This is a genomic window from Sciscionella sediminilitoris (genome assembly GCF_000737195.2).
Lineage (GTDB): Bacteria > Actinomycetota > Actinomycetes > Mycobacteriales > Pseudonocardiaceae > Sciscionella > Sciscionella sediminilitoris.
Genome location: NZ_JALM01000020.1, coordinates 115,110 through 171,063 on the forward strand (window position 1 = coordinate 115,110; position 55,954 = coordinate 171,063).

Sequence of the window (55,954 nt, forward strand, 5' to 3'; positions counted from 1 at the left end):
GGGGTTGTTCCTCGCCGTGCTGCTGTTCGGCGCACTGGTGGGTTTCACCCGTGGCGGGGACCCGGAGCAGATCATCGAGTCGGTGCGCGCCCTCGGCACCGTGCTGGCGCTCCCGGTGCTCTACCGCGCGTTCACCGGGCGGTTCACCGAACTGCTCGCCCTGCTGCTCCTCGGTGGCGCTGCCGCCGCGGCGGCGGCCATCCTCGCCGCGGGGCTCGGGCTCGCTCCGCTGCTCGCCGATGAACGGACCCAGGTGCTCACCGGAAGCGATGCCTCGGATGTCAGCAGACTGAACAGTCCGGTCCTGATGCTCTGCGGCCCGCTGCTGATCCTGTTGTGTTCCGGGCTGGTGCGCCCGCGCCGGATCTGGGTCTTCCTCGCGCTTTTCGCGCCGGTGTTCGCCATGGAAGCGCTGAGCTTCAACCGGTCCACCTGGGGTCCGCTGCTCGCCGGGATCGTGCTCATCGCCGGGCTGCGCGGCGGGTTGCGCGGTATCGTGCGGCGCGGGATCGGCCTGATCGTCCTCGGCGGCCTGGTGCTCGGCATCGCCTTTTCCGGGGCACTCGGGCGCACCGGGGACGCGCTCGCCGAGCGGGTGAACAGTCTGGTCAGCGGGGCAGCGCTGGCCGAGGACAGCCTCACCGATCGCCTGCAGGAGAACAGCGCGGCCTGGTCCACGCTCGGCGAGCGGCCGCTGCTGGGCACCGGGCTCGGGGTAACCTATGGCGGCACCTTCATCACCTATGACGACGTGATGAGCAGGCTGCGGGTGGACGACCGGCCCTATATGCACAACCAGTATCTGCGGATCTGGCTGTCCCTCGGCCTTGCCGGGCTGTTCGCCTTCGGCGCGCTCGGGGTCCGGGCGATCACCGTGACCGCGCACAGCTGGCGGGCACGGGCGCCGGGAGCTCCGGCCACGGTGGCGCTCGGTTTCGGCCTGGCGCTGGTGGCCGCGGTGAGTATCTTCCAGACCACCCTCATCGCGCGGGAATACGTCATCGGCACGGCCGTGCTGCTGGCCGCCCTGCTACTCGCCGCCCGGTGGATCCCGGCGGCCGAACCCCACGCCCGGGCACACCGGCGCGCCCGGTTCGCCGCGCACTGGCGCGACCGCGCGCGAGCAGAAGGAGGAGAATATGCGTTGGCTGCGCGATAACTGGTGGCTGACCGCCACACTGGCCGGGGCACTGCTCGGTGTGCTGGTGATGCTCGGCGTCTCGCTCTATCTCGGTACCCGCCCGGTCACGGCGACCGCCCAGATCCTCGCCACCCCGGGACCGAGCAAGAGCGGCTCCGATATCTACACCGCCGATCAGTACGTCAGCCAGCGGATGTCCACCTATGCCGGGCTGGCCACCAGCGACCGGGTGGTGCAACCGGCCGCCGCCGGGCTCGGTACGACCGCGAACGCGCTCGCCGCACAGGTCAAGGCCACCGTCGTGGACAACACCACGATGCTGAGCCTGACCGTCACGGGATCCGATCGCGGTGCGGCCGAACGCGCGGGAATCGCGGTAACGCGCTCCTTCGTGGACACGATCACCAGGTTGGAGCAGGTCGACGACGCGGATTCGCGGGTGCGCGTCGAGGTCGTCTCCCCGCCGTCCGCGGCCGACAAGGGCACCCGGCTGCCCCTCGGTCTCGGTATCCCCGGCGGGCTGCTCGCCGGCGCGCTGCTCGGCTATCTGGTGACCGTACTGGCGCGCTGGCTGTACCCGAAGTGGCGCCAGCCGGTCGGCGCGCTTTCCTGAGCCCGAGCGGAGATTGCCAAGCGATGCGTGTACTCGTCGAACTGCCCGAGGAACTCGACGCCGAACAGTGGCGGGCCAGGCACGCCGAGGGAGCCGTGCCGGACGCGACACCCTACGGGCTGCACCGCATCGGGGATGCGCGCACCGCGGTGCGGTTCCGGCCCCCACTGCGCCGGGCTACCGGGATCGCCACCAAGGTGCGCAACCGGCTCGGCGGCTATGACGTGCTCGCCAAGGCCCTCGCGCCGCACCGCTTCGGCGCGGATGTGTTGCTGTGCATGGACGAACGCACCGGCATCCCGGCGGCACTGCATCCGGGGCGCACCCCGGTGGTCTCCGGGATCGCCTGGCTCGAGGATCCGCGTTCGCTTTCCGCGGCCCACGCCCGCCTCGCGGCCACCGGGATGCGCAGGATGGCGGCCGTGTTCAGCCAGAGCCCCGCGCTGACCCCGGCGCTGTGCGAACACTGGGATCTCGATCCGGGGCGGGTGCACGAGATCGACCTCGGTATCGACGAGCAGTTCTATCCGGCCCAGCCCGAGGAAACCGCGGGCCCGATCGTGGCCAGTGTCGGCGATGACCGCAACCGCGACCACGCCACCCTGGTCGCGGCGGTCGCCGCGGCGCGCGCGGGCGGGACCGGATGCACGCTCGAACTGGCCACCACCCTGCCGGTCGAGGTGCCCGAATCGCTCGGTGTGGTGCACCGCAAGCGAATGGGCGCGGGCATGCGCGGGATCTACCGGCGCTGCGGGCTCGTCGCGGTGGCACTGCACGAGAACCGGGTCGGCTCCGGGCTCACCGTGGTGCTCGAGGCGATGGCCAGTGCCCGCCCGATCGTGGTGACCGCGAACCCCGGAATGGAACGGTATGTGCGGCACGGGATCGACGGTCTCCTCGTCCCGGCGGGGGACCCGGCGGCGATGGGCGCGGCGATCGGTGAGCTGCTGGCCGATCCGCAGCGTTGCCGGGCCATGGGCCGCGCCGCGCGGGCGCGCGTGCGGGAACGGTTCACCTCGGCCCACATGGCCGGGCAACTACGCGAACTACTGGGGAAGGCGGTGCGGCGGTGAGATTCGGGGAATCGGTGCGCGCCCAGCGGAGACTGCACGAGCTGGTGCCCGGCGGGGCGCATACCTACGCGCGCGGCAGCGATCAGTATCCCGAGGACATGGCACCGGTTCTGCGCCGTGGCAAGGGTTCCCGGGTCTGGGACCTGGACGGGAACGAGTTCGTCGAGTACGGCATGGGCCTGCGCTCGGTGACCCTCGGGCACGCCTTTCCCCCGGTGTGCGAAGCGGTCGCGAACCAGCTCGCCGAAGGGGTTTCGTTCACCCGGCCCACCGAGCTCGAACTCGCCGCCGCCGAGGACTTCCTGCGCCTCGTTCCCGGTGCGGAGATGGTCAAGTTCGCCAAGAACGGCTCGGACGCGACCACGGCGGCCGTCCGGCTTTCCCGCGCGGCCACCGGAAGGGACATGGTCGCGATCGCCGATCAGCCGTTCTACTCCACCGCGGACTGGTTCGTCGGCCAGCTCGAGATGCGCTCCGGGGTACCCGAGGACGAGCGAGGCCGCACGGTCCGGTTCCGCTACAACGATCTCGGTTCCCTGCGGGAATGTTTCGAGCGCTTCCCCGGCCAGATCGCCTGCGTGCTGCTCGAGGCCGCCACCGCGCTCGCCGAGCCCGAACCCGGCTTCCTGCAAGGGATCCGCGCGCTGTGCGACCGGTTCGGGGCGGTGCTGGTGTTCGACGAGATCATCACCGGATTCCGCTGGTCCGCGGGCGGTGCGCAGTCCGTCTACGGTGTGGTCCCGGACCTGTCGACCTGGGGCAAGGCCATGGGCAACGGTTTCGCGATCGCCGCACTGGCCGGGCGCCGCGAGCTGATGGAGCTCGGCGGGTTGCGCACCGACCAGCGCAGGACCTTCCTGCTGTCCACCACCAACGGTCCGGAAACCATCGGCCTCGCCGCATTCCGGGCCGTCGCCCGGGTCTACACCGAACAGGATCCGGTCGCCGCCATGGAACGCAGCGGCCGCGCGCTCGCCGAGGGCATCAACGCACTCGCCGCCGAACACGGGCTCGAGGAGGCGGTCCGGGTGATCGGGCGTCCCAGCTGTGCCGTGTTCACCACCAAGGACGCGGACGGCAAGCCATCGCAGGAATTCCGCACCCTCTGGCTCGCCGAGCTCCTCGCCCGCGGGGTACTGGGACAGTCCTTCGTCGTCTCCGCGGCACACGACGAAACCGATATCGCGCACACCATCGAGGCCGCGGGCCACGCGCTCACCGTCTACCGCAAGGCCCTCGATTCCGGTGGTGTCACCGGCTTTCTGCGCGGCGGGCCGGTCGCCCCGGCGCTGCGCGCGCACGCCGCACCGCGCCGCCTGTGAGCTCAGGTGTGCCGATTGCGGGGTGCGGCGGAGCGGGGTGGCTGGGCGCGCATGTGATCGCGGACCTTGGTCATGGTGTCGCCGAGGGCTGTCAGGTCCGTTGTGGACAGTGGGGTGAACAGCAGCTCGCGCACGAGTTCGATGTGTCCGGGCAGGATCTTGGCGACCCGGTCGAGGCCGTCCCGGGTGATCGTCACCAGAGTGGCGCGCTGATCCTCGGGACTGGAGGCTCGGGTGATCAGCCCGGCCTTCTCCAGCAGCCCGGCCTGATGAGTCAGGCCGCTGCGACTGTAGACGACACCATCAGCGAGCGCGGTCATGGTCAGCTGCCGCTTCGGGGCATCGGCGAGCCGGGCCAGTAGCTGGAACTGGACGTAACTGAGCTCCCCAGCCGCACGCACCTGCTGCTCGACGGCATGATGCAGCAGGCTCACCGACTCCATCAGCGCGAAGTAGGTGTTCAGCTGCTCGGGTTCCAGCTCCTCTGCCATACCACCCATTCTAGTTACTTCGACATCGAAGCATAGTGACGCACTTCACCGAACGAACGGTTTGCTTCGAATTCGAAGTAAGCTAGCCTGGAATCACTTCGACATCGAAGCAAATTTGAAGGAGGAAGTCATGCAGGCAGTGCGTTACCACAGCTACGGCGGCAGCGAGGTGCTCGTCCACGAGGAGACCGAGCGCCCCGTGCCCGGCGCGGGAGAGGTGCTGATCGAGGTCGCGGGCACCTCGTTCAACCCGGTGGACATCGGCATCCGGGTCGGCGCCCTGCAGGAGGTGTTCCCGCTGGAGTTCCCGCACACCCCCGGAATCGACGTGGCCGGGACGATCGCCGAACTCGGCGCCGGGGTCGAGGGCTGGCGGACCGGTGAGAACGTGGTGGCGTTCCTGCCGATGAACGCCGACGGTGCCGCGGCCGAGTACGTGATCGCACCCGCCGAGGCGCTTGCCAGCGCGCCGCGGACGGTCGAACTGGCGGACGCCGCCGCACTGCCGGTCGGCGGGCTGACCGCCTGGCAGGCCCTGTTCGACCTCGCCGGGCTGCGCGCGGGACAGACGGTCCTGGTCAACGGCGCGGGCGGCGCCGTGGGCGGGTACGCCGTGCAGCTCGCCCATCAGGCGGGAGCGCAGGTCAGCGCCACCGCGAGCGAGCGGAACGCGGACCGGCTGCGCACCGAGGGCGCCGACCGGATCCTCGGCTACCTGGACCTCGCGGCCACCCCGCTGACCGTGGAAGGCGGGCCCTTCGACGTGGTGGTCAACCTCGTCTCGACCAGCCCGGAGGAAACCGCCGCGCTGGCCGATCTCGTCCGGGATGGTGGCGCACTCGTTTCCACCACCACCCCGCCACCGGAGAACCCCGGACGCGGCATCCGCACCGCGCGCGTTTTCGTGCTCAGCAAGGCCGATCAGCTCGCCGAACTGGTCACCCGCGTCGACCGCGGCGAACTGCGCATCGACGTCGCCGCCCACCGCAGGATCGCCGAACTGCCCGCCGTGCACGAGGAGGCCGCGACCGGGCGGCTCGCGGGCAAGACCGTGCTCACCCCGGCCTGACCCCTCGTACCAGCAAAGGCCCTGCCAGAAAGGGAAAACCGATGACCACCGCGTTCGACCCGATCGAGCTGGGCGGGAAACGCCTGCCCAACCGCATCGCCATGGCACCCATGACCCGCAGCCGCGCCTACGGCCCCGGCGCCACCCCCACCGAACTCAACGCCACCTACTACGCCCAACGCGCCACCGCCGGACTGATCATCACCGAAGGCACCCAACCCTCGATCATCGGCCAGGGCTACCCCGACACCCCCGGACTGCACACACCCGAACAAGTCACCGCCTGGCGCCAAGTCACCGACGCCGTACACGCCCAAGGCGGCACCATCTTCGCGCAGCTCATGCACACCGGACGCATCGGCCACCCCAGCCTGCTCCCCAACGACCTGATCCCCGTGGCCCCCTCCGCCATCGCCGCACAGGGCCAGGTGTTCACCCACGAAGGCATGAAAGACTACGTCACCCCCAAAGCACTCACCGAGCACGAGATCACCCAGACGATCACCGACTTCACCGAGGCCGCCCGCAACGCGATCACCGCCGGCTTCGACGGAGTGGAACTACACGGCGCCAACGGCTACCTGATCCACCAATTCCTCGCCCCCAACACCAACCAGCGCACCGACGACTGGGGCGGATCGGTCACCGGCCGCATCCGGCTCGGCATCGAAATCGCCACCGCGGTCACCGAAGCCATCGGCGCACACCGCACCGGATTCCGCATCTCACCCGGAAACCCACTCAACGACATCACCGAAACCAACCCGGCCGACGTGGAACAGACCTACACCACACTCGTCGCCGCGCTCGCCCCACTAAACCTGGCCTACCTGCACCTACTCGAAGGCCCAGACCGCGAACTCACCCAGCGACTCCGCAAAAACTGGCCGGGCACCTTCGTCCTCAACCCGTTCACCCACCCCGAACCGACCGGACCAGAATCCCTCACCCTCATCGAGGACAGCACCACCGACCTCATCGCCTTCGGCGCGCAGTTCCTCGCCAACCCCGACCTACCACGCCGACTCGCCGCTGGCGGCCCCTTCAACACCCCCGACAAAACCACCTTCTACGGCGGCGACCACCACGGCTACACCGACTACCCCACACTCGACGCGTAGGGACCGGTTTCCCTACAGGCTACGGATCGCGCCGAGCAGCCGCCGGGAACGGTCGGTCATCTCGGCCGCCGACTGCCCGGGATGACGCAGCCACCAGTCCACGAGCGCGGTGACGGTGTGCATCCGGATCCGGGTCAGCGCGTCCGGATCCAGTGGATCCGCCAGTCCGTGCCCGGAGAACGAGGTACGGATGCCGGTTGCGGCCTGTTCGGCAAGCCGCAACCGGCATCGGCGCGGACGCTCGGTTGCTGTTCACCGTTGTCCGGATCGACTGCACCTGACGGGAAACGGATCGACGTAGTGGGGATGTCTCGGCCCGGTATCGAGCCGGACAATTCGTCCGATGGTCGCTGTCGGCGAACGACCTCCGCGGAGCATCATGGGATGGTCAAGGAGGACTCGCATGGACTATGGCATCGACGTCTCGCACTTCCAGACCATCAGTGATCCCAATGCCGTGCACGCCAACGGAATCTCGTTCGCCTGGTGCAAGGCGAGCGAAGCGGCCGACTGGACCGACGACACCTACGCACAGAAAACCGGGCAACTCTCCGGAGCCGGCATCGTCGTCGGCGGCTATCACTTCGCCCGGCCAGGTACTGCCGCCGCCCAGGTCGACCATTTCCGCGCCGTCGCCGGAGCCCAGCTCGCCGCACGGAATCTGCGCCCCATGCTGGACATGGAGGACGATGCCATGCGCGGCACGGCAAACGATTTCGTGAACGCCTTCTACGACCGGCTCGCTGTCCCGCTGGTCGTCTACGGCAATCTCGACTGGTGGCAGAGCACGACGCTGAACCCGGCCGCATGGGGTGAGCGCGACATCCTCGGGATGATCGCCCGCTATAACGGCGATCCGGGCAATCCCGGATGGACCTATCCGCGGCTCGCCGTGCACCAGCACAGTTCGGAAGGCCAAGTCCCCGGCATTCCCGGCAAGGTCGACCGGGACGCGACCATCGGCGAGCACACCCTCGCCGAGCTCACGCTCACCTGATGTCGCGGCCGCCCCGTATCCTGACCTGGCCAATCCACGGCGTTGGAGGAACGGTATGGGGCGCACCGAGATCGAGGAACTGTTGCTGGCACGGCAGGGCCTCATCGAACCCTCGGCGCGGCTCACGGCGGCGCACGAAATCGGCCCGGTCACGCCGCTGACCTATGCCGACGGACACCAGGGCTGGCTGATCACCGGGCGGGATGTGGCCCGCAGGGTGCTCGCCGATCCACGGTTCAGTGCCCGTGCGGAGTTGCGCCGTCACCCGACCGGCGCGCTCGGCGATGCCATGGGCCGCCCCGCGGCGCCCGGTGGTTTCGGGATGATGGATCCGCCCGAGCACACCCGGTTACGGCGGCTGCTCACCGGACAGTTCACCGTGCACCGGATGCGCACCCTGACCCCGCGCATCGCGGAGTACGCCGCGAGCTTGCTGGACCGGATGCACGACTGCGGACCGCCGGTGGATCTGGTGCGGCACTACGCGATCCCGATTCCGAGCCTGGTGATCTGCGACCTGCTCGGGGTTCCCTATGCCGACCGCGCCATGTTCGGCGAGGCGATCACGTCCTCGCTTGCCCTGCATGCCTCGCCCGAAGAGCTCACCGCGGCGAAGACCCGGATCACCGAATATCTCGCCGAACTCGTGGCCGACAAGAAAAAGCAGCCGACCGACGACATCCTCGGCGGACTGATCGGCACCGGTGAGCTGACCGACACCGAACTGGTCACCATCGCGCACGTGCTGCTCGCCGGGGGATTCGAGACCACGGCCAACATGATCGCGCTCGGCACCCTCGTCCTGTTGCGCAGCCCGGACCGGCTGGCCGCACTGCGCGCCGATCCCGCGCTGCTGCCGGGCGCGGTCGAGGAACTGCTGCGGTACTGCTCCATCGCCGGGCTCACCCTCACCCGGGCAGCCACCGAGGATGTCGAGCTGGAGGGCGTCACCGTCGAAGCGGGCCAGGTCGTCACGATCTCGGTGCTCGCGACCAATCACGATCCGCACACCTATCCCGAACCCGGGCGGTTCGATCCGGGCCGGAACACCGCGGGCCACCTCGCTTTCGGGCACGGCGTGCACCAGTGCCTCGGCCAGCAGCTCGCCCGCGCCGAACTGCACGTGGCCTATCCCGCGCTGTTCGAGCGGTTTCCCGGGCTCCGCCTCGCCGTCGGCGAGGAACAGCTGCCGTTGCGCACCGACATGCTCGTCTACGGCGTCCACGAACTCCCGGTGAGCTGGGCGCGGGACTGACCCGGCTCGCCGACGGTTGCTAAAAGTACTACTTTTCCGTAGCCTCGGGTTCGCTCAGCCTGGCCCCGTCGTCAGTGGGCTCAGCGGTGGAACGACCAAGAGGTGAAGATGCCGAACGTAACGCTGGTCAACTGCACGCTGCCCACGGCCGGTTTCCCCGAGGAGCAGTTCGTGCACGTGCGCGAGGGCCGGATCGCCGCCCGCGGCCCGATGCGCGAGCTGCGCGCGGAGGTCGAGCAGCCGGGCGAGGAGATCGACGTGGCGAAAGCCGCGGTACTGCCCGCGTTCGGCGATGCGCACGTGCACGTCGCCGAGTCCGGGATCGAGCTGCTGCGCTGCGATATGACGCACGCCCGCACCCGCGAGGAGCTCTGCACGACCGTGGCGGACTACAGCCGGGGGCTCGGCGCGGACGAGTGGGTGATCGGCCGCGGCTGGCAGTACGCGCTGTTCACCGATGCCTGGCACGCCCTCGATGAGCTGGAACGGTGTGTGGACGGCCGTCCCGCGTACCTGAACAATGCCAACGGGCATTGCGCGTGGGTCAGCGAACGTGCCCGCGCGATCGCGGGTATCGGCCCGGACACCGTCGATCCGCCCGGCGGCAGGCTGGGCCGCAAGGCCGACGGCACACCGAACGGAATGCTGTACGAGGACGCGATGGATCTCGTGGCCCGCGTGCTGCCGCCGCTGACCGGCGACCAGCTGCGCGCCGGACTGCTGCGCGGCCAGCAGGAGATGCTCGCGCTCGGGATCACCTCATGGCAGGAGGCGATCGTCGGCGATTTCGTCCCCACGACCGATGTTTTCGCGCCATACCGGGAAACCGAGGCCGCCGGGCTGTTGCGCGGCCGGGTGACCGGATGCCTGTGGTGGCCGCGCTCCGGTGGGAACGTCGAGGAACTGGTGCGGCTGCGCGAACAGAGCGCCGACGGCGAACGGTTCCGCTGCACCGCGATCAAGATCATGTACGACGGCTCGGTCGGCAGCGGCACCGCACTCATCGAACCCGGCTACCTGGACACCGCCGCGGGCAACGGCATCTCGTTCTTCGACCGCGAGGAACTGGCCGAGGCGGTACTCGCCCTCGACGCCGCGGGGTTCGATCTGCACTTCCACTCCTGCGGCAACCGAGCCACCACCGAACTGCTCGCGATGCTCGAACGGGCGATCGACACCAACGGCCCCCGGGACCGGCGGCACCAGCTCGCCCATCTGTACTTCCTCACCGAGGAACACATCGACACCATGGCGCGGCTCGGCATCCTCGGCAACGTCCAGCCGTACTGGGCGCAGGAGGTGGACCGCATCGGTGGTGCGGTGCTGCCTTCGGTGCCCGAACAGTTACGGCCACTGATCTTCCGGTTCCGCTCGCTGGCCGAACGCGGGGTGCGGCTCGCCTTCGGCAGCGACTGGCCGGTGAGCGACCCGAATCCGTTGCCCGGACTACAGGGCGCGGTGGTGCGCCGGCCCAGCCGCGGTCAGGCGGAACCGCTCAACCCCGCCGAACGGCTGCCACTGCCGACCGCGCTGGACGCCGCCACCCGAGGCTCCGCGTACGCGATGCGCCGCGAGGACGAGGTCGGTTCGCTCGAAACCGGGAAATGCGCCGATCTCGTCGTGCTCGACCGCGCGCTGCGACCGGCCGACACCGACGGATTCGACGAAATGCGGGTGGACTACACCTTCGTCGACGGCGAAGCGGTGCACATCCGCGCGGGACGCTGACCGCGCCGCATTCGATTCGTACCCAGGTCAGGAGAGTACCCGGGAAGTTTTTTCCCGGACGCAAAGGAGCGAACAGCACAGTGACGGCAACCGATACCGAGCGGACCACTCGGCAACAGTACGGGTTTTTCGGGCACCCCTGGGGATTGTCGAACCTGTTCGCCACGGAGTTCTGGGAACGTTTCTCCTACTTCGGCATGCGCGCGATCCTCGCGTATTACATGTACTACCAGGTCAGCTCCGGTGGTCTCGGGCTGTCCAGGGAGCTGGCCACGGCACTGGTCTCGGTGTACGGCGCGATGCTGTACATGACCAGTCCCATCGGCGCCTGGCTCGCCGACCGGGTTTTCGGGGCGCAGCGCGCGGTCGCGATCGGCGCGCTGGTGATCATGTGCGGGCACATCGTGCTTTCCCTTCCCGGCGGCGGGGTCGGCACGCTGTACGCCGGGCTCATGCTGATCATTCTGGGCACCGGTCTGCTCAAACCGAACGTTTCCCGGCTGGTCGGCAATCTCTACGGAGAGAAGGACACCCGCCGTGACGGCGGATTCCTGATCTTCTGGATGAGTGTCCACTTGGGAGCGTTCCTCGCTCCGCTGGTGGTCGGCGGACTGCGCAGTGCGGGCGGATTCCATCTCGGCTTCGCGGCCGCCGCGGTCGGCATGGCCATCGGCGTGGTCTGGTACACGGTCAGCCGCAGGCTGCTCGCCGGAACCGGCAAGGCACCGGCGAATCCGATCACCCCGGAAGAGCGTGGCCGGATCGGGCGCGCCATCCTGCTCGGTTTCCTGGTGCTGCTGGCCTACTTCGTCATCACCGGACTGTGCGGGGTGCTCTCGGTCGACCTGGTGATCTACACGATCTCGGCGGTGGGGATCGTCCTGCCGATCGTCTATTTCTGGGTGATCCTGCGCAGCAAGAAGGTCACCGAACTCGAGCGGTCCCGGGTCTGGGCGCTCATCCCGATGTTCCTCGCCTCGATCTTCTTCGCGATGATCAACGACCAGAAACCCAGTATCGGCGCGGTGTACGCGGCCAGCCGGATCGACAGGAACGTGTTCGGTATCTCGGTCAATCCGGAATTCTTCCAGACCGTCGAGCCGATCACGGTGCTCATCCTCGCGCCGATCTTCGCCTGGATGTGGACCAGGCTCGGCACCCGGCAGATCAGCACGCCGACCAAGATCGGGCTCGGCGTCATCATCGGCGGGATCTCCTTCCTGATGCTGATCATCCCCGCGGGCCAGAGCGGACTGGTCAGTCCCTGGTGGCTGATCGGCAGCTTCGCGGTCAGCGTGGTCGGCCAGCTGCTGGCCCAGCCGGTCGGCAACGCCGTGAGCACCCGGCTCGCCCCGGTCGCGTTCAGCTCGCAGATGGTCGGCCTGTGGCTGCTCAGCAATGCCGCGGCCGACGGGATCAACGGTGTCGTCACCCCGCTCTACAGCGTGGCAACCGAGACCCCGTACTTCCTGATCATCGCTGGCGCCGCGGTGCTCGCCGGGATCGGGCTGCTGCTGATGCGCCGCTGGGTGCGCGTCCGGATGCGGGAGAACGAGTGAGCGGCAAGGCCCGGACCGCGAACGGGTAGCGCTCAGCCGGGGCGCGCCTGCTCGGTGCATATCCCGCGCCACACCAGATCCGTGAGCTTCGCGGCCTCGCCGTGCCAGTCCCCGTCCGGATCGAGGTGGAACATCCCGGAAAGCCCGCGCATGACCGTCCGGGTGTCGAGCTCGGCGCGCACGTTGCCCGCCTCGATGTTGGCGCGCAACAGACTCTCGAGGGCACCGAGCATGTTCTCGAGGGCGCTGCTCGGCAGTCGCTCGCCCGATTTCGTCGCCCTGATGAGCGCCTCGGCGAGCCCGTGCTTGGTCATCATGTAGTGCGCGAGATGGTCGGTGACCCAGATCCGGAACGCGGTCTCCGGCGGGTGTGCGGCGAGCAGCCCCGGCACGGCGTCCACGAGCTGGCGCACCTCGCGCTCGTACACGGCGATGATCAGCGCCTCGGGGGTCGGGAAGTGCCGGTACACCGTGCCGACCCCGACCTGGGCCCGCTTCGCGATCGCGTTGAACGACACCTCGTCCGAGCGCACCAGCGTCTCCGCCGCCACGGCGAGGATCAGCTCGTGGTTGCGCCTGGTGTCGGCGCGCCGAGGGCTCACCGATCCGGTCGTCATGCTCGCCCTCCTCTCCGATCGAGCTGGACCGACTCCAGGGCAGCCTAGCCAGTTGCCCACCGGATTATCATCCGCTAGCCTCGACCAGGCCGGGAAGCGGATGATAATCCGCTTCACTCGGTGACGTACCCGACACGAATCGCCACCACCTTCCGGGCCACCACCAGCGGCGCGGACGATCTGGAAACGGGTCCTTTGGACATCTCACTCGATATCAACGGCAAGACCGAACAGCTCAGTATCGAACCCGGCGTCACCCTGCTGGACGCCCTACGGGAACGCCTCGGAATCACCGGCCCGAAAAAGGGCTGCGATCGCGGCCAGTGCGGCGCGTGCACCGTGCACGTGAACGGCAGGCCCGTGCTTTCCTGCCTCACGCTGGCCGCCACCGTCACCGAACCCGTGACGACCGTGGAAGGACTGTCCGCGGGCGAGGAACTGCATCCGGTGCAGCAGGCGTTCATCGACCAGGACGCGCTGCAGTGCGGGTTCTGCACTTCCGGGCAGATCATGTCGGCCGTCGCGGCCACCCGGCAGAGCATCGACGACCCCGAGGAGGTCCGCGAGTTCATGTCGGGCAACCTCTGCCGCTGCTCGGCGTATCCGAACATCGTCAAGGCGATCCAGCAGGCCGGCGATCAGGTGAGGCGGGCCGATGCGACCCTTTGAGCTCAGCACACCGGCGACCGTCGAGGCGGCCGTGGACACCGCGGGCACGTTCCTCGCGGGTGGCACCACGCTCGTGGACCTGATGAAACTCGACGTGCTGACCCCGCAGCGGGTCACCGATATCAACGCCTTGCCCTTGCACGGCATCGACACCGGCGACGGGCTCCGGATCGGCGCGCTCGAGCGGATGAGCGAGGTCGCCGCGCATCCCGGCGTGTACCCGATGATCTCCCGCGCCCTGCTGCTGAGCGCTTCGCAGCAGCTGCGCAATATGGCCAGCATCGGCGGGAACCTGTTGCAACGTACCCGGTGCGGCTACTTCCGGGATGTCGCCATGCCGTGCAACAAGCGGGATCCGGGCAGCGGCTGCTCCGCGCTCGAGGGTGCCAACCGGATGCACGCGATCCTCGGCACCAGCCGGCACTGTGCGGCCACGCACGCAAGCGATGTGGCGGTGCCGCTCGTGGCGCTCGACGCGCGGCTGCGGTTGCGTGGCGCCGAAGGGGAACGCACGGTCCCGCTCGCGGATTTCTACCGGCTGCCCGGGGACACGCCCGAGGTGGAAAACGTGCTGCGGCAAGGGGAACTGATCACCGAGGTGATCGTGCCGCGCCTGGACTGGGCCGCACGATCCACCTATGTCAAGGTACGGGACCGGCAGTCCTACGAGTTCGCGCTGTGCTCGGCCGCGGTGGCGCTCGATGTGGCCGACGGGATCGTCCTCGACGCGCGCGTGGCGGTCGGCGGAGTCGGCACGGTGCCGTGGCGGCTCCCCGGCGTGGAGGCGGCGCTGCGCGGAGAACCGACGAGCCCCGCCGCATTCGAAGCGGCAGCCGAGGTCGCCGGACACGGCACGGAACCGTTGTCCCAGAACGGTTTCAAGGTGTCGCTATTGAAGCGGACCATCGTCCGCGCGCTGCTCGAACTGACCGAAGGGGGCTCTCGATGATCGCCAGGCTGGACGCCGCACCGAAGGTCACCGGCCAGGCCAGGTACGCGGTTGACCACAACTTCCCCGGCATGGTCTATGGCTACCTCGTGCTCAGCACGATCGCCAACGGTGAGCTCGCCGCCATGGAGGTCGCGGCGGCCCGCGAGGCCCCCGGCGTACTCCGGGTGTACACCCCGTTCGAACCGCTCGAGCTGCACACCCCGATCTCGCAGATGCTCGGCGAGAGCTGGGTTCCGTTGCAGGACAAGGAAATCGCCTATTACGGGCAGCCGATCGGCTTCGTGGTGGCCGAGACCTTCGAGGCCGCGCGGGACGCGGCATCGCTGATCGAGGTCTCCTACACCGAGCGGCCCGCGCTGACCTCGTTCCGCGATGGCCTCGCCACGGCCGAGGACGGGAAAACCGGTCCCCGGGGTGCACCGTCGCAGTCGGTGCTCGCCGAGGGCGTGGAGTCCATCGAGGACGCCCTGGCCGCGAGCGAGGTGACCGTGGACGCGACCTATGAGACGGCGAGCCAGAACCACGCCGCCATGGAGCCGCACTCCGCGGTCGCCGTCTGGAACGCGGACGGGCTGACCGTCTACACGGGAAACCAGGGTTCGCACGGCCCCGCGGACGAGCTGGCGCAGGCGCTGAACATCGAGCACTCGGCGGTGCGTGTGGTGAACCCCTACGTCGGCGGCGCGTTCGGCGGAAAGGGCAGGACCTCCACCCCGGCGTTCCTCGCCGCGGCGGCGGCCAGGGATCTCGGCTGCCCGGTGAAGGCCGCGCTGACCAGGGAGCAGGTCTTCACCGCCACCGCGAACCGCCCGGCGACCGTTCAGCGGATCTCGCTCGGTGCGCGCGAGGACGGCACACTGGTCGCGGTGCGCCACGACGCGTGGTCGAGCACGCCGATGAGCCGCTCGTTCATCGAACCGACCTCGCACGGCACCTCCCGCGAGTGGTACGCCACCGAAAACCTGGCCATCAGCCAGAAAGCCGTGCCGCTGAACATCCCGCAGACGACGTTCATGCGCGCACCGGGTGAGGCTCCCGGCTCGTTCGCGTTGGAGAGCGCCGTCGACGAGCTCGCGGTCGCGCTGCACATGGACCCGATCGCGCTGCGCAAACGGAACAACTCGACCGCGCCGCCCGGCGAGGACCTGCAGTGGTCGAGCAAGCACCTCGACGAGTGCTTCGACATCGGCGCCGCCAGGTTCGGCTGGTCGCAGCGGACTCCAGGGGGCCGTGTCGACGGCGACTGGCTCGTCGGTCTCGGCACGGCGACCGCCATGTTCCCCGGCCTCCGCTTCCCGGCCACCGTCGGTATCACGCTGCGGGCCGACGACACCGCGGAGATCGCGACCAGCGGCGCGGACCCGGGAACCGGCCTGCTGACCGTGCTCTCGCTGATCGGCGCCGAATCGCTGGACATTCCGCCGGAACGGGTCACCCCGCAACTCGGCGACTCGGCGCTGCCGCCCGGCGGAACCTCCGGCGGTTCCACCGCGACGGCCAGCGCCGGTTCGGCGACGATGGTCGCCGCAGCCACGGTGATCGACGAACTGCTGCGCCTGGCCTCTTCCCCTGGCGGGCCGTTCGACGGCCGCGAGGCCACCTACGCCGACGGCCGGGTCTTCGCCGATGGGGAGTCGATGACCTTCGGCGAAGTGCTGCGCGCCATGGACCAGACCTCGCTTGCCACCACCGGCAGCACCGCACCCGGCGAGGAACGGACCAAGCACTCCTTCGGCTCATGGGGCGCACAGTTCTGCGAGGTCCGCGTGCACCGCCTGACCCGCGAGATCCGGGTTTCCCGGCTGCTCGGCGTGTTCGACGCGGGCCGCATCATCAACCCGAAAGCGGCCCGCAGCCAGCTGCTCGGCGGCATGATCTGGGGCGTGTCCGCGGCGCTGCACGAAGGGCTCGACGTCGAAGAGAACGGGCGGTTCGCCAACGCCGACCTCGCCGGTTATCTGGTGCCGGTCAATGCCGACATCCCCGAGATCGACATCCACCTCGTCGAATACCCGGACACACTGCTCAGCGACGTCGGCGCACGCGGGCTCGGGGAGATCAGCATCGTCGGGGTGGCCGCCGCCATCGCCAACGCCGTCTACAACGCGACCGGTATCCGGCTGCGCCGCATCCCGATGATGCTCGAGGACCTCCTGGAAGACTGAACGGGCCCGGTTCCCTAGCGGTACCGGGTTTCCAGCATCACGCAGCCGGTTCCGGTGCGATACGGGCCGTGCGGCATGCCCGGCCTGCGCATCGCGAACTCGCCCGCGCGGAACGTCTTCCCCAGGGTGAGGTCGTGGAGCTCGCCCTCGAGCAGGTAGACCTCCTCGACGTAGTCGTGCGTGATCACCCCGGCAGCCGAGGTGTCCAGGCCGGGCGCCCAGTTGGCCAGCCGGGTCAGTATTTCCGGGTCCTCGGGGTCGCGGCTGAGCACGCGTTCGGTCACTCCGTGTTGCGCGGTCGGCTGCCACTGCCCCGTTCCGGCGGGGAAGAACTCGTACTCGGCTTTCACGCACCCGTTCCTTCCTGTGTGGTCCCGTCGATGTCAACCGTTGAGCCGGGCCAGTACCGAATCGAGCGCGGCGCGCACGGTATCCGGTACCCCGTTCTCGCGTAGTTCGGTTTTCAGTTGTTCGTTGGTACCTCCCGGTGTCGTGTGTTTCTCGGTCATGGTGCGCAGTGCGTCCTCATGGCGCAGCAGGGACCGGCCGAGCTGCCCGAACACGTGCGCGAGATAGTCGTGCGCCGCCTGGTCGGAAAGGCCGTGTTCGGTCAGCCAGCCGGCGATGGTGCTCAGATAGTCCAGGTGCGCGGCGAACGTGGCCGTTGCGGCGCTGATCGCGGTCAGCGCCTCCTCGGTCTCCGGGACCACGATCTCGCCGACCCGGCCGTACAGCTCCGCGGCGGCGCTCTCCCGCGGATACAGCGCGGTCAGGCTCTCCCCGTCCGCCGCCTGGGGCAGCGGGATCGAGCGCACCGTCCGGCCCGCGGGCGCGACCCACGCGCGCAGATCGTCCAGCGGGATCCCGGCGATCGCGCTGATCACCACGTGCTCGGGGCGGAACTCCAGTTCCGCGAGGACTTCCCGGGTGATCGGCGGGCGCACCGCGAGCACGATCACCTCCGCGTTGTCCAGCACCTCCTGATTGCTCGCGCACACTCGCGCCGTGGCGCACTCCCCGGCCAGTTCCCTGGCGATCCGCTGGTTGCGCGGGGAAAGGAACACCGGTGGCGGATCCGCGCGGTTCAGCCCGCGCACGATCGCGGCGGTGATCTCACCGGTCCCGATGAAGCCATACGTCGTCATGCCCGCCATCATGCCGCGAACCACCGACAGAACCGGCGGCCCGTAGTGCGCGCAGGTCCGCGGGCGGCCAGGTCTTCATGGCCCAGTAGTACACCGCGGAACTGATGATCAGGCCCACGATCCAGGACACGTCGGCCCCGCCGAGCGGGGCCACCAGTGGTCCGGCGAAGAAGGTCGTGTTGACGAACGGGAGCTCGAGCACGATGCCCGCCAGATAGGCGCCCATCGCCCGCCAGTCCAGTTTTCCGTATACCCCGGACGGATCGAAGATGTCCGGTATCGCGTAACGCTCTTTGCGGATCAGGTAGAAGTCCACCAGGTTGACCGCGGTCCACGGGATGAGGAAATAGGCGATCAGCGCGATGAAGTTGGAGAAGTTCTCCAGGAAGTTGGCCCGGCCGGTGATGGCGATGATCGCGCCGACGATGGCACAGACCGCGATGATGACGATCCGCTGGTACTGGCGCAACCGGCTCGGCATGAACGCGGTCAGGATCGTCGTGGTGCACATGAAGGAGCCGTAGAGGTTCAGCCCGTTGTCGGTGATCAGCGCGACGACCACGATCAGGAAGATCGGCCACAGCAGGGCTTCCGGGGCGAGGTGGAGCATGAAGCCGATGGATCCGCTGGCGAACGCCTCGGTCGCAACGGATGCCGCGATGGCCCCGAAAGCCATGCCCCACACCGAGGAGACGACGTTACCGGCGTAGGTGTACCAGAAGCAGGCGCGGATCGAGGTGTTCTCCGGCAGATAGCGGGAGTAGTCGGCGACGTACGGAGCATAGGTGAGCTGCCAGATCACCGCGATGGACAGGCCTAGCATGAACCCGCCCGCGGAGAATCCGCCGGAGTGGAAGGCATGCCCGATCCCGGGTGTGCCGAACAGCTCGACGCTCAGGTACACGAACAGGATCGCGGACAGCCAGCCCATCCATTTCTCGCAGAAGTGGATGAGCTTGTAGCCGTACACGGTGATCACGAAGACGCACAGGGTCGAGAGGACGATCGCGAGCTCGGGCGGGATGCCGAACTGGTCGGCGATCGCCTGCCCGGCAAGCACATCCGAGCTGGCGAAGTACCCGATGTACATGAAGATGACCAGCAGCAGCGGGATGATCGCCCCGAAGTAGCCGAACTGTGCCCTGCTCTGGATCATCTGCGGGATGCCCAGTTTCGGCCCCTGCGCCGAATGCAGGGCCATGAAGATCCCGCCGATGAGGTTGCCGAGCAGGACCGCCAGCAGCGACCACCACAGGCTCATCCCGGTGGTCAGCGTCGCCGCGCCCGCCGCAACGCACAGCACGTGCATGTTCGCCCCGAACCACATGGTGAACAGGCTGCGGACGCTGCCGTGCCGGGCCGTGGCCGGAACGAACTCCACGCTGTACTGCTCGACGCCCATCGTGTTCGTGCTCATGGTCGTTCTCCCTCGACTCTGCGGGATACCGGCAAACACCGCGTCACACGTTCGACGCACCATCGATCGTCACCACGCCGCCGGTCATGTATCCGGCTTCGGGGCCGAGCAGGAACTCGACGAGCGCGGCGACCTCGCCGAGTCCGCCGAACCGCCCCGCGGGGATCCGGGCGAGCAGTTCGGCTCCGCTTTCCGGATCGTCGAGATAGTCCGCGGTCATCCTGGTGCGGAAATACCCCGGGCACAGCGCGGTGACCGCGATGCCCGCCGGGCCGAGCTCGGCTGCCATGGTCTTGGCGATGCTGACCACCGCGGCCTTGCTGGCGTTGTAGTCGACGAATCCGGTCTCCGGCCGCAGCGCGTTGACCGAGGCGGTCAGCACGATCGAGGCCGGTCCGGTCATCACCCGCGCCGCGGCACGGGCCGCCAGGAACGCCCCGATGACGTTCACATCCAGCACCCGGCGGAAGTGGTCCACATCGGTGTCGAGCACCGGCAGCCCCTCGCCGTCGATGCCCGCGTTGACCAGTGCCCCGTCCAGGCCACCGAGGACATCCATGGCCTCGGCGAACGCCCGCTCCACGGCGGCGGAATCCGAGACGTCGCACCGGCTCGCTCCGGCTAGTGCCAGGTTCTCCCGTACTTCGGCGATCCCGTCCTCCCGGGAGCCGAGCACCCACACCCGGTGCCCGGCCGCGCACAGCCGTTCCGCGCAGGCGTACCCGATTCCGCTGGTGCCACCGGAAATCAGGATCCGGCGTCCGGTGTCAGTCATCGATGTGCACCTCACATTCCCTGAGCTCGGCGATGGTCCGGACGCCGAGCAGCTGCAGGGTTCGCCGGAACTGGGCGGTGAGCAGGTCGAGGGCCCGCTCGACACCGGGACCGCCCCCGGCGGCCAGCCCGTAGAGGTAGGCCCGGCCGATCAGGCACGCGTCGGCGCCGAGGGCCACCGCGGCCGCCACATCCATCCCGTGCCGGATACCGGAATCGAGCAGGATCGGGTAGTCGGCACCGGCAGCGGCCCGTGCCGCGGCGAGCAGTTCGAGCGGACCGGGCCCGCGGTCCAGCTGCCTGCCGCCGTGGTTGGACAGGTGCACGCCGTCCACGCCGCTTTCCTTGGCACGGCACACATCGGCGGCGCCGAGCGGCCCCTTCAGCAACAGGGTTCCCGGCCAGCGGCGCCGCACTCGTTCCAGGTTCTGCCAGGTCACCCGCGGGTCGAACAGCGCGTTGATCGCGGCGACCGTCGCGGCCCCGCTGCCGGTCAGGTTCGCCACCCGCAGCGGTTCCCCGCGCAGCTGACCGGTCCAGTACCGAGGCCGCAGGCCGATGTCGAGCAGGGCTCGGGGGGTCAGCCGCGGCGGGATGGTGAGCCCATTGCGCACATCCCGGCCACGGTGTCCGGCGACGGGCGCGTCCACCGCGACCTCCAGTACCCGGTATCCGGCCTCGGCGGCCCGATCCACCAAGGCATCGGTGCGATCCTGATCGGCGAGCATGTAGAGCTGGAACCACAGATCGGGATGACCGGTCCCGGCGATCTGCTCGATCGTGCTCGTGCCGACCGTGGACAGGGTGTAGGGCAGGCCGTGTGCCGCAGCCGCGCGGGCCACGGCCGGTTCCCCGGCCGCGTCCACCATCCGCGTGTAACCGGTGGGCGCGAGCCCGAGGGGCATCGGCAACCGCCGCTCGAACAGCCGCACCGAGGTGTCCGGCTCGGCGACATCGCGCAGCACGCGTGGCCGGAATCGGGTGCGCCGGAAGGTATCCCGGTTCGCCGCCAGGGTGGTCTCCTCGTCCGCGCCGCCGTCGACGTAGTCGAAGACCGGGCGCGGCAGCACCCGCCGGGCGGCCGCGCGCAGGTCGTCGATGTCGTGGCAGCGGTCCAGCGCCGCCCTCCTGCCGATCCGGGGTGGCTGGACGCGCACCAGTTCGCGGATCTCACTCGGCCGCATCGGGCACCACCCCGTCCAGGAACGCGGCCACCGGATCCGTCCCGTTCTCGGGTTCGCACCCGGCCATGACCGCCATCGCCAGCCCGAGCAGCCGCACCGGTTCCGGCCGGGCTTCCGCGAGCAGATCGGTCACCAGGGCCGGGCAGCAGAACAGCGCGGCGCGCACGAATTCCCGCCAGTCCCGGCGCAACAGGCCCTTGCCGCGCAGTGCGCCGAGCAGCGGTGCCCACACCAGTTCGGCGGCACTGTCCAGGATCTGGGCGCGCAGCGGCGTGATCCGCGCATCCGTGTCGAGATACACCGTGTTCGGATCGATCCGGGTCCGGACCGACCACCGGCGCGCGGCCTCGGCCGGGTGATACAGCCACATCGGGTGCGCCAGCGCGTTGTGATAGGTGGCTTTCACCGGGGCGAGCAGCGCCGGGATGTCGTCCCCGGCGAACGCGGGATCGAACAGCCGCAGCTCGGGTTCTCCCGTGTCCGCGCGCGCATGCCAGACGTTGCCGTGGTGATCGTCGCCGTGCGCGGTGACCACCGGTTCGGCCGCCAGCGCCGCGGGATCGAGCAACCGGTGCGCGCGCTCGAACAGTTCACGCAGGCTGCAGGGATAGCGGACACCGTTGATGCACCAGGTCCGGTCGGCCAGCCCGGCCCAGGACTCGTTCGCGGTGTACCAGGCGCGGTACCGCCCGCCGGGGAAACCGCCGTCCGGATCGACGAGCCGGTGCGCGAACAGCTGGTGGATCGCCGCGGCCGGGGCGTTCTCGGCGGGGCGGCGGAGCGTCTCGAGCAGCACCTCGCCGGTCCGCCGGTCCAGTTCCCGGCGTGCCCGCAGTGTCCCGCCCGGCAGCTCCGCTCGCTCGCGCTCCAGCTCGAGGCAGACATCGGCCATCCGCGGATCGGTACGCAGTTCGTAGACCACCATCTGCCTGCCGGGTTCGGTGCACACCGCGAGCGGGACCTCGACCGGAAGCCCGGCCCGTTCGAGCAGCCGGGCCCGGTAGTACTCGGCGACGTTGTCCTGTTCGCCGTCCTCCTGATGGAACTTGAAGAAGCGTTCGGTGCCGTCCGCGAGCCGTGCCCGGCCGCTGACCGAGTTCAGGCTGTACTCGTCGAGGGTGAAGGCGACCGAGGCCACCGGCTGTTCGAGGGTCGCCCCGACCGATCGGCGCGCCAGTTCCGCGGCCTCGGCGGTCTTCCCCTCGGCAAGCAGAGTCCGCAGCGCGTCCGAGGTGGGCGGTGGGCGCTCAGCCATCGAGCCGTACCCGGACGGCCGCCTCGTGCGCGGGAAAGCCTTCGTGCTGGGTGAACGCGATGACGGTCTCGCTCATCCTGGTCAGCGCGCGCTCATCGGCGCGGGCGACCGCGGTGCGTTTACGGAAGGTCTCGGCGGTCACTCCACCGTTGACCTTGGCGAACCCGCTGGTGGGCAGGGCGGCCGGGCAGCCGATCACGAAGTTGGCCGCGGAAACCGGGGTCCACTGCCCGACCAGGATCTCGCCCGCGTCGTGCAGCAGGCCGAGCGCGGTTTCCTCGTCCCGCACCGCGATCTGCATGTGCTCGGGCGCGTAGGCATTGGCGACCTCGGCTCCCTGTTCCAGGTTCTCCACCAGGACCGCGCCGCCGTTGGTGCCCAGTGCCGTCGCGGCGTACCCGCGCCGCGGCTCGGGCAACAGCGCCAGTTGCGCGGCGACCTCCCGCTGCACCGCCTCCAGCAGCGCGGCGCTCTCGGTGACGAGCACGCTGGACGAGTCGGGGCCGTGTTCGGCCTCGTTGAGCAGATCCGCGGCCAGGATCCGGGCGTCCGCGCTGTCATCGGCCAGGATCAGGCTCTCGCTCGGGCCGAGCAGCATGGCGATCGCGGTGCCGTAGCGCTGCACCTCGACCTGCGCGCAGGCCACGGCCGGACTGCCCGGTCCGGTCACCTTGCGCACCCGCGGTACCGATTCGGTGCCGAATGCCAGCGCCGCGACACCGGCGGGACCGTTGCTGCGGAACACGTTGCGCAGACCCAGTTCGTCGGCGGCCACCAGGACCGCCTCGTCCACCCGGCCATCGGATCCGGGCACCGGGGGCACGATCACCGCGATCTCCGGAACCCCCGCGACCACGGCCGGGGTGCCCAGCTGGACCATCACCGACGGGTAGGAGCCTTTTCCGCTCGGCACGAACAGTCCGGCGCTGGCGATCGGGCTGACCTTCTCGCCGACGGTCAGGCCCGGTTCGCTCTCGAAACTCCAGTCACCGTGCGCCGTCAGCGCTTCGTTGAACCGCCGGACGTGGTCGATGCCGTCCCGGATGGCCGCGCGCAGCTCCGGGGTGACGCTGCGCTGCGCCTGTGCGAACTCCTCCTCGGTGACCCGCAGCCGTTCAGGGGCGACGGTGCACCCGTCGAATTTCGCCAGTGCGCGGACCAGTGCGGCGTCTCCTTCCGCGCGGACCTCTTCGAGCAGCGCCACGATGTTGGTGCGCAGCGCGGGATCGAAGATCGCATCGGTTCCCCGCGACAGCAGTGCGGCGCGCTGGGCGGCGTCGAGCTCGCTCCAGTTGCCGATCACCCGGATCGGTTCGGTCGTTGGCATCGCCTCCACCTTTCTGGTCAGCCGACAGCCTCGGTGCTGCCGGTTCGGCCGCCGAGCGCATCCCGCAGCACGGCGCGCAGCAGAGCCATCTGCGGGGCCCAGCCGATGCTGATCCGCACCCAGCCGGGCAGGCCGAGATCCGCTCCCGGCCGCACGCTCAGCCCGGCCGCCCGCAGTGCGGGCGCCACCGTGTCGTACTCCAGTTCCGCGGTCACGAAATTGGCCTGGCTGGGGAAAAACGGCACACCGAGAGTGTCCAGTTCGGACTCCAGCACGGTCCGTTCGTGCCGCGTTCTGGCCACCGACATGGACCACCAGGCCGGATCCGCGAGCGCGGCCTCGGCGGCCAGCAGGGCGGCCGAGTTCACGCTGAACGGCGGCCGCACCCGGCGCAGCGCGTCCGCGACCGGTTCCGCCGCGATGGCGTAGCCGATCCGCAGCCCGGCGAGCGCCCAGTCCTTGGACAGGGTGCGCTGCACGATCAGATTCGGGTACTCGGCCAGCAGGGCGGCGATCCCGGGGCGGCAGGCGGGATCGGCGAACCCGCGGTAGGCCTCGTCGAGCACCACCGCGCAGTCCGCGGGCACCTGCGCCAGGAATTCCGCGAGCTCTCGCGGATCGGCGGCCACCCCGGTCGGATTGTGCGGCGAGGGCAGCCACACCACCGAGGCACCCTGTGCGGCCTCGGCCATCGCGGGCAGGTCGTGCCCTCCCTCACGCAGCGGAACCCGCCGCAGCCGGGCCCCGGACAGCACGGAGACCGAGGCGTCGATCTGGTAGCAGGGCTCACCGAGCACCGCGATCCGCCCCGGGCCGAGGAACAGCCCGGCGATCAGCGAGCACAGTTCATCGCTGCCGTTGGTCAGCACCAGCTGATCGGGGCGGACATCCACGTGCGCGGCCAGCCGTTCGAGCAGCTCGGCCTGTTCCGGATAACGCTGCACGGATCCCAGTCCGGCGAGCGCCGCGCGCACCCCGGGCGCGGGGCCCAGCGGAGCCTCATTGGAGGCCAGTTTCCCTGCCGCGGAACCGGTTCCGGCCTTTCCTGGACGGTAGGCGGGTACCTCGCGGACCCGTTCCATGGCGAGCTCGCCTAGCCGTGCCACGGTGCGATCACCACCTTCCCGACCGAGGGCCGCTCTCCCAGTTCGGGCAGCCGGGCCACGGCCTCGTCCAACAACAACGCCTCGGTGATCACCGGCCGGTACCGGTCCGGGTCCGCGGCGATCCGTTCCACGGCAACGGGCAGCTCGCGGTCGAAGCCGTTCACCCCGACCAGGCTCAGCGAGCGTTCGGCCAGTTCGCCAGGATGCACCGGAACCGGTTCGTGTCCCAGTGCCACCACCACGACCGTGCCTCCGTTGACGCACAAGGACATCGCTTCGGTCAGCGACCGTGGATAACCGGCGGCGTCGATGACCAGATCGGCCCGGCCCGCCTGTCCGGGTTCGACCGCGCGGGCACCGGATGCGGCCGCCAGTTCCCTGCGTTCCGGCATCGGCTCGACGACCTCGATCGGGACATCCGGCCAACGGTCCGCGGCCGCGCGATGGGTGAGCGCGCCGAGTGGGCCGTAGCCGAGCAACAGAATCCGGGCCGGGTCGACGGCGGCCCGGTTGATCGCGTGCTGCGCGACCGCCAAGGGTTCGGCCAGCACGGCCACGGCCGGTTCCACGGTCTCGGGGCAGGCGAGGAGGTTCCGCACATCCAGCACGCAGTGCCCGGCGAACCCACCGGGAAACGCCTCCCCCACCCAGGCCTGCCGTTCGCACCGGTTCGGCGCCGAGGCACAGCCCGGACAGTCCCGGCACGGCACCCGCGAATCGGCGACCACCCTGGCCCCCGCCGCGAACTCACCGCCGGGACAGGAGCGCACCACGCCGACGAACTCGTGGCCCAGCGTCGCGGGCCAGTAGTCCACCCAGTCACCGGTGCGCAGCACGTGCAGATCCGAGCCGCACACACCGGCCCATTCGACCCGCACCAGCGCCTGCCCCTGCCGTGGCGCGGCCAGTTCACGACTGCCCAGCCGCAGCCGCAGATCCCGGTCCAGCAACAGCGCTTCGGTCTGCCGCGCACTCACCGGGCACCACCACCGAGCCGGACCGAGGCCCGTCCGGCCGCGGCCAGCACCGCGGCACCGACCTGCGCGCCATCCGGGGCGCCATCCGGGGCGCCGTGCTTGAGATAGCTGACCCCGATCGCCCCGCAGCAACCGTCACCGCCGAACACCGGGGCCGCCACGCACTCGATCCCGGTCGCCGTCACCCCGGAATCCACGGCGAACCCGTCGTGGCGGACCCGGTCCAGTTCGGCGGCCAGTTCCGCGGACACCGGGACGGAAACCTCCCGGGCATGGGCCAGCTGCGCCTTCCCGACGGCGGTGGTGGCGGCCGCGAGCCGGGCACCGAGCGAGCTCGCCAGCCCGATGACCGCGCCCGGCGGATCGTGCTTGGCCAGATACACCACCTTGTCGTCGTGCAGCACGGCGAAATGCGAGGTCATCCCCAGCTCCTCGGTCAGCGCGCGCAGCTCCGACTCCGCGGCACCGACCGGCGTGATCCGGCGCAGATAGGCGCTGCCGACCTCGAAGCTCCGTACCCCGAGGGAATAGCGGCCGTCCGGGGCGGCGCGCACGAACTCACGCGCGACCAGCGCCCGCAACAGGTTCAGCACACTGCTCTTCGGCAAATCGAGCGCCCTGGCCACATCCGCGAGGCCGAGGGGTTCCTCGTTCGCGGACAGCAACTCCAGCACATCCAGCGCGCGAGTCACCGAGCGATTCCCGGTCTCCGGATCAGTCATCGGTACCGCACCATCACTCGTCCGTTCACATATATAAACGCCGTTTCAAAATTGCTCACACAGCTTCCAGTGAACGGTTCCGGAAGTCAAGCGGTGGGTGCCGGATCTTCGGCAGGCTCGCGCCGCGCCGTCACGCCGGGGGACCCGGCCAGGACTGCCGATGGGCCTGCTCGATGAGCCGCAGCACCTCCACCGCGTCCTGCGGGTCCACCGGTGGCTCGGCCGTGCCGTTCAGTGCCTGCGCCAGCCGGGTGTAGAAGGCGGCGTAGTCCCCGCGTGGCGGGCGCACCCGGCGTTCCTGCTCCGGGGTGCCGACCGCCGCCCAGTACCGCTGTTCACGGACGCCGAATCCCTCGTCCCCCGGCAGGGATCCCGCGCGCAGCATGGCCTCCTGCGGATCCGTTCCCCAGATCGTGCAGGCCGCGCGCGAGCCGAGCACATGGAACCGTGGGCCGGGCAGCGCCGCGAAGCCGGACAGGAATATCCGCGACCTGGTGCCGTTCGCGTGGCGCAGCACCACCATCGTGTCGTCATCGGCGCCGCCGCCGCGGGTGACCACATCGGCCCACAGATCCTCGACCGGGCCGAACAACTGCCGCGCCTGGTCGAGCAGGTGCGGGCCGAGATCGAACAGGATCCCGCCGCCGTCGGCGACCCCGGTCGTGGCCTTCCAATCCCGCTGGCCCTGCGGTTTCCACGACTCGAAGCGCGATTCGAAGGTGTGGATCCGGCCCAGTTCACCGGAATCGACGAGATCCCGGACCGCCTGGAAATCGTCGTCCCAGCGGCGGTTCTGGTACACGGTCAGCACGCGTTCGCGCTCCCGCGCCTTCGCGAGCAGTTCCGCGGCGGCCGTGCTGGAGACCGCGAACGGCTTGTCCACGACGACGTGCATACCGGCATCCAGCGCCGCGGCCGCGATCTCGGTGTGCGTCGCGGGCGGGGTGCCGATCACGAGCAGGTCCACCTCCCCTGCGCGCCGCAGCAGGGCGTCGAGGTCGGCAAGCACCGTGACATCCGGGGCGAACGCGCGTGCCTGCGCCGCGCGCTGCGCGTTCGCGGTGACCACGAAATCCAGCGAGTACGCCGGATCCGTGCACAGGAACGGGGCGTGGAAGTACCGTCCGGATACCCCGAATCCGAAAACCGCGGTGCGGATGCTCATTGTTCGACTCCATCGTGTTCGCGGGCCGTTCGGCCGAGATGCGCTGTCCGGCGAGGTCTCGCTCGACGGCGATCCGCACCGAAACCTCGTCGCCTTCGTACAGCAGGGTATAGCCGTGCACGACCGGCAGCGCTCCCCCCGGACAGTCCGTTCACCGCCGCCGGTGCCGGTCAGTCCAGGGCCGCGTACACGGCATCGAGAATCGCCGCCTGGCGCGGATCGAAGTGCGCCGAACCGTAGCGGGTGGGAATCCAGCACAGGGCGAAACCGGCGTCGGGGTCGGCCATGGCCAGTGAACCGCCCGCCCCGCCATGCCCGAAGGCGCGCGGACTGCGCGCGAGCGGGTAGGTACTACTGGGCTTCTGGAAGGCCAGCGCGAAGGCTGTCTCCTCCAGGATCAGCGCATCGACACCGCGGGCCCGCTCCGCCGTCGCCACCTGGAGCGCATCTCGGTTCCACAGCAGGGAATCCCCGCCCCGAAGGGGTGCGCTCAACTCCTCGTAGAGATGCGCGAGATCCCGGGCGGCGGCGAACATGTTGGCGCCGGGCAGGAAGGCGTCCCGGATCGCCTCGCCATTGACGGCGGGAATCGGGTCGGGCAACGTTTCGGGGATATTGCGCAGAACGCGCGACTGCACGCTGTCGGGGTCGGCGAAAGCCGCGGCGAGTTCCGGGGTCACTCCCGCCACCGCGTCGCCGGGCGCCGCGAGAACACGGGCGGCGCGGTGCCGCTGTCCGGCCGGCAAGCCGACGTGCATCCCGGTTCCCAGTGCGTCGTTGATTTCCCGTAACAGCTCGGCGAAACCGTGTCCCGAGGCGTATTCGAACAGGAAGTCGGCGTAGTTCCCGACGGTCTGCGGGCTGTAGCCGATCCTGGTTCCCGGTTCCCATTCGGGCGCCTGTGCCACCAGCGCGGCGGCGAGCCTTTCCCGGTCCGCCGTGAGCGCCAGCGGCATCGTGTCATCCAGATACAGCAGACCCGCCTGGTGCGACAGCAGCTGGGACACGGTGATCCCGCGCTTGTCCGCGGTCCCGAACCCGGGCCAGTACGAGGCCACCGGAGCTTCCGGATCGAGTTGCCCCCTCCCGATCAGCAGCGCGGCGACCGCTGCGATCACGCCCTTCCCCATGCTCTGGATGATCTGCAGTGTCTGCGCGGTGTACGGCGCGCCCGCTTCGGCATCCGCGAGCCCCCAGGTCTCGTCGAGCACCGCGGTGCCGTCCACGTAGACGCACAGACCGGCTCCGGCTTCCGGATCGCCGTTCAGCTGTGCCGCGGCGACATCCCGGACCTTCTCGACGTCGAAACTCATGTGCGCTCCTCGGGTGGTGATGCTCGAACGGGTGCGAAAACAGCGGCCTTGACTCGTGCTGCCGATCGAGGCCATGCTCCATATTAACACCGTTAATATGGAGGTGCGGAGTATGAGCTGGACCGACGAAGAGCTGCGGGATCTCCTGACCGCGACCGGCAGGCGCACACCGCTGGAACTGGTGCGGGCGATGACCGAAGGCTGGCGGGTACCCGCCGCCGAGATCGCGGAGTGGGCCGGTGCCGCGCCGCGACGGCGACGCAGGGCCGCCATCGCGGCGGACTTCGCCGGCACCATGCTGGTGATCCCCAACGGGCGCGCTCCCTGGCGCACCGGTGATCTGACCTATCCCTTCCGCCCCGCAACGGATTTCCTGTGGCTGGCGGGCGAGGCCGACCCGGGTTCGGTCCTCGTGATCGACGGTGCCGGAGAGGCGATCCTGTTCGTGGACGAGCGGCCGGCGCTCGGTCATCCGCTCGCCTATCTCGACGCCGCCCGGGGCGCGATCTGCGATGGCCAGCCCGAACCGCTTTCCGCGCTCGGAACCCGCCTGGGCCTCGCGGTGCGCCCGATCGGTGAGCTGGATGCCGTGCTGCGGGGAGCGGGACCGGCCCGCACGGTCCGCGGTCTCGACCCGCTCGTCGATTCCCTTGTCCCGGAAGACGGACAGGAACTCGAGAAGCAACTCGCCCGCCGGCGTCTCATCAAGGACGACTACGAGATCGCCCGGCTACGGGATACGGCACAGGCGACCGTGGCAGGTTTCCGGACCATCGCGCGGAGCCTGCCCGAGGTGCTCGAATACGGCGAACCGTTCGTCGAGGGGCTGTTCACCCGGACCGCCCATGCCCACGGCCACGGTGTGGCCTTCACCCCGGTGTGCGGCGGAGGCGCACGATCGACGATTCTGCACTGGTTCCGCAACGACCACACGATCGAGCCCGGGGATATCCTGCTGCTCGATGCCGGCGTCGAAGGCGCCGAACGCTACGGATCCGATGTCGCCAGGGTGTTTCCCGTCTCCGGGAAGTTCTCCGCCGTACAGCGCGAGGTCCATGCGATCATCTCCGCCGCACACCAGGCCACGCTCGAGGCGGTGCGCCCGGGAGTGACCTTCGAGGAGCTGAGCGAGACCGCCGCGGCGGTGCTCATCGACGGCCTGAAGACACTCGGAGTACTGCCGAACCGAAGCCTCGGGAATGTTCCCGAGGAGGTCCTCGCCCGGCGCTGGAGCCTGCACAGCATCGGTCACATGCTCGGCATCGACGTGCACGACTGCACCGTCGTCTTCGGCGAGTACTTCAACCAGCCGCTGGTGGAGGGGCACGTGCTGGCGATCGAGCCGGGACTCTACTTCTCGCCGTACGACCAGTTCGCCCCCGATCACCTGCGCGGCATCGGGATGCGAATCGAAGACGACCTCGTCGTCACCTCGAACGGTTGCGAAGTGCTCTCGGCCGGGCTCCCGAGCTCGGCGCCCGAATTCGAGGACTGGCTGCAAACCCTGTCGTGAAGCGGTTTTCGGACGTCAGCGCCTTCCGCGCTGATCGGGATCCAACTCGCGCAGCACCAGATCGAGCTGCTGCTCGAAGCTCGCCTCCCACTCGGGTTTCGCGGCACCACGCAGATAGTCGCCGAGCACGCCATATCGCTCGAAGCTCCGATGCCGCTCGAGTCGATCCTCGATCGAGGTGGCACAGGGACGGTGATGGTTCGCGTGCGCGACGGCCTCGCCGACACAGGAGGTCAGCAGCGCCCGGTACAGCACGACGGCCCGTTCGGGCGTCGCCCCCGCCTCCCGCAGATCGGCGAGCAACAGCTGGGCGCAGTCCATCTGCGCGGACGGGGACTGTTCCGGCAGATAGCCGACGATCGCGGTGAGCAGGCCGGGGTGCTCGATACCGGCCCGGTGCAGCCGCCGGGCGACGAGGCGAACCCGTTCCAGTGGATCCATCCCCTCCTCGATCCGCTGGAGTACTTCCCGGGACACGAACGCGTCCGCGACGGCATCGACCAGCTCGTCCCGATCCCGGACGTGGTTGTAGATCGCGGTCGGACTGACCCCGAGCTCCGTGGCGACCGCGCGCAGCGACAGATCGGCGAGACCTGCCCGGTCGGCGACGGACTCGGCGGCAGCGACGACCGCCTCCCTGGTGAGCCCCACCTGCTCGCCCCTCGAACGGGATTCCGACGCCGACACGCTGCTCCCTCCTTCACGATCACGGAGCAGTGGCTCCGGCTCCGAGCCTAGCCGGTCTCCAGTGCCGGACGAGAGCACTCACACCTGCGCGGAACCCCCATCGGCGAAGAACTCGGCACCGTTGACGTAACTCGACGCGTCCGAGGCGAGGAACGTCGTCACGGCGGCGATCTCCTCGGGTTCGGCGAGCCGGCCAAGGGGAACTTCCCCCTCGGCCTGTTCGAGCGCCTCGGGAGTGACCAGATCGAGAAGACCGGGGGTGCGGGTGGCGCCTGGGGAAACCACATTGACCCGGAAGCCATGGGTGCGCGAGCTGTGCGCCCAGCCACGGGCGAGGTTGCGGATCGCGGCCTTCGATGCCCCGTAGACCTCGAGTCCCTGATTGGGCCGTGTCGTCGCGGTCGAACCCGTGAGGATCACCGAAGCGTTGGCGCTCAGCAGCGGCAACGCCTGCTGGAGGGTGAATATCGTTCCCTTGACGTTGGTGGCGAGCATCGAGTCGATCACTTCCTCCGTCGCCTCGCCGAGCGGAGCCACGGTACCGACCCCGGCATTGGCGACCAGTACGTCGATGCGACCGGCCTGGTCGCGCACCGTTTGGTAGAGCGCGTCGAGCTCCGAGGACACCGAGACATCGCAGACCACACCCGTGACGTCCGCTCCGAGCTCGGCGACCGCGGCGTCCAGTGCCTCCTTGCGGCGACCGGTGATGAACACCTTCGCCCCCTCCGCACGGAACGCGCGCGCCGTCGCGAATCCGATGCCGATGCCACCTCCGGTGACCACGGCGACCTTTCCCGCCAAGACGGCCATGCCGCCCTCCTTCAAGTTATGGACCATACAGTCCTTAACTCTGTCAGATATGGACCGTATGGTCAATATCTGTGAGGGCCTCGCGGAGTGTCAGTGCGAGACCGGGTTCTGGCCCTCGGTCAGCAGTCGTGCTGCTGCGTCGGGGCCGTGCCGGCCGTCGAATTCGCTGAAGGCTTGTTCGATCTCGGTGTGTACCCGTTCGACTAGTGGTTCGAAGTCGCGGTGGGTGACGATCAGGAATTGGCGTTGCCGCATGGCTTCGAGGACCTGTTCGCCCACGCGGTCCGGATCGGCGCCCTTGGCGAGCAGCGCGCCGTTGGCGGCGACAGCATCGGTGTTCACCTGCTGTCCGACTAGTTTCGCTTCGGCTTCCGCTGCGGTGGTGTTGATGCGGGTGGCTACCGTTCCCGGTGCGAGCAGGGACACCGCGATATCGGTTTCCCGAAGTTCCTCGCGCAGCACCATCGAGAATCCGACGCTGGCGAATTTCGAGGAGGTGTAGGCGCCGACGTTGGTCATCGGTACGAGTCCGGCCATCGAGGCGGTGTTGACGATGTGTGCCCGTCCGCTGTGCTGTTTGAATCGCGGGAGGAAGGTCGAGACCCCGATGAACTGTCCCTCGATGTTGACCGAGAACACCCAGCGCCACACCGCGAGTGATGTCCGGTCGAGCGGGCCGCCTCCGTTGACGCCCGCGTTGTTGCACAGGATCGAGATCGGCCCGAGCTGATCCTCGGCCCGGTCGGCCGCAGTCGCCCAGCTGTCGGCATCGCTCACGTCGAGTTGAACAGCCGTCACCGTGCCCCCGGCATCGGTGAGTTCTTCGGCGATATCGGTGAGCCGAGCCGTGTCGATGTCGGCGAGTGCCACTTTCACGCCCGCGGCGACGAGTGCCCGGCTGATACCGAGGCCGATTCCCGATGCCGCACCGGTGACGAACGCTGCTTCTCCTACTGGCCAGGTCATCGTTGACTCCTTCGGTCGGTGCCGCCGTTCAGGTTCGCGGCGGACTCGGCACTACCGTCCGTTGCCGGGATCGGCTGAGGACACCGCCGATCGCGGCGGATGAGCAGGCATCGCCCCGCCGTTCGCGCATTCCGCGGTTTTCGGGGGGCGCGCGAATGGCGGGCGAGAATGCCGGGATCTGCCGAGCACGGCGGTGCCACGACCGTTGTCACCCGCCGGATCATGGCCCGAGTTCCCGGATCCCTATCCGATCGAGGACTGTCCTGGGGTCTGGTCCGGGCCGCGATCGCCGCCCGGAAACGGCGGGTCGCGCACGTTCAGCCACGGAAAGGAAGTCGAAGAATGAAGGCAGCACGGTTCCACGGCAAGGAGGATCTCCGCATCGAGGAGGTGCCGGAACCGAGTCCTGGTCCGGGACAAGTGAAGTTGCGCAACGCCTATGCCGGTATCTGCGGTTCCGATCTGCATTTCTACTTCTACCCCGAGTCGCTGCCGTTCTCCCTGGACGAACCACACCCGTTGACCGGCGCCACGCTGCCCCAGGTCCTCGGTCACGAGTTCGGCGGCACCGTTGTCGAGCTCGGTGAGGGTGTGACGGACGTGCGGCTCGGTGACCGTTGTGCCGTGTTCCCGCTGGCACTGTCCTGCGGCAAGTGCGCGGCCTGTGTCCGGGGGCTGCCCTTCTCGTGCCCGCTGATGGGTTCGCTCGGTGCGAATGTCGAGGGCGGTGGCCTCGCGGAGTTCACCGTGTGCGCGGCATCGCAAGCGCACGTCCTGCCCGACGGGGTGGACCTGCGCATGGGGGCGCTCGTCGAACCCATGGCCGTCGGCTGGCACGCCGTCGCGCGCAGCGGCGTGGACCCCGGCGGCAGCGCGCTCGTGGCGGGAGCGGGACCGATCGGTATCGGTGCCTGGTTCGCGTTCAAGGCCCGCGGAGTGGAGAAGGTGCTCGTGTCCGAGCCGAGCGCCGACCGCCGCGAGATCCTGGCCGCCCTCGGGGCGCACGTCGTGGATCCGGGCAACGACGGGGAACTGGCGAAGGCCGTAGCCTCGCTCACCGATGGGGACGGAGTGGACGCCGCAATCGACGCCGCGGGCGCTGGACCGGCGATCACCACTGCCGTGACGAGCCTGGCCCCCGGCGGACGTCTGGTGATCACCGCGCTGCACGAGCACCCGATGGACTTCCAGCCGACCCAGCTCATGATGGGCGAGACCGGGATCGTGGGTTCGGTCGGCTACCGCCCCGAGGAATTCGACGCGGTCATCAAGGCCATGGCCGACGGGTACTACGACACCACCGGCTGGGTGCAAGAACTCCCACTGGACGGGCTTGTCGATGCCCTGCACTCGCTGCGCCGCGGCCTCGGCGGAAAGACCCTGCTGACCCTCCGCTGAAGGAGCCCCAATGCCCCCGAACATCCCCCGTCCTCCCTTCGACCCCGAACCGGAGGCCGTACTCACCGAACTCGCCGACCAGATCCCGCCGACCCTGACCGCGATCACCACTCGGAACAGGCGGATAGCCCGCTCCCTCGACACAGCGCCCACTGCCGGAAACGGAAGGTAGGCTGTTCCGGACACGCGAGGGAGAGCACATGCGGGAACTTGTCGGAGGTTTTGACTCTCTTGATCCCAAGGTGAGCGAACCACTGAAGGTCGTCGGCTACTTCGACACACTCGTCACCGCCGGGGCAGGAGTCGACGGGTTGCTTCGCGGGGCGGCCGCGCTCTCCGGAGTAGTAGCCGGTGCGCAACGGCACGGGCGCGTCAGCCGCCGCGGCCCCGAGGACACGACACCCCCGGAGGCCACGGACCATCCGCACGCACCACACCGTGAATGCTCCACGGGCTCGGTGTGGCTCGAGCGCACCGGCGAACCCCACGCCAACGACGAAATCATCGTGGAACGCCTCGCCGTGGCACTCGATCTGCTCGAGACCCGCTACGACCCGGTCGGCGCACTCGAAACCGCCATCGACCCCGCACGCACCCTCGAAGAACGCACAACAGCCCTGGCCAAACTGAGTATCACCCCCAGCTCGCGTATCCGGATCATCGCGACGAAACCCAACACCTGCCTCAGCGACACGCCCTCAACGGCGGTACCGACCCACCACGGAATACTGCGGGCCACCCTGGGCAAGACGAGCACCGAGCCGCCATCGACCCCAGCGGGCCTGGGAACCTGGGTACGCGCCGACCAGGCACCCCGATCGTGGGAGGCGGCGATGATCGCATTCCAACTCACCGAACCCGGCATGCCCGTCCTGGATGCGAGCGAGCTGGGCACCCTCCTGATGCTCGCTCGAGCACACGACCCCCAGGAACCCCACGACGACATCCGTAACCTCATGCGCCTGGACACCCGCTCGGCACACATACTGCGCACACTCGTGGAAACCGACAGCATCCGCTCCGCGGCCACCGAACTCGGAATGCACCACTCCACACTGCAAGCCCGCCATGAAGCACTGACCCGCGAGCTGGGATACGACCCGCGCACCACCACCGGACGGATCCGGTACGGCACAGCGGAATTCCTCCGGCGACTCACCGACGAACGCGTCGCCCAGGAGGAAACACTCCGGTCTCCGCACCGACAAAGCTGAGCGCCGCACGGAACACTCGGCAACCCAGCGGCCAGCATCCCCGCAATCTCTGCTGACCTCCGTGCCGTTCGGGACCCCTCCCGAACGGCACGGATACCGTCATCCGCGATGTGCGAGAACTGAAGCATGACCGAAGAGGGAGTCATCATGTTCGGGAAAAAGGGGAAGCGGACGGCGCTCCGGACCCGAATAGCCGCCATCGAGGAGCGCACGGCCGAGCTGATAACCACCTACCGCGATGGCGACTGGGATCTGGCTCTGCGCAAGGCCGGTGAACTCCAAGCCGCGGCCAGGCAGCTGCAACCGGCGATGAACCCTTCCACAAGCATCCCGCGGATCGATATCTGTCTCTGGCATATCGACTCGATCCCATTGCGAATCGCTTTCAAGCGCAAAGATATCGGCCTGATAGAATCGGTGGCGAAAACCGGCCGGAACCTTCACGTTCTGGACCTCGCGAGCAGGACCGTGATGCGGCTGACCGTTCACTCCGGCGAAGACCCGGATCGCGACGAACTGAACGCGGACGAGATCCTCCGGGAATCAGAAAACGAACTCGGCCGACGCAGCGATTTGGAAAGTCAAATTCTCCACATGAAAAACCCACACCCCTCGTTGATCGGCACGTTGTGGTTACCGAACTTCTACCTGGAGTGATATGGAGCGGTCGCGACCGTTGATTCGCTGAGGTTTCCCCTACCTCACTTCTCCGGCCTGCACCCGTAATCCGCGGATCTCCTGGACAACGGCGACTGGTCCGATATGTTGAACCCATGGGCGATATCGAGGCGAGCGTTCGAATTCTGAGGGATTCCTTCACACACGACCCGGTTGCCGAATGGTTGTTTCCGGAACCGATGGGGCGGCAGCGAATGCTGGCGTCGATGTTCCGCCCGCTCGTGGAAGCCTCCGCCGGGAAAGGTGCACTGACGTTCTCGGCCGAAGGTGACGCCGTCGCGGTATGGCTACCGCTTGCCATCGGGGAATCCCCGTTCACCGGTGAACCCATCGACATCGCCGAATACCCGCATCTGGCGCAACTGGCCACCCTCATCGAATACACCGAGCCCCGGCACCCGATCGGCTGGGAACACCTGTATCTGCCGTTTCTCGGGGTGGCCGCCACCGTGCGCGGCACCGGGATCGGCGGCGGGCTGCTCACCGATCGGCTGACCAAGGCGGACACCGAACGCGTACCCGCCTATCTGGAGGCGAGCTCGGCGCGGAACCGGTCACTGTACCTGCGGCACGGATTCGTCGACCACGGCGAACCCATCACCTTGCCTTCCGGCCCGCGGATCTGGCCGATGTGGCGGACACCGAAATAAGGAGCGAGCATGACATCCCGAATCATCGCCGGCGGGCCCGGCGAGTTCATGACGGTGCGCGAGCTGATCGCGACCGGCAGCCAGACCTCGATCGGTCATGCCGTGGCCACCGCGGCACTGACCGAACACGATTGGCGGCCGCGGCCGGCGACCACCTGGCTGGCGCGGGCCCGCAGACGCTGGTTCGAACGAGAATGGCCACAGCACCACGCCAGGATGCGCGGAACAGCCGAAGCACTCGGTATCGATCCGGATGCCGACCTGGTGCACGTCGACGGGCTTTCCAGTGTGCCAACGGGTTCGGCGTGTTCGGCGAGCTACTGCCTGCCGTCGAGCACGGTCGGCGGGCACGGCCTGCTCGGCCGCAACTACGACTTCTTCACCGCCAGCGCCACCGAACTGTTCGGAATGCTCACCGGCGAACCAGTGCATTCGGACAAACCCCCGATGGCCTCCGCGCCATACCTGATCACCAGCCGCCCCGATGACGGACCCGCGACCACCGTGCTGACCATGAACGAGCTGGACGGCTGCATGGACGGCATCAACGAACACGGCCTCACGGTCGTGCTGCTGATCGCCGACGCGGCCACCGCCACCGCACCGGTGGATGCCGAGCCGCAGGTCGGGCTGAGCAGCGCACAACTGCCCCGGTTCCTGCTGGACACCTGCCGCACGAGCGACGAGGCCAAACAGGCACTGCTCGGCGCGAAACAATACGACCTCGGAGTCCCACTGCACTACCTGATCGCCGACGCGCACGGCGACGCCTTCGTCTGGGAACGTGGCCGAGGCGGAGTGGAACACATCCTCGAACCCAGCGGCAGCACGCTGTGCGTCACCAATCATCCACTCCACGAGCACCCCGAGCCCGATCGGCTACCCGCGGACAACACGGAAACCATGGCCACCTACCGGCGATACCAAGAGCTCGCCAAGAACACGACCACCGGAGAAATCACCGGAGACCGGCTCCGCGCGGCGATGGACACCGTACGATTCACCGCGGAGAACGCCATCGACTATCCGATCAGGACATTGTGGCGCACCATTCTGGACCCGGCCGCTACCACGATGAGCACGCACTTCTACCTCGGCGACAACCCCGATGGCACACCCCGCTACAGCTCCGAAGTCACCGTGAGTCCCACCGGTCAGCCGTAGCCGAGAAGGACTACCGCGGCGGTTCGGGAGCCACGACGACTGCTGTTCGCACAACAGCAACGCGGCCACTTGTTCTGAGTCAGGGGACAATGTTCCCCTAGCTCAGGCTCTCGACGATGTCCGTGCGACCGTGATCCACGGCCCAGGTCCGGATCGGATCCCAGTTCACCGAGAAAGCGTTGATCGCGACCGTATGGCCGTCCCGATCCCGGATACGCACACTGCGCGCCGGGCCCGGCATCAGCGTGATGTCCGCGATTCCGGCGTAGGTCATCGAGCCGCGCACGAACAAGAACTTGCGATACCACAACGACGTAGCCCCGAGATGCAGCACGACCGAACTCCGGAGCGCGATGAAAAGACCGACAACCGTCAACACCCCACCGGTGGCAGCCATCAAGACCGCGTCGCCGTGCCCCACTCGGCCGCCCCGCACACCACCCGAGAGAAACAGAACACCGGCGATCAGGAAGAAAAGCCCACCCACAGCCACCACCCAGCCCGTGATCCGCAGGACCAACGGCGGCCGGAATGTCATGTCCTCTCCCCGAACCATCGGCAAAGACTACGGCTTCCCGACCTCCAGCACCACCGAGCGCCGGTCAAAGTCGGTATGCACGGGGCAAACCACGGACTACCGCCCTGCCAGGGTCAACCTGTGCCGGGCAGCTCCTCGATACACGAGGTCTCCAGTGCAGATTGGAAGATGACCTGGCGGACACCACTGTGGCTGCGTCAGGGGTATGGTCTGGGTCGTGATCAACGCCGTTGTCGCGTTGCAGCCCGTGAAGGGTTCGATCATCGTCGTCGAGCAGCCAGCACGCGACGCCACCGCTGTCCGAAGGGTTGAGCTGCTCATGCCGCGCCACACTGTCCGAATCGCCGCTGCCGTTGCCGTTCTCGGACTACTGACCTCCTGCAGCAGCAGTACGAACAGCGCCGCGCCGTCTTCGGCCCCGGCGAGTTCCAGCGCGGCCGGCAGCGGATCCGGCCCGAGGGTCCCCGTCCCGCTGCCCACCCGAGAACTGCTCGACAACCCGTGCACGGTCCTCACCAACGCGGAAGCCACCGATTTCGGACTGATCCCACCCGGTGAAAAGACGACACGGCAACTCACCGCCTGCCAATGGCGCTCGTCCGACAACGGCCAGAACTCCATCGGCATGGCCCCGGTACCGCCGAACACCGGCGGCATCAGCGATATCTACGACCAGAAGGAACGCCAGGCCTACTTCGAACCGACCACCGTCGACGGCTACCCCGCGGTCTTCGCCGACACCCAGGACGGCCGCCCATCCGGCACCTGCACCCTCTGGCTCGGTGTCACCGACCACCTGGCCGTATCGATCATCCCCGCGATCGGCGCCGGCCCGAACAGGAGCAAACCCTGCGCCCTCGCGAAAAAGTTCGGTGCCGCGATGCTCACACACCTCAAACATTCGGCGTGACGCGGTCGGGCGAGGGCGAGGCTCTCCAGCCGGAAGGCCGACCTCTGCTCACGTCATTCCGTGACTGCTCGACCGTTTCGAGTCGGCGAGCTTCCGCTGTTCGTGCTTCAGGTGCTTTCCTGGTCTCGGGTGCGGGCCAGTGAGGCGATCAGGCCGAGGATGCAGATCGTGCCGAGGATGAGCAACGCCCAGTGGTAACCGGTGGTGAGTCCGTCCAGGGTGCGCGGGTCGAGCGTGCCGACGGTGCCTGCGTAGGCGGCGTGTTTGAGTGGGCCGGGCAGGCTCATGGTCACGATCATCAGCGACAGTGCGGTGGACAGGGTCCATCCTGCGTTCTGCACGGTCTGCCGTACGCCGTTGGCGATGCCGCGGCGCTCGGGGTTGACCGAGCTCATGACGGAGCTGGTGTTGGGGGTCATGAACAGCCCCACTCCCGCACCGATCACCAGCAGGCACGTACCGAGCCACAACTCACCGATTCGCGGTTCGATCAGCAGGGCAAGGGCGAACAATCCGGCCGCGGTGGCGCCCAGTCCGGTGCTGGCCAGTGCGCGGGTACTGAACCGGGCGCGCAGGCGTCCGGCCACGGGCGAGGCGACCGCCATGCCGACGGCGACATAGAGCACGTGGAACCCGGCCTCGTCGGCGGACTTCCCAGCCACTGCCTGCAAGTACAGCGACATCAGCAGAACCACGGCGTAGTAGGCCATCGCCATCAGAAACAGGGACAGATAGGCCAAACTGCGCGCGCGGTCGGTGAACAGCGACAGATCGAGCAGGGGGTGGCGTCGCCGGGACTGCAGAACAAGGAACGCCGGCAGGCAGAGCACGAACAGGGCCAGACCGATCAGCACCGGGAGGCTGGTCCAGCCGACGGTTCCGCCTTCGGAGAGCGCCAGGATGAGCCCACCGATCCCGAGCATGGACAGGATCGCGCCGGGAAAGTCGAAGGATTCCCCGCGCGCCTGCGCCGGAGTGGGTCGCAGCCTCAACCGGCCCCAGACCAGGCCGATCAGCGCGATCGGCACGTTGAACCAGAACACGGCCCGCCATCCGAGTCCTGTGGTCAGCACGCCCCCGAGAACCGGGCCGAGAACCTGCGCCAGCGCGGCGATCGTGGCGTTGATACCCAATGCGTTCGCCAGTCGAGCGGGCGGGAACGCGTCGGTGATCAGCGCGGTGATGTTGCACAGCAGCGCCGCGGCGCCCACACCCTCCACGCAGAGACAGCAGATCAATACGGTCACGGTGGGCGCCAACCCGGCCAGCAGACCGCCCGCCGCCAGGATCGCCAGACCACCGAGGAACATGCGGCGGCGGCCGAGCATGTCGGCCACCCGCCCGAACACGAACACCAGCACCGTGGTCACCAGCATGTACGACAGCACGATCCACGAAGCCGCACCGGCAGAGGCGTGGAAATGCTCGGCGACTGTCGGCAGCGCCACGGCCATGATCGCGTTGTTGATCGCTGCCAGGAAACCACCGAGCCCGGCGAGGATCTGTACCTGCCACAGGTGCGCTCCCTCGGAGTCCCGCCCTTCGAAGCCGCGCCTGGTGCGCCCGGAGGTCGCCATCAATCCCGCTCGTCCTCCTTCTCTCCAGCGCCGGGCAGCAGCTCCGGATCGAGCCGGGCCAGCAACGTCTCGCCGATGGTGGTGATCTGCTCGCGCATTCGTTCGGAGAGAACCTGCAGGTAGTGCTCGCGGATACTGCTCGCATAGCGTGGCGCCGCCTCGGCCAGTCGCCGCTCGCCCTCCTCGGTGAGTACCGCCAGCCAGCCGCGCCGATCCCCTTCGGGCACCTCCCGGCGCACCAGGCCCTCCTGCTCCAACTGGCCGACCGCGTGCGTGATCCGGCTCGCCTTCGAATGCGTGATCTCGGCCAGACGGGTCATCCGCAGGGCATGCCCGGGAGCACGGTGCAGGCGGAACAAGATGTCCAGATACGTGCGCGGTAATCCGATCTCCCGAGCGGCATCCTCATCGAGTCGGGCACTGATCGCCTGATGCGCTCGGTTGAACGCGCGCCAGACCCGCAACTCCTCCGGGGAAAGCCAGTCGAGTTCCACTTCCTTCGCCATAGCTACTACAGTACAGGATTATTCAGCGCTGTACTAAATCCGAGGAGAAGGACTCCGTTGCCAAGCAAGCCCCCCGATCTCGTCCCGCATCGCACCGCATTGCTGCTCATGGACCTCCAGCCCGCCATCCTGGATGGCATCCCGGGATCGCGGCGACTCCTGGAACAGGCACGGCGAGCACAGCAAGCCGCGCTCAAGGCAGGCATCCAGGAAATACAGGTACGCGTCGCCTTCACCCCCGAGGAGCACGCTGCCGTTCCCGACCACAACAAGACCTTCGCGCCACTGGCCAAGGCCGGCCGTCTGGCCGAGGACACACCGGAGACGGCCATCCATCCCCTGCTGCGCACCGAAGGATCGGCGTGCACGGTCACCAAGACCCGCGTCAGCGCCTTCAGCACCACCGGCCTGGATTCACTGCTGCGAGAAAAGGGAATCGACACCCTCGTCCTCGGCGGCACGATCACCAGCGGCGTGGTCCTGTCGACGATCCGCGACGCCGCCGACCGCGACTACCGCCTATTGCTGCTCGAAGACGCGTGCGCCGACAGCGATCCCCACCGGCACGACATACTGATGCGCTCCATCCTGCCCATACACGCCGACCTCCTCGCCGTAGCGGACTTCGAATCCGCCGCCCACATGGCATCAGCCCCGTATCGACAGGATCGGTGAATGCCTCTGGACGAAACCACCCCTGCCCACCCGGCAGCGGCCTGGAAACCCGCCACGGCCTGCCCGCTTGGCGGATGGCGCGTGCCGCTGGGCCGGATCACTGTTCGCCGGAGTTTCCTGCCGGAGCGAGCGGATATCAGCGAAGTTCGAAGCTGTGCGGAAGCAGCGCGGTGAGCGGGACACTGATCGTTTCTCCTTGCCAGCGGTACACCACCGTGGTGGTGGGGGGCGAATTCGCTGAGCAACTGACGGCATTGTCCGCACGGTGAAACACTGTCCGCATCGCCGACCACCGCGACCGTCTCGATTTGCTTCGCCCCCTGGGTCACGGCGGCACTGACGGCGGACACTTCGGCGCAGACGCTGACTGGATAGGAGGCGTTGTCGATGTTCGTCCCGGTGTGGATCTGGCCTTGCGGCCTTGGCCGGTAGTCGGGCCAGGCATCCGGGGAAAGTGATCGCGAACTTGCGAATCCGGTCAGCGGGAATGGTTATGACGGCATGGTGCGGTGGTGACGGCTATCGGTTCGCGAGGTTGTGGCTGATACGCCGTCGGTAGTTCAGCGGAGATTCTCCTGTTTCGCGTTTGAAAGCGGTGCTGAACGCGCCCCCGGATGCGTACCCCAGGGTGAAGGCCAGCGATCCGACGCCCGCGTCGCCGTCGCGAAGTGCCCGCTGCGCCAGCAACATCCGCCAGCGGGTGAGGTAGGTCAGTGGCGGGACGCCCGCCACTGCGCGGAAACGTTCGGCGAACGAGGTGCGCGACATCGCCGCCGCGATCGTCGACGACGAACCGATCGAGCTCAACCCCTACACGGCACACATCCTTGCGGCGGCTACCTCGGGCATCTCGTCTCGAGAATCCGACCGCGTTCGATCCTGATCCGATTGTCTGGTTGTGCACCGATCATGCTCATGCTGGGCACCCTCGCGATGCCCTGATCGACGCCGCCGTCCCGCACGCCTGAGGTCGCTGCTCGCCGTGAAGACGATTTCGGATATTGCCTCACCAACATGGGACCCCTCCCCGGGGCGCAGACGTAGCCTCCCGGCGACCGTTGCATCGACAAGGAGGAACGTCATGCTGGCTAGGAACATCGCCCTCACCGGTGCCGCAATTGCCGTGCTGGGCACCGTATCCGCCGCGCCCGCCGCATCGGCCGCACCTGCCGAGTCGGCCGGGGCGAAGATCCCTGCGCCGACCTGTGTGCAGGTGCAGTCAGAAGGCGGCACCGCGGGCACCACCTTGTTCGTTTACCTGCACAACGCCTGCGCCGAGGAATACCGCGTGGTCGTCAACGTCAACCGCGCCCCGGACAGCAGCTGCTTCACTCTGCCGCCGGGCACCGATGCGAACGCGAAGTTCATCGGCGCCGAGCCGACCGTCGCAGGCCTCTCACTCTGCTGATCAGGCCACTCGCACGGGGCTGGCACAGTCGATCGGCTGCTCAGCCTCGGCGCACGGCACCTCGACATCGGATTGGGGCAGGGTGTTCTGGCTGCTGGTTTGCGTCCTGGACGGTGTTCTCGCCGTGGCGCGAATGGTGTACGAGCGCGGAGTGGGTTGTGGGTTCGGCGCGTGTTCATCGGATCCGGTGTCGGATGTGTGCGCGCTGGATTGCTTTTTCGCGGCCGAGTCCGCGGCGTGTTCGGGAGGGTTCCGCGCGTTGCCGGGCGCGTTCGTGTTCAGTTGCTTCCCGGTCGATGGTCCACGTGGTGGGGTCTATGACGACGCCGTAGTCGTGGCGGGCTCCTTCGAGGGAGACGAGTTCGTCGAGGACGTCGTCGAGTACGGCTTCGGTGTCGCGATCGAGTGGGTCGCCCCAGCCTCCTCCGCCGCCGCTGTGGGAGAAGATCACTTGGGATGGGTCGTAGGTTTGGGCGACCATGTGTTCGCCGCAGATGGCCTCGTCGGCGTTTTCACCGATGATGCAGAAGTTGCCGGTTCCTTCGTAGCCACCGGCGTATCCGGGCAGGGGGTGGATCAGGGACTGGGAATTGAATGTGGCGAAGGTGCTGCTGGCTCCGCGGTCGGTGCGGCGCATGATGTAGGCGGGACTTCCGCGCCATTGTCCGGGGGCGGCGCTGTCGATCGCGTATTCGCCTTGGTGGTAAATGGTGGGGAACTGGACTTCGGTGAATTCGTTGTTGGCTGGGCGTGACACGCTGAACGGGGTCGCCCATGCGCCCCAGCCGTCTTGGCCGTAGGCCGCGCTGCTCGACATCGCGACTGGTGACATGTCCCAGAAGAAGAATTGCCTGGGGTTGCTGCTGGATGCTACGAGGAATCGGTCTTCGCGGTCGTCGGTTCCGAAGCAGTAGTTGTTGGCGATGTCGATGGACACGTTGGCGACGCGTTGGGGGACGAATTGCTCGAATGCTTTCATCACCGCTTGCCCGATCTGGCCCCCGCAGACGATCGTTCCGAGCACGGTCGCGGCCGGTGAGACGGCGTTGACGATGGTGCCTTCGGGCATCTTGATTTCCACGGGTTCGTAGAATCCGGAGTTGACCGGGATCTGGGGGCAGAGGGCGGACAGGGCGATCGACACGTAGGCGATGGTGTTGGCGGGTACGGAGTTGACCAGTCCGTCGGTTTGCGGGTCGGTGCCCTCGAAATCGACGATCATGTGGTCGTCGTCGATGGTGACCGCGACTCGGATGTCGATGTCGGTGTGGTCGGCGTAGTCGGAGTCGACCGTGAAGCGGCCGTGATAGGTGCCGTCGGGCCAGGCGCTGACTTGGTCTCGGAATTTCCGTTCGGAGTAGCCGAAGATCCATTCGAGGCTGTCTTCGACTTGTTCGAGGCCGTGGCGCTCGACGAGTTCGGTGATCTGGTTTTCACCGACCCGGCAGGCGCCGATCATGGTTTCGACGTCGGCCTCGGTGATGTCGGGTAGGCGGTTGTTGGCCATCAGCCAGTCCCAGAGTTCGCGGCGTCGTGCGCCCTTCTCGTAGAGCTTCATCGGCGGGATCCGGAATCCTTCGTGCCAGATTTCCCGGCACTGGGGGTTGACCGCGCCGGCCATCGGCCCGCCTTGGTCGAGGACGTGGAGCCGGCCGCCGGTGAGGAAGCGGGGTTTACCGTCGAAGAAGACCGGGACTACGACGTTCCAGCAGCCGAGGTGGCTGCCGCCGTGGTAGGAGTCGGCGACGAGGAGGGCGTCTCCGGGGTGGAGGTCGCCGCGGAAGAAGTCGAGGACGGTCTGGGATGAGGAAAGACCGGCGAAGGAGTGCGCGATGATGCCCGCGCGTGACACCATTTTCGAGGTGCTGCCGTCGTAGCTGTAGATTCCCGCGCCGCAGTCTTTTGTTTCGTTGACCACGGAGTTCGGTGAGGAGCGGCAGATCGTCTCGAAGATCTGCTCGGCGATGGTGTCCAGGTGATTGCGGATGATCTCGGCGGTGATGGGGTCAGCCATCGCTGGCACGTCCTTCCAGTCGGTAGACCTCGGTCGCGGTCGTGGACGAGATGAGCCCGTCGTCGACGTCGGCCAGTACGGCGGAGTGTTCCCGGGCTCGCGGATCGCCCTGCCCGCCGCCGCCGCTGAGTCGTATCCGCAGCCGGGTGGCCGGGATGGGAGCTTCGGCGGCCACGAGCGGGGCCTGCTGCCAGCCGTCCGGGGTCTCGAACTCGACACTGCCCGGGTTGCCCGGTGTGCCGCCGTCGGTGCCCGCGGTGGGTGTGTGCATCGATCGCGACCAGAGAGTGAACAGCAGGCCGGCTGGTAGCGCGAACGTTGCCTCGACGGCGGGCGCACCGGCGTGGGCGCCTGACCCCGCGCTGTCTTCGGCGTACTCGAATCGCTCGATGCCCGGGTGCTGCTCGCTTTCCCATTGCTCGATCGAGGGCAACTCGCCTCTCGCGGCGAGTGCTGGTCGGCCCCAGCCGTCCGTTTCGGTGGTGGCACTCGCGCCGCCGATCGCCCATCGTCCGAGGTCGATTTGGACGCTTCGGTCTCCGCTCGGCCGGTAGAAAACGGCCGGTCGAGGAACCGAGAGCGCGGGCGCGGGGTGCGGAAGTGCCGATCGCAGCGTCGCGGTGACCACGTCGGTCACCTCACTTCCGGGGTGGTGGGCACCCCAGCCGACGGCAGCGGGCCGCACCGGGTCGACGATGGTGCCAGGGCGGGTGCGCACCTCGACGACGCGCAGCAGTCCGCCGTTGGGCGGGAGGGTCCCGCCCAGGGATACGAGAATGGCTTGCATGGCGCACGAGGCTGTGACACTCGCGGGGCTGTTGATGAACTGGCCGCTTTGCGCATCGGATGCCGAGAAGTCCAGGATCACCGCGCTGTCGGTGATTTCGGCGTCGAGCCGGATGACGACCGGCGAGTCACCGTCGGCCAGGTCGAGTTCGTGCTGGCCCGCGTAGCGTCCGGCCCGCCATCCCCGGATCAGGGTGCGGGCGATCTGTTCGCTGTAGTCCTGGGCGTAGCGGAAGGAGCGGCGGACCAGCTCGACGCCGTGGCCGGCGACCAGTTCCGCGCAGCGCCCGATGCCCATCTCGAGCACGGCCATGGCTGCGGTGACGGTTCGGTGGGTCTCCCCGGGACGGCGGCCGTTGAGCAGGAAGGCCGCGACGACGTCCCGAACCGGTCGCCCGAGGCGCTGGATCTTGACCGGGGTGACGGGGACGCCTTCGGCCAGCAACTCGGTCGCCTCGGGGTTGATGTTGCCGCCGATCTGGCCGCCGATGTCACGGATCCGTGTGCGGACCGCGATGAGTCCCAGGACCTCGCTGTCCACGATGTGCGGCGCCACGAGCGTGATGTCCTGGACCCGCGTTCCTCCGGTGAACGGGTCGTTGGTCAGGACGACATCGCCTTCGCTGATGTCGAATTCGAAGTAGCCGATGGCGTGGGACACGGTCGCCTGGATCGAGGCCAGCTCCAGGGCGTTGTCGAGCGCGACGACCTGCCCTGAGGCGTCACAGATCGCCACGGTGAACTCGCGTGCCTGGCTCACCTCGACGGTGGGCGCGGAGCGGGCCAGAACCGCCGCCAGTTCCTCGGCACACGCCATCAGGCGGGTCCGCAGGATCTCGAGCGCGATCGTGTCCCGCCGGTCGGCGTCGGACGCATGCCCCGTCACCGGACAACCTCGATCACGTAGGTCTCGTACTGGTCGAGCATGGCTTCCTGCCCGTCCGCGACGACGATGGTGGTTCCCGGCTCGTGGATCACGGCCGGACCCGGGATCACGTGGCCCGGTTCTATACCGGCGCCGTCGAAGATCGGTGTCGGCACGAAACCGCCACGGCCCTCGATGTACACCTCTCGGGTGCCGACCTTCGCCGCCGAGGCGTCCTCGTCGACGAACTTGTGCGGTGGCGTGACATCGCCCATGCCGCGCAGCCCGGTCAGATCGAGGCGTGCGGACACGATCTGTACCGGCTGGTCGGGCCGCTTGTGCCCGTAGAGCTGGTCGTGCAGTTCGTGGAACTCGTTGATCGCCCTGGCGAGGCTGACCTCGGAGATGCGGCGGGTGCGGGTGCGCAACGGGACGATCACCTCCCGCGTCTGCCCCTCGTAGCGGACGTCGAGGTATCGCTCGAGGTGCGTGGTCTCCGCGGTCGGCAGCAATTCCTGCGCCTCGGCGTGCACCGTGTCGAACACCTCGGTCAGTTCCTCGGGCCGGACCGCCTCGGCGGCGCGCACGTAGGACTTGATACGCGAGACCTTGAAATCGGCGACCAGACCGCCGAATGCGCTGAGCACGGCGGCTTTGCGGGGAACCAGAACGGTTTTGATGCCCAGGTCGACCGCCTGCACACCGGCGTGGATGGCCCCGGCACCACCGAAAGCCATCAGTGCGTAGTCGCGGGGATCGCGGCCGCGGGTCACCGACACGAACCGCAGGGCGTTGGCCATATCGCTGTTGGCGATCCGGAACACACCCACGGCCGCCTCGGTGACCGAGATGCCCATCGGCTGGGCCACATGCTCCTCGAAAGCCCGTTCGGCCGCCGCCCGGTCGAGGCTCAGCTGGCCGCCCATGAACCGGTCCGGGTCCATGAAACCGAGCAGCAGGTTGGCGTCGGTGACCGTAGGGCGGGTGCCGCCCCGGCCGTAGCAGGCCGGTCCCGGATTCGCGCCCGCGCTCTCCGGGCCGACACGAAGCGCGCCGCCCTCGTCCACCCAGGCGATCGAACCACCACCCGAGCCGATGGTGTGAATGTCGATCAGCGGCACGGCGACCCGATAGCGGCTGATCCAGTTCTCGACACCGACTTCGGGTTTCCCGTCGTGGATCAGGCACACGTCGTAGCTCGTACCGCCCATATCACCGGTGATGATGTTGCGGTAGCCGGACCGTTCACCAAGCGCGACCGCGGCGATCACACCACCGGCCGGGCCGGACAGCACGGCGTCGACACCGTGCTGGGCCGAGTAGGCGACGTCCATGATGCCGCCATTGGACTGCATGACGACCAGCTCACCGCGAAAGCCCGCCTCGCGCAGGCCCTCGTCGAGACGGTTGAGGTAACGCTTGAGCAGTGGGCTGGTGTAGGCGTTGACCACGGTGGTGCTGACCCGCTCGAACTCGCGGATCTGCGGCAACACCTCGCACGAGAGCGTCACGAAACAATCCGGATGTTCCTCGGTGATGATCTCGGCTATCCGCCGTTCGTGGGCATCGTTGACGAACGAGAACAACAGGCACACCGCGATGGACTCGATCCCGGCTGCCTTGAGTTCGCGGACCGCGGTGCGCACCTCGTCCTCGTCGAGCGGGGTCGCGATCTCGCCGCGGTAGTCGATCCGCTCGGTGACCCCTTTCCGGAACCGGCGCCGGGTGATCGGATGCGGCGCGGGCAGCGACAGATCGAAAATGCTCTCCTTGTAACCCCGGCGGATCTCGAGGACATCGCGGAAACCCTTGGTGGTGATAAGCCCCGTGGCAACACCGGTGTACTCGAGCATCGCGTTGGTGACCACCGTGGTGCCGAGGATGAACTGATCGGTGCCGGCCAGTGTCTGCTCGGCAGTGCGCCCGAAGTGCTCGGCGACGATCCCCACAGCGTTGAGCACCGCGGTCGCCTCGTCGTTCGGCCGGGACGACACTTTACCGGCGAAGACCTCTGTTCCCTCGGTCGCCACCACGTCGGTGAAGGTGCCGCCCACATCGACGGCAATGGTGAAGCTCATGGGTTCCGCCTTTCCGGATAGATCGGGTTAATCGCCGGGCACTCAGCCGGCATCGGAGACGAACTTGAAAGCGCCGGAGTCCAGCGGAACTTCGACATCGGGATTGGGCACGGCGATAGTGACCTCGACCTGGGTGTGCACACCGTCGATCTGCTCGAACTCCACGGTCGCGTTCCCCGCGCGGAGCCGATCGCCGTCTTCTTGGAGAGCGAACAGGTCCCGATGGCGCCGCTCCCAGAGTCCCGCCTCGTCCCCGTAGACGCGCACGGCACGAATTTCCGGAGCGGTGTCGGCCTCATCGAGAAACGGCAGCGGGAACAAGCGGCGCTCCTGGAGCGCGAAGAACAGCTCACCGGTGGGCGGTGTTGGCCACAGCGCCACGAAATAGCCCATGGTGCCGTCCTCGCGGCGCCACGACCCGCACTGCGCCATCGCGTTCTCGGTGCCCGGCTGCTCGGCCCAGGACGCCATATCGGCCGCACCGTCCGCGGTGGTGTAGCTGACGTTGGCGATGCGGGGAGTGTTGTTCTCGAACGGGTTCCCGTGCGGGAACGACCCCGGAGACAACTCGCATGCGATCTCGATGAAACCGCCTCCCCCGAGTGGCATCATCCGCGACTGGATACCGAGAGCCGGTTCGACGACCGCGTTCGCCATCCGCAGACCCGCCTTCTCCAGGCCCTCGGCGATTGCGAGCGCCTGTTCGGGGGTGGCCATCACGATGATGTGGTCGATGATCCGCTGCCGCGGCGGAGCCGGAATATACGCGCCCATGCCGGTCACCGCCTTTCCGCGAGCAGGGCCACCGTGGAACCGGCCGGGATGGCGTGCGTGCATTGGCCATACGAGGCACCCGGATACCACCAACAGAACCCGTCGACCGGAGACCGGATCTCCTCGAGCACTTCGCCGTAGAGGTCGGTGATCTCGAGCAGCAGATCACCGGTATGGAAAGGAACCCCGGCCGGGTGGCGCACCCAGACCAGACCCGCCGCGCTCGCGGACAGCGCGCCCCAATAGCCGAAACCACCGGGAATGCGCGCGTCGTCCGCGTGCCGCTCGCCAACGCCCGGGAGCATCCCGATTTCGGTGAGGATCGCGGTGAGCCCCTGCGCGCCCCGACCGGCATCAACGAGGGTGCGGGCACCGTTGAGCTCGACCATGAGACCGGGGATCCCCCGCGCCAGCGCGGTCGCCGCGGGGTACACATCCGAGGGGCCGAGCCAAGCAGGATGCGCTGTCGGCGCGCTCATATCGACCGGCGTGACACCGAACGCCTCCGCCATTCGCACCGCCACCTCGGCAGTCTCCGCGTCGCGGGCGTTCTCCAGGAAGAGCATCGACATCGGCGCACAGGGCTCGTTATTGCCGTGCACATCGACGACGAACTCCGCCCGCTCCAGCACCGAGCCCACGATGGCGCCGAGCCGACGGCTCGTGGAGCCCTCCTCCTCGGCATCCCAGTAGTGCGGGCCGGACATGTTGATGCCGTCGATCGGGCTGACGTACACCCCTCCGGACACGGCAGGGACATTGACCGCCGGGACCGCGATCACCGTTCCGGACAACTCACGCGGATCGATGGACCGTGCGAACTCGATCGCCGCTCCCGTTCCCACGACCTCATTGCCGTGTGAGCCCGCGATGACAACGAAAACCGGGCCATCCTCGGCTCCGTTGACGACGAGGTAAGGAACCGTGATGGCGCTGCCCGATGCCTGCGGTACCTCGCCGAGTACCCCGTGGGCGCGGCTGCCCGCGGGGACCTTCAGACCGCGATGTTCGAACGTAGTCACTCGTGCACCTCTTCCTTGGTTGGTGACTCATTGACGTGCCGGAGGTAGTCGATCGCCGTGAGCGCCATCGCCCGCGCGCCCTGCAGCATCGCCGCGCGGGCCATGCCGGTGTCACCGTGCTTCGTGGCCTCATGACTGTGGAACGGCGTGCCGCCCGGCCAGGCCGCGACCGACACCAAACCGGCGGGAACTATCTGGCTGACATTGCCGAAATCGGTCGAGGCACTGGCATCCCAATCGGTGACCCGCTCACCCAATGCCGCAAGATTCGCACGCAGCAGCGCCGTCAGCAGTGGGTCAGGGCGAATCGGGTCCGCGTGACCGCCGTACTCCACGGAAAGCTCGGTGTCACTGGCCAGCGCGCCCGCCCGCGCACAGTCGATGACCCGGCCGACCACACGATCGAGTTCCGCGACATCCGTGGAACGGACCCCGAACCGGCACTGGGCGAACGCGGGAATCACGTTGTGCGCCTCACCACCAGCGGTGATGATCCCGTGGATGCGGACATCGTCCCGAACCAGCTGACGCAGGGCGTTGACGTTCTGCATGGCCAGCAGCACACCGTCGAGCGCCGAAGCTCCCGCCCACGGTTCGGTCGCCGCGTGCGAAGGACGGCCCACGAACGAAAACGTGACCTCACGGCTGCCCGTGCTCCGGGTCATCACACTGGAACTGCCGGAGGCGTGGAAACTGAGCACCGCGTCGACACCGTCGAACGCGCCGGCCTCGAGCATGTCCCGCTTACCGGTCAATGTTTCTTCCGCGGGACAGCCGAACACCTTGATGCGGCCATCAAGCTCAGTGCACACCGCCGCCAGACCCAACGCGGCAGCGATCGTGGAACCGGCGATCAGATGGTGCCCACACCCGTGCCCGACGCCCGGCAGCGCGTCATACTCCGCGAGCAAACCAACCGTCGGCCCCGGACGAGCGCCCTCGATCGTGGCAACGAACCCGGTCTCGACACCAGCGACATCGGCGACCGCGCAACCGATCTCCTCGAGCACCCGCACACACGCCTCGCGGGCACGATACTCATCACCACTGAGCTCGGGATCGGCGAAGATCTCCAACGCCAGCGCCCAAACCCGATCCGCGGCATCGTCCACCCCAGCAACCGCGGCCAGTCTCACCTGCTCACCCATCGACATCCGACCACGGCTCGAGCCCCAGCTGGAAGCTACCCATCACTCCTCCTCGCTCGCGTGGCCGTGAAACTATTACGTTCACGTAGTATTAGGCAAGAGTGCTTGCGGAGAATTTCAAGGAAATCTCGGACAGAGTGCTGTGTGCACATAACACACGGCTTCTGCGACAATGGACGCCGTCATGAGTGAACAGACAACGAACCCGGTCGAGCAGGACGCAGCACGCGGCCTCGACCTCGACCAGCAAGCCCTGCCCTACCTGCTCAGACGAGCACACTCACGCGCGGAAGCACTCTTCGTCGACATCATGTGCGTCGACGAACTCACACCACGCCAGATCACCCTGCTCACGGTCAGCGCACAACACCCCGGCGCCACCATGAGCGAACTCGCCGAGGTCGCCGCCATCGACCTCAACACCACTTCCGCCCTCGTGCGCAAACTACTCGGGAAGGGCCTGCTCGAACGCCGCCACTGCCCGACCGATGCCCGCGCCAGGCCGATCCACATCACCGAAAACGGCACAGACGTACTCCGCAGAGTACTGCCACACAACGGCGAACTGATCGAAGCGATCCTGGCGCCGCTCCCTCCGGAATACCGCCCCCTGTTCGTCAAATGCCTCAGGCTGATGCTCGGCATCGACCCACCTGCATAAGGCCCCACCGGAACGTACGGGCGCTCCGTCGTCCACGGCGCCGCCGGAATCTCGATGCCGTCAGCGCCGTGTCGCCCCTGCCGCGCCACAACGGCAGGACTGAAGGCGCAGGAGAAAGATCAACCAATGACGTACGGAGACACCCGCATCCCTCTGGCTCCACCGAATTGCGGCCTACTCGCCGCGGTGGTGACCGATGGCTACCGCCGGAAACCCTGCACAGCAAAGTCATCACGAGCGCTATGAGGACGCGGTCTTCCCACCCGAAGCATTGCTGCCCACCGAAGGCTGCCACGACCGGTCGATCCGCACCTTCTTCCTGCTCGGCGACCCCGCCACCGACTTCCCCGCCGACCTGTCCTGGCTGGCCGCCGCCTGCACGGTAAAGCGGTGCCGGACATCGGTCGAGTCGGCCTTCCGGACCGCCGCGCAAACCGGGGAGGGCGTGTTCAGCGGCGATCGCTGAGCAGTCCGGCATCGCTGAGCGTGATGCGGACGTCGCGAACGAAGGCGGCGACGTCGTCAAGCCCGAAAGCCGTGTGTTGCAAGACAAAACCGTGCAGCAACGCCATCACCACCCGCGCTCCGCGATCGGGATCCAGCTCGGCAGGCACGCCGCCCGCCCGCTGGCCATTGCGGAGCGCATCCGCGATGCGTTGGCGCACGCCCTCGAAGCCCGCTTGGGCCTGTTGTCGTAACCCCTGGTGCCGTAACAACTCACCCCAGGCTTGCACGGCACAGCGCAGCAGCTCGTCCACGGGGATGCTCTGTCCCACGGCGTCGACGGCGAGGTCACCACTGACCGGCTCGATCGCCGCCGCGACCAGATCCGCGATGGTGACCTCGCCGCCCGCGTCGACGAGACGCTCGACGGGATCGAACATCACACGGAAGGCGTCGCCAGCTATCTCGATGACGATCTCTTCCTTACTGGCGAAGTGCGATAGGGAGCACCGACCGACACGCCCGCTTCGGCGGCGATGTGCATGGCGGGCCGGTCTGGGTGTACCGGAGCAGGTGGGAGATGGGCCACTACCTCACGCCGCTGCTCGTGAGCCGCGGCTATGCGGTCCTGTATCCGACCCCGAGAGGAAGCGGTGTTCGGCGAGATGGGCGGCACCGACACCGGCGACTACCGCAGCGGCATCGATCATCCGTTGGTCTCGGCGTGGTCGATCCCGGCCGTATCGGAGTCACTGGGCAGTCGTATGGGGGCTTCATGTCGGCGTGGTTGATCACGCAAGACCAGCGGTTCGCGGCGGCCGTGCCGATGGCGCCAGTGACGAACTGGTACTCCCAGCATCACACGTCGAACCTCCCCTGTTTCGACCAGATTTTCCTTGCCGCCGACCCACACGCGGCTGGTGGCCGCTATCACGACCGGAGCCCGGTGATGTTCGCCGGTCGCGTTCGCACTCCCACCCTGCGGACAACCGGGCTGGATGACCGCTGCACCCCGCCCCCACCCAGGCGACCGAGTTCCGTCACGCGCTCCTGGCCGCGGACGTCAACTCGGTCGGCGTGGCCTACCCCGGTGAAGGGCACGGGGCTCACCGCACGCGCGGGAAGACTGACCGCTCAGCTCTCCGACGGCGATGACCGGCGTGTCGAGCCCCGTTCGTCGAACGAATCAGGTCGTGAAAGGCACCGCGGCGTGAACTACCTCAGCCGCGTCATCCTGCCGATCATCAATCGCTGGACATCAACGGCGGCATGCGCCTGCGCTGACCAGCGCCGCCCCATAGAAGCCCTGCTCACTGCCCATACCACACTCAACGTGCCGCTTCCACGAGGAAATTGGGGGCGCCGAAGTTGCCGGATTTCAGTGCGATAGTGAGGCCGATGGCGCTGGAGTGCGTGTATATCCACGGGACTCCGGTTGTCGCGACGCCGGTGATGGTGCCGTGTTTTACTCCTAGGGCCGTGGTCACCGCGCCGGAGGTTTCACCGCCTGCGACGATGATGCGTTTTGTGCCACGGTCACGCAGACCGACGGCGATATGCCCGAGCGTCTTTTCGAGCAGGTCCGCGGACCGGTCCTTGCCGATCCGTTCCTGCACGACTCGCACCTGGTCCGGCTCGAGGGAACCGACGAAGTAGGCAGCGGTATCGGTGGCGAGGGTTTCGAACCAGTCCAGCGCGATGCGCGCGAGAACAGCCGCCGACGAATCTGCCAGCAAGTCGATCTGATGCAGGGGAAGGCCTGCTTCCCGCACATGCGCCAGCTGTTCGCGAGTACGGGCGGAGGCGCTTCCGACAAGGACCGCCGCCCGGTCGGAAGACCCACTCGCGGAACGGACGTGGCTCCCGGTGGCAGGTGCGGACGCCTCCGATCGCAGAACCTGTCCGAGTGCCCGCGCGAGTCCTGCCGCGCCGGAGACGAGCCGATCGCTTCGGGTCTGTGCTGCTACGCGGAGGAGATCCTCGTCCGTCATGGCGTCGGCGACGAGGTAACCATCGTCGCGCCGCGTGGCGCTGGCCGAGCCTGCTTCGTCGAGCATATGGACCGGGCGTTTCGTTTGGGCACTGAGCAGGCGCGGAACGTTCGCGTCCGTCATCGGGGTCAGCGGATGATGTCGCATCGAGGTCTGATCGAGCGGGACGCCGAAGACGAACAGGTCGCCTCCCTCGACCGTGCGGCCGTGCTCGGGTGTGGCGGGCGTGGTGACGCTGTTCGGAACGCCGGTGAGATCCGACAAGGCGTCGAGGATCGGGCCGATGTTGCCCGATCGCGTCGAATCGAATGTCGAGC

56 protein-coding genes and 1 pseudogene (2 of these 57 only partly in view) are annotated in these 55,954 nt (G+C 68.1%); 26 read left to right on the forward strand and 31 right to left on the reverse strand.

The annotated features are described in order from the left end of the window. The 4 genes in view from AD72_RS10490 to AD72_RS10505 are tightly spaced (at most 23 nt apart) and all read left to right on the forward strand, a layout consistent with a single transcriptional unit that may run on beyond the window. Positions 1-1,159: the 3' portion of an O-antigen ligase family protein gene (locus AD72_RS10490; RefSeq protein ID WP_031466265.1), read on the forward strand. The gene continues 971 nt to the left of window position 1, outside the view; 1,159 of the gene's 2,130 nt are visible here — the last part of the coding sequence; its start codon lies beyond the left edge, outside the window; the stop codon is at positions 1,157-1,159. Next, positions 1,140-1,754 carry a YveK family protein gene (locus tag AD72_RS10495; RefSeq protein ID WP_031466266.1) on the forward strand — a complete coding sequence of 205 codons (615 nt, stop codon included), beginning with the start codon at positions 1,140-1,142 and terminating at the stop codon, positions 1,752-1,754. The genes AD72_RS10490 and AD72_RS10495 overlap by 20 nt, the downstream gene beginning before the upstream one ends. Positions 1,755-1,777: 23 nt before the next feature. Then, a complete protein-coding gene (locus AD72_RS10500) occupies positions 1,778-2,827 on the forward strand; it encodes a glycosyltransferase (RefSeq protein WP_031466267.1) in 1,050 nt (349 codons plus the stop codon). Beyond that, positions 2,824-4,149: a glutamate-1-semialdehyde 2,1-aminomutase gene (locus AD72_RS10505; protein ID WP_031466268.1), complete on the forward strand. Its 1,326-nt coding sequence runs from the start codon at positions 2,824-2,826 to the stop codon at positions 4,147-4,149. The genes AD72_RS10500 and AD72_RS10505 overlap by 4 nt, the downstream gene beginning before the upstream one ends. A 2-nt stretch (positions 4,150-4,151) precedes the next feature. On the opposite strand, the gene AD72_RS10510 is transcribed toward AD72_RS10505, so the two are convergent. Then, positions 4,152-4,640 carry a MarR family winged helix-turn-helix transcriptional regulator gene (locus AD72_RS10510; protein ID WP_031466269.1) on the reverse strand — a complete coding sequence of 163 codons (489 nt, stop codon included), beginning with the start codon at positions 4,638-4,640 and terminating at the stop codon, positions 4,152-4,154. Positions 4,641-4,770: 130 nt separating this feature from the next. On the opposite strand from AD72_RS10510, the gene AD72_RS10515 reads away from it, so the two are divergent. Beyond that, positions 4,771-5,709 carry an NADP-dependent oxidoreductase gene (locus tag AD72_RS10515; RefSeq protein ID WP_031466270.1) on the forward strand — a complete coding sequence of 313 codons (939 nt, stop codon included), beginning with the start codon at positions 4,771-4,773 and terminating at the stop codon, positions 5,707-5,709. A gap of 41 nt (positions 5,710-5,750) precedes the next feature. Further along, positions 5,751-6,830 (forward strand): alkene reductase, encoded by a 1,080-nt coding sequence (locus AD72_RS10520; RefSeq protein WP_031466271.1) that lies wholly within the window; start codon positions 5,751-5,753, stop codon positions 6,828-6,830. A 12-nt stretch (positions 6,831-6,842) separates the two neighbouring features. Here the strand turns inward: AD72_RS10520 and AD72_RS10525 are convergent, their stop codons facing one another. After that, positions 6,843-7,052 (reverse strand): hypothetical protein, encoded by a 210-nt coding sequence (locus tag AD72_RS10525; protein WP_031466272.1) that lies wholly within the window; start codon positions 7,050-7,052, stop codon positions 6,843-6,845. A gap of 181 nt (positions 7,053-7,233) precedes the next feature. Here AD72_RS10525 and AD72_RS10530 point away from each other — a divergent pair, with 181 nt between their 5' ends. The 4 genes from AD72_RS10530 to AD72_RS10545 all read left to right on the forward strand — a co-directional run bounded on the left by AD72_RS10530 (position 7,234) and on the right by AD72_RS10545 (position 12,369). Beyond that, positions 7,234-7,827 carry a glycoside hydrolase family 25 protein gene (locus tag AD72_RS10530; RefSeq protein WP_031466273.1) on the forward strand — a complete coding sequence of 198 codons (594 nt, stop codon included), beginning with the start codon at positions 7,234-7,236 and terminating at the stop codon, positions 7,825-7,827. Positions 7,828-7,882: 55 nt separating this feature from the next. Then, positions 7,883-9,082 carry a cytochrome P450 gene (locus AD72_RS10535; RefSeq protein ID WP_031466274.1) on the forward strand — a complete coding sequence of 400 codons (1,200 nt, stop codon included), beginning with the start codon at positions 7,883-7,885 and terminating at the stop codon, positions 9,080-9,082. A 108-nt stretch (positions 9,083-9,190) separates the two neighbouring features. Next, positions 9,191-10,810 carry an amidohydrolase gene (locus tag AD72_RS10540; RefSeq protein WP_156365127.1) on the forward strand — a complete coding sequence of 540 codons (1,620 nt, stop codon included), beginning with the start codon at positions 9,191-9,193 and terminating at the stop codon, positions 10,808-10,810. 80 nt (positions 10,811-10,890) lie between these two features. Beyond that, positions 10,891-12,369: a peptide MFS transporter gene (locus AD72_RS10545; protein WP_031466276.1), complete on the forward strand. Its 1,479-nt coding sequence runs from the start codon at positions 10,891-10,893 to the stop codon at positions 12,367-12,369. Between the two features lie 32 nt (positions 12,370-12,401). On the opposite strand, the gene AD72_RS10550 is transcribed toward AD72_RS10545, so the two are convergent. Further along, complete coding sequence (locus tag AD72_RS10550; protein WP_031466277.1) at positions 12,402-12,986, reverse strand: TetR/AcrR family transcriptional regulator; 585 nt, start codon at positions 12,984-12,986, stop codon at positions 12,402-12,404. Between the two features lie 195 nt (positions 12,987-13,181). On the opposite strand from AD72_RS10550, the gene AD72_RS10555 reads away from it, so the two are divergent. The 3 genes from AD72_RS10555 to AD72_RS10565 are packed head-to-tail and all read left to right on the forward strand — an operon-like array spanning position 13,182 to position 16,772. Further along, positions 13,182-13,655 (forward strand): (2Fe-2S)-binding protein, encoded by a 474-nt coding sequence (locus AD72_RS10555; protein WP_031466278.1) that lies wholly within the window; start codon positions 13,182-13,184, stop codon positions 13,653-13,655. Further along, positions 13,642-14,604 (forward strand): FAD binding domain-containing protein, encoded by a 963-nt coding sequence (locus AD72_RS10560; RefSeq protein WP_031466279.1) that lies wholly within the window; start codon positions 13,642-13,644, stop codon positions 14,602-14,604. The genes AD72_RS10555 and AD72_RS10560 overlap by 14 nt, the downstream gene beginning before the upstream one ends. Continuing rightward, a complete protein-coding gene (locus AD72_RS10565) occupies positions 14,601-16,772 on the forward strand; it encodes a xanthine dehydrogenase family protein molybdopterin-binding subunit (protein WP_031466280.1) in 2,172 nt (723 codons plus the stop codon). Before AD72_RS10560 ends, AD72_RS10565 begins: the two co-directional genes overlap by 4 nt. Before the next feature lie 14 nt (positions 16,773-16,786). Here AD72_RS10565 and AD72_RS10570 read toward each other — a convergent pair whose 3' ends face one another. The 12 genes from AD72_RS10570 to AD72_RS10625 all read right to left on the reverse strand — a co-directional run bounded on the left by AD72_RS10570 (position 16,787) and on the right by AD72_RS10625 (position 29,157). After that, positions 16,787-17,122, reverse strand: a complete 336-nt coding sequence (locus AD72_RS10570) for a cupin domain-containing protein (RefSeq protein ID WP_031466281.1) — start codon at positions 17,120-17,122, stop codon at positions 16,787-16,789. A gap of 33 nt (positions 17,123-17,155) precedes the next feature. After that, a complete protein-coding gene (locus tag AD72_RS10575; RefSeq protein ID WP_031466282.1) occupies positions 17,156-17,917 on the reverse strand; it encodes an NAD(P)-binding domain-containing protein in 762 nt (253 codons plus the stop codon). Further along, complete coding sequence (locus AD72_RS10580) at positions 17,886-19,334, reverse strand: purine-cytosine permease family protein (RefSeq protein WP_051898456.1); 1,449 nt, start codon at positions 19,332-19,334, stop codon at positions 17,886-17,888. The genes AD72_RS10575 and AD72_RS10580 overlap by 32 nt, the downstream gene beginning before the upstream one ends. Before the next feature lie 43 nt (positions 19,335-19,377). Next, a complete protein-coding gene (locus AD72_RS10585) occupies positions 19,378-20,109 on the reverse strand; it encodes an SDR family NAD(P)-dependent oxidoreductase (RefSeq protein WP_051898457.1) in 732 nt (243 codons plus the stop codon). Next, on the reverse strand, positions 20,102-21,292 hold the full coding sequence (locus tag AD72_RS10590; RefSeq protein ID WP_031466285.1) for an alpha-hydroxy acid oxidase: 1,191 nt from the start codon (positions 21,290-21,292) through the stop codon (positions 20,102-20,104). Before AD72_RS10590 ends, AD72_RS10585 begins: the two co-directional genes overlap by 8 nt. Continuing rightward, positions 21,279-22,547 carry a hypothetical protein gene (locus AD72_RS10595; RefSeq protein WP_031466286.1) on the reverse strand — a complete coding sequence of 423 codons (1,269 nt, stop codon included), beginning with the start codon at positions 22,545-22,547 and terminating at the stop codon, positions 21,279-21,281. Before AD72_RS10595 ends, AD72_RS10590 begins: the two co-directional genes overlap by 14 nt. Beyond that, positions 22,540-23,874, reverse strand: a complete 1,335-nt coding sequence (gene hisD / locus AD72_RS10600; RefSeq protein ID WP_037345374.1) for a histidinol dehydrogenase — start codon at positions 23,872-23,874, stop codon at positions 22,540-22,542. The genes AD72_RS10595 and hisD overlap by 8 nt, the downstream gene beginning before the upstream one ends. 17 nt (positions 23,875-23,891) lie before the next feature. Then, positions 23,892-24,980, reverse strand: a complete 1,089-nt coding sequence (locus AD72_RS10605) for a pyridoxal phosphate-dependent aminotransferase (RefSeq protein WP_156365128.1) — start codon at positions 24,978-24,980, stop codon at positions 23,892-23,894. After that, on the reverse strand, positions 24,968-25,957 hold the full coding sequence (locus tag AD72_RS10610) for a zinc-dependent alcohol dehydrogenase (protein WP_051898461.1): 990 nt from the start codon (positions 25,955-25,957) through the stop codon (positions 24,968-24,970). The genes AD72_RS10605 and AD72_RS10610 overlap by 13 nt, the downstream gene beginning before the upstream one ends. Continuing rightward, complete coding sequence (locus AD72_RS10615; protein ID WP_031466290.1) at positions 25,954-26,679, reverse strand: IclR family transcriptional regulator; 726 nt, start codon at positions 26,677-26,679, stop codon at positions 25,954-25,956. Before AD72_RS10615 ends, AD72_RS10610 begins: the two co-directional genes overlap by 4 nt. Before the next feature lie 130 nt (positions 26,680-26,809). Then, on the reverse strand, positions 26,810-27,844 hold the full coding sequence (locus AD72_RS10620) for a Gfo/Idh/MocA family protein (RefSeq protein ID WP_031466291.1): 1,035 nt from the start codon (positions 27,842-27,844) through the stop codon (positions 26,810-26,812). Positions 27,845-28,014: 170 nt separating this feature from the next. Beyond that, complete coding sequence (locus AD72_RS10625) at positions 28,015-29,157, reverse strand: serine hydrolase domain-containing protein (RefSeq protein WP_031466292.1); 1,143 nt, start codon at positions 29,155-29,157, stop codon at positions 28,015-28,017. A gap of 112 nt (positions 29,158-29,269) precedes the next feature. On the opposite strand from AD72_RS10625, the gene AD72_RS10630 reads away from it, so the two are divergent. After that, a complete protein-coding gene (locus tag AD72_RS10630; RefSeq protein WP_197284924.1) occupies positions 29,270-30,670 on the forward strand; it encodes an aminopeptidase P N-terminal domain-containing protein in 1,401 nt (466 codons plus the stop codon). Between the two features lie 15 nt (positions 30,671-30,685). On the opposite strand, the gene AD72_RS10635 is transcribed toward AD72_RS10630, so the two are convergent. From AD72_RS10635 to AD72_RS10645, 3 genes are all read right to left on the reverse strand, one after another. Next, on the reverse strand, positions 30,686-31,357 hold the full coding sequence (locus tag AD72_RS10635) for a TetR/AcrR family transcriptional regulator (protein ID WP_031466294.1): 672 nt from the start codon (positions 31,355-31,357) through the stop codon (positions 30,686-30,688). Positions 31,358-31,435: 78 nt separating this feature from the next. Next, a complete protein-coding gene (locus AD72_RS10640; protein ID WP_031466295.1) occupies positions 31,436-32,170 on the reverse strand; it encodes an SDR family NAD(P)-dependent oxidoreductase in 735 nt (244 codons plus the stop codon). Between the two features lie 90 nt (positions 32,171-32,260). Next, the gene (locus AD72_RS10645) at positions 32,261-33,136 is read right to left on the reverse strand and encodes an SDR family NAD(P)-dependent oxidoreductase (protein ID WP_031466296.1); all 876 of its coding nucleotides are present in this window, start codon (positions 33,134-33,136) and stop codon (positions 32,261-32,263) included. A 342-nt stretch (positions 33,137-33,478) separates the two neighbouring features. On the opposite strand from AD72_RS10645, the gene AD72_RS10650 reads away from it, so the two are divergent. The 6 genes from AD72_RS10650 to AD72_RS10670 all read left to right on the forward strand — a co-directional run bounded on the left by AD72_RS10650 (position 33,479) and on the right by AD72_RS10670 (position 38,240). Beyond that, positions 33,479-34,534 (forward strand): zinc-binding dehydrogenase, encoded by a 1,056-nt coding sequence (locus AD72_RS10650; RefSeq protein ID WP_031466297.1) that lies wholly within the window; start codon positions 33,479-33,481, stop codon positions 34,532-34,534. A gap of 10 nt (positions 34,535-34,544) precedes the next feature. Beyond that, entirely contained in the window at positions 34,545-34,706 is a 162-nt protein-coding gene (locus tag AD72_RS36455; RefSeq protein WP_156365129.1) for a hypothetical protein, read from the forward strand. 70 nt (positions 34,707-34,776) lie between these two features. Next, positions 34,777-35,748, forward strand: coding sequence for a hypothetical protein (locus AD72_RS10655; RefSeq protein ID WP_051898465.1), 972 nt, complete (start codon positions 34,777-34,779; stop codon positions 35,746-35,748). A gap of 126 nt (positions 35,749-35,874) precedes the next feature. Next, positions 35,875-36,405 (forward strand): hypothetical protein, encoded by a 531-nt coding sequence (locus tag AD72_RS10660; protein ID WP_031466299.1) that lies wholly within the window; start codon positions 35,875-35,877, stop codon positions 36,403-36,405. Positions 36,406-36,632: 227 nt separating this feature from the next. Further along, positions 36,633-37,076, forward strand: a complete 444-nt coding sequence (locus tag AD72_RS10665; protein WP_156365130.1) for a GNAT family N-acetyltransferase — start codon at positions 36,633-36,635, stop codon at positions 37,074-37,076. A 9-nt stretch (positions 37,077-37,085) separates the two neighbouring features. Further along, complete coding sequence (locus AD72_RS10670) at positions 37,086-38,240, forward strand: C45 family peptidase (RefSeq protein WP_031466301.1); 1,155 nt, start codon at positions 37,086-37,088, stop codon at positions 38,238-38,240. 97 nt (positions 38,241-38,337) lie between these two features. On the opposite strand, the gene AD72_RS10675 is transcribed toward AD72_RS10670, so the two are convergent. Next, positions 38,338-38,778, reverse strand: a complete 441-nt coding sequence (locus tag AD72_RS10675; RefSeq protein WP_031466302.1) for a hypothetical protein — start codon at positions 38,776-38,778, stop codon at positions 38,338-38,340. A 217-nt stretch (positions 38,779-38,995) separates the two neighbouring features. Between AD72_RS10675 and AD72_RS10680 the strand changes: the two genes are divergently transcribed. Then, positions 38,996-39,688, forward strand: coding sequence for a DUF3558 domain-containing protein (locus tag AD72_RS10680; protein ID WP_197284925.1), 693 nt, complete (start codon positions 38,996-38,998; stop codon positions 39,686-39,688). 107 nt (positions 39,689-39,795) lie between these two features. Here AD72_RS10680 and AD72_RS10685 read toward each other — a convergent pair whose 3' ends face one another. After that, positions 39,796-41,265, reverse strand: coding sequence for an MFS transporter (locus tag AD72_RS10685; protein WP_051898470.1), 1,470 nt, complete (start codon positions 41,263-41,265; stop codon positions 39,796-39,798). After that, positions 41,265-41,771 carry a MarR family winged helix-turn-helix transcriptional regulator gene (locus AD72_RS10690; RefSeq protein WP_051898472.1) on the reverse strand — a complete coding sequence of 169 codons (507 nt, stop codon included), beginning with the start codon at positions 41,769-41,771 and terminating at the stop codon, positions 41,265-41,267. Before AD72_RS10690 ends, AD72_RS10685 begins: the two co-directional genes overlap by 1 nt. Positions 41,772-41,828: 57 nt before the next feature. On the opposite strand from AD72_RS10690, the gene AD72_RS37540 reads away from it, so the two are divergent. After that, on the forward strand, positions 41,829-42,446 hold the full coding sequence (locus AD72_RS37540) for a cysteine hydrolase family protein (RefSeq protein WP_037345330.1): 618 nt from the start codon (positions 41,829-41,831) through the stop codon (positions 42,444-42,446). 239 nt (positions 42,447-42,685) lie between these two features. On the opposite strand, the pseudogene AD72_RS38190 reads toward AD72_RS37540, so the two are convergent. Then, positions 42,686-42,928, reverse strand: a pseudogene (locus AD72_RS38190) (cytidine deaminase family protein); the annotation flags it as partial. A 37-nt stretch (positions 42,929-42,965) separates the two neighbouring features. Beyond that, positions 42,966-43,253 (reverse strand): helix-turn-helix transcriptional regulator, encoded by a 288-nt coding sequence (locus tag AD72_RS10700; RefSeq protein WP_031466307.1) that lies wholly within the window; start codon positions 43,251-43,253, stop codon positions 42,966-42,968. A gap of 274 nt (positions 43,254-43,527) precedes the next feature. Between AD72_RS10700 and AD72_RS10705 the strand changes: the two genes are divergently transcribed. Beyond that, positions 43,528-43,854, forward strand: coding sequence for a hypothetical protein (locus AD72_RS10705; RefSeq protein WP_031466308.1), 327 nt, complete (start codon positions 43,528-43,530; stop codon positions 43,852-43,854). A gap of 175 nt (positions 43,855-44,029) precedes the next feature. On the opposite strand, the gene AD72_RS10710 is transcribed toward AD72_RS10705, so the two are convergent. Genes AD72_RS10710 through AD72_RS10735 form a run of 6 tightly spaced genes read right to left on the reverse strand, consistent with a single transcriptional unit; the run spans position 44,030 to position 52,541 of the window. Beyond that, a complete protein-coding gene (locus AD72_RS10710; RefSeq protein WP_031466309.1) occupies positions 44,030-45,868 on the reverse strand; it encodes a hydantoinase B/oxoprolinase family protein in 1,839 nt (612 codons plus the stop codon). Continuing rightward, positions 45,861-47,540 (reverse strand): hydantoinase B/oxoprolinase family protein, encoded by a 1,680-nt coding sequence (locus tag AD72_RS10715; RefSeq protein ID WP_031466310.1) that lies wholly within the window; start codon positions 47,538-47,540, stop codon positions 45,861-45,863. Before AD72_RS10715 ends, AD72_RS10710 begins: the two co-directional genes overlap by 8 nt. Beyond that, positions 47,537-49,597 carry a hydantoinase/oxoprolinase family protein gene (locus tag AD72_RS10720; RefSeq protein ID WP_031466311.1) on the reverse strand — a complete coding sequence of 687 codons (2,061 nt, stop codon included), beginning with the start codon at positions 49,595-49,597 and terminating at the stop codon, positions 47,537-47,539. Before AD72_RS10720 ends, AD72_RS10715 begins: the two co-directional genes overlap by 4 nt. Positions 49,598-49,639: 42 nt before the next feature. Next, positions 49,640-50,371, reverse strand: coding sequence for a VOC family protein (locus tag AD72_RS10725; protein WP_156365131.1), 732 nt, complete (start codon positions 50,369-50,371; stop codon positions 49,640-49,642). Between the two features lie 5 nt (positions 50,372-50,376). Continuing rightward, positions 50,377-51,393 (reverse strand): succinylglutamate desuccinylase/aspartoacylase family protein, encoded by a 1,017-nt coding sequence (locus AD72_RS10730; RefSeq protein ID WP_031466313.1) that lies wholly within the window; start codon positions 51,391-51,393, stop codon positions 50,377-50,379. After that, complete coding sequence (locus tag AD72_RS10735) at positions 51,390-52,541, reverse strand: M20 family metallopeptidase (RefSeq protein ID WP_055731196.1); 1,152 nt, start codon at positions 52,539-52,541, stop codon at positions 51,390-51,392. The genes AD72_RS10730 and AD72_RS10735 overlap by 4 nt, the downstream gene beginning before the upstream one ends. A 184-nt stretch (positions 52,542-52,725) precedes the next feature. On the opposite strand from AD72_RS10735, the gene AD72_RS10740 reads away from it, so the two are divergent. Continuing rightward, entirely contained in the window at positions 52,726-53,202 is a 477-nt protein-coding gene (locus AD72_RS10740; RefSeq protein ID WP_051898475.1) for a MarR family winged helix-turn-helix transcriptional regulator, read from the forward strand. A gap of 196 nt (positions 53,203-53,398) precedes the next feature. Continuing rightward, positions 53,399-53,668, forward strand: a complete 270-nt coding sequence (locus AD72_RS37545; RefSeq protein WP_231644781.1) for a hypothetical protein — start codon at positions 53,399-53,401, stop codon at positions 53,666-53,668. Here the strand turns inward: AD72_RS37545 and AD72_RS10750 are convergent. Continuing rightward, the gene (locus AD72_RS10750) at positions 53,652-54,086 is read right to left on the reverse strand and encodes a TetR family transcriptional regulator C-terminal domain-containing protein (protein ID WP_051898477.1); all 435 of its coding nucleotides are present in this window, start codon (positions 54,084-54,086) and stop codon (positions 53,652-53,654) included. The two genes, AD72_RS37545 and AD72_RS10750, sit on opposite strands and share 17 nt — an antisense overlap. Positions 54,087-54,226: 140 nt before the next feature. Here AD72_RS10750 and AD72_RS37550 point away from each other — a divergent pair, with 140 nt between their 5' ends. Then, complete coding sequence (locus AD72_RS37550) at positions 54,227-55,036, forward strand: alpha/beta hydrolase family protein (RefSeq protein WP_425480761.1); 810 nt, start codon at positions 54,227-54,229, stop codon at positions 55,034-55,036. Here the strand turns inward: AD72_RS37550 and otnK are convergent. Further along, on the reverse strand, positions 54,975-55,954 hold the 3' portion of the coding sequence (gene otnK / locus AD72_RS10755) for a 3-oxo-tetronate kinase (RefSeq protein WP_031466317.1). 253 nt of this gene lie beyond the right edge of the window; only the last 980 of its 1,233 coding nucleotides appear in the window; its start codon lies beyond the right edge, outside the window; its stop codon occupies positions 54,975-54,977. The two genes, AD72_RS37550 and otnK, sit on opposite strands and share 62 nt — an antisense overlap.

Excerpts from the sequence above, each read along its gene's own strand:
- AD72_RS10495 (WP_031466266.1), top strand. The coding sequence starts at position 1,140 with ATGCGTTGGCTGCGCGATAACTGGTGGCTGACCGCCACACTGGCCGGG.
- AD72_RS10500 (WP_031466267.1), top strand. The coding sequence starts at position 1,778 with ATGCGTGTACTCGTCGAACTGCCCGAGGAACTCGACGCCGAACAGTGG.
- AD72_RS10510 (WP_031466269.1), bottom strand. The coding sequence starts at position 4,640 with ATGGCAGAGGAGCTGGAACCCGAGCAGCTGAACACCTACTTCGCGCTG.
- AD72_RS10515 (WP_031466270.1), top strand. The coding sequence starts at position 4,771 with ATGCAGGCAGTGCGTTACCACAGCTACGGCGGCAGCGAGGTGCTCGTC.
- AD72_RS10520 (WP_031466271.1), top strand. The coding sequence starts at position 5,751 with ATGACCACCGCGTTCGACCCGATCGAGCTGGGCGGGAAACGCCTGCCC.
- AD72_RS10530 (WP_031466273.1), top strand. The coding sequence starts at position 7,234 with ATGGACTATGGCATCGACGTCTCGCACTTCCAGACCATCAGTGATCCC.
- AD72_RS10535 (WP_031466274.1), top strand. The coding sequence starts at position 7,883 with ATGGGGCGCACCGAGATCGAGGAACTGTTGCTGGCACGGCAGGGCCTC.
- AD72_RS10540 (WP_156365127.1), top strand. The coding sequence starts at position 9,191 with ATGCCGAACGTAACGCTGGTCAACTGCACGCTGCCCACGGCCGGTTTC.
- AD72_RS10550 (WP_031466277.1), bottom strand. The coding sequence starts at position 12,986 with ATGACGACCGGATCGGTGAGCCCTCGGCGCGCCGACACCAGGCGCAAC.
- AD72_RS10560 (WP_031466279.1), top strand. The coding sequence starts at position 13,642 with ATGCGACCCTTTGAGCTCAGCACACCGGCGACCGTCGAGGCGGCCGTG.
- AD72_RS10565 (WP_031466280.1), top strand. The coding sequence starts at position 14,601 with ATGATCGCCAGGCTGGACGCCGCACCGAAGGTCACCGGCCAGGCCAGG.
- AD72_RS10575 (WP_031466282.1), bottom strand. The coding sequence starts at position 17,917 with ATGACGACGTATGGCTTCATCGGGACCGGTGAGATCACCGCCGCGATC.
- AD72_RS10580 (WP_051898456.1), bottom strand. The coding sequence starts at position 19,334 with ATGAGCACGAACACGATGGGCGTCGAGCAGTACAGCGTGGAGTTCGTT.
- AD72_RS10585 (WP_051898457.1), bottom strand. The coding sequence starts at position 20,109 with ATGACTGACACCGGACGCCGGATCCTGATTTCCGGTGGCACCAGCGGA.
- AD72_RS10590 (WP_031466285.1), bottom strand. The coding sequence starts at position 21,292 with ATGCGGCCGAGTGAGATCCGCGAACTGGTGCGCGTCCAGCCACCCCGG.
- AD72_RS10595 (WP_031466286.1), bottom strand. The coding sequence starts at position 22,547 with ATGGCTGAGCGCCCACCGCCCACCTCGGACGCGCTGCGGACTCTGCTT.
- hisD (WP_037345374.1), bottom strand. The coding sequence starts at position 23,874 with ATGCCAACGACCGAACCGATCCGGGTGATCGGCAACTGGAGCGAGCTC.
- AD72_RS10615 (WP_031466290.1), bottom strand. The coding sequence starts at position 26,679 with ATGACTGATCCGGAGACCGGGAATCGCTCGGTGACTCGCGCGCTGGAT.
- AD72_RS10620 (WP_031466291.1), bottom strand. The coding sequence starts at position 27,844 with ATGAGCATCCGCACCGCGGTTTTCGGATTCGGGGTATCCGGACGGTAC.
- AD72_RS10625 (WP_031466292.1), bottom strand. The coding sequence starts at position 29,157 with ATGAGTTTCGACGTCGAGAAGGTCCGGGATGTCGCCGCGGCACAGCTG.
- AD72_RS10630 (WP_197284924.1), top strand. The coding sequence starts at position 29,270 with ATGAGCTGGACCGACGAAGAGCTGCGGGATCTCCTGACCGCGACCGGC.
- AD72_RS10640 (WP_031466295.1), bottom strand. The coding sequence starts at position 32,170 with ATGGCCGTCTTGGCGGGAAAGGTCGCCGTGGTCACCGGAGGTGGCATC.
- AD72_RS10645 (WP_031466296.1), bottom strand. The coding sequence starts at position 33,136 with ATGACCTGGCCAGTAGGAGAAGCAGCGTTCGTCACCGGTGCGGCATCG.
- AD72_RS10650 (WP_031466297.1), top strand. The coding sequence starts at position 33,479 with ATGAAGGCAGCACGGTTCCACGGCAAGGAGGATCTCCGCATCGAGGAG.
- AD72_RS36455 (WP_156365129.1), top strand. The coding sequence starts at position 34,545 with ATGCCCCCGAACATCCCCCGTCCTCCCTTCGACCCCGAACCGGAGGCC.
- AD72_RS10660 (WP_031466299.1), top strand. The coding sequence starts at position 35,875 with ATGACCGAAGAGGGAGTCATCATGTTCGGGAAAAAGGGGAAGCGGACG.
- AD72_RS10665 (WP_156365130.1), top strand. The coding sequence starts at position 36,633 with ATGTTCCGCCCGCTCGTGGAAGCCTCCGCCGGGAAAGGTGCACTGACG.
- AD72_RS10670 (WP_031466301.1), top strand. The coding sequence starts at position 37,086 with ATGACATCCCGAATCATCGCCGGCGGGCCCGGCGAGTTCATGACGGTG.
- AD72_RS10675 (WP_031466302.1), bottom strand. The coding sequence starts at position 38,778 with ATGACATTCCGGCCGCCGTTGGTCCTGCGGATCACGGGCTGGGTGGTG.
- AD72_RS10685 (WP_051898470.1), bottom strand. The coding sequence starts at position 41,265 with ATGGCGACCTCCGGGCGCACCAGGCGCGGCTTCGAAGGGCGGGACTCC.
- AD72_RS10690 (WP_051898472.1), bottom strand. The coding sequence starts at position 41,771 with ATGGCGAAGGAAGTGGAACTCGACTGGCTTTCCCCGGAGGAGTTGCGG.
- AD72_RS10705 (WP_031466308.1), top strand. The coding sequence starts at position 43,528 with ATGCTGGCTAGGAACATCGCCCTCACCGGTGCCGCAATTGCCGTGCTG.
- AD72_RS10710 (WP_031466309.1), bottom strand. The coding sequence starts at position 45,868 with ATGGCTGACCCCATCACCGCCGAGATCATCCGCAATCACCTGGACACC.
- AD72_RS10720 (WP_031466311.1), bottom strand. The coding sequence starts at position 49,597 with ATGAGCTTCACCATTGCCGTCGATGTGGGCGGCACCTTCACCGACGTG.
- AD72_RS10725 (WP_156365131.1), bottom strand. The coding sequence starts at position 50,371 with ATGGGCGCGTATATTCCGGCTCCGCCGCGGCAGCGGATCATCGACCAC.
- AD72_RS10735 (WP_055731196.1), bottom strand. The coding sequence starts at position 52,541 with ATGGGTGAGCAGGTGAGACTGGCCGCGGTTGCTGGGGTGGACGATGCC.
- AD72_RS10740 (WP_051898475.1), top strand. The coding sequence starts at position 52,726 with ATGAGTGAACAGACAACGAACCCGGTCGAGCAGGACGCAGCACGCGGC.
- AD72_RS37545 (WP_231644781.1), top strand. The coding sequence starts at position 53,399 with ATGGCTACCGCCGGAAACCCTGCACAGCAAAGTCATCACGAGCGCTAT.
- AD72_RS10750 (WP_051898477.1), bottom strand. The coding sequence starts at position 54,086 with ATGTTCGATCCCGTCGAGCGTCTCGTCGACGCGGGCGGCGAGGTCACC.
- AD72_RS37550 (WP_425480761.1), top strand. The coding sequence starts at position 54,227 with ATGGGCCACTACCTCACGCCGCTGCTCGTGAGCCGCGGCTATGCGGTC.